The 54,036-nt window shown below is 67.9% G+C and carries 58 protein-coding genes and 1 pseudogene (2 of these 59 only partly in view); 16 read left to right on the plus strand and 43 right to left on the minus strand.

The features are described from left to right. The 4 genes in view from AC1DJH_RS07070 to tolB are tightly spaced (at most 25 nt apart) and all read right to left on the minus strand, a layout consistent with a single transcriptional unit that may run on beyond the window. A protein-coding gene (locus tag AC1DJH_RS07070) for a tRNA threonylcarbamoyladenosine dehydratase (protein WP_478185218.1) crosses the window boundary here: on the minus strand, positions 1–536 show its 5' portion. The gene continues 307 nt to the left of window position 1, outside the view; the window shows 536 of its 843 coding nt (coding positions 1–536); it begins with the start codon at positions 534–536; its stop codon lies off the left edge, out of view. A 16-nt stretch (positions 537–552) separates the two neighbouring features. Further along, the gene (ybgF, locus tag AC1DJH_RS07075) at positions 553–1,302 is read right to left on the minus strand and encodes a tol-pal system protein YbgF (RefSeq protein WP_435438426.1); all 750 of its coding nucleotides are present in this window, start codon (positions 1,300–1,302) and stop codon (positions 553–555) included. Next, positions 1,302–1,817, minus strand: coding sequence for a peptidoglycan-associated lipoprotein Pal (gene pal, locus AC1DJH_RS07080; protein ID WP_478185219.1), 516 nt, complete (start codon positions 1,815–1,817; stop codon positions 1,302–1,304). The genes ybgF and pal overlap by 1 nt, the downstream gene beginning before the upstream one ends. 25 nt (positions 1,818–1,842) lie before the next feature. Continuing rightward, entirely contained in the window at positions 1,843–3,069 is a 1,227-nt protein-coding gene (gene tolB, locus AC1DJH_RS07085) for a Tol-Pal system beta propeller repeat protein TolB (protein ID WP_435438272.1), read from the minus strand. Positions 3,070–3,334: 265 nt separating this feature from the next. Between tolB and msbA the strand changes: the two genes are divergently transcribed. Then, positions 3,335–5,119, plus strand: a complete 1,785-nt coding sequence (gene msbA / locus AC1DJH_RS07090; protein WP_435438271.1) for a lipid A export permease/ATP-binding protein MsbA — start codon at positions 3,335–3,337, stop codon at positions 5,117–5,119. Positions 5,120–5,177: 58 nt separating this feature from the next. Here msbA and rng read toward each other — a convergent pair whose 3' ends face one another. The 9 genes and pseudogenes from rng to AC1DJH_RS07135 all read right to left on the minus strand — a co-directional run bounded on the left by rng (position 5,178) and on the right by AC1DJH_RS07135 (position 12,831). After that, entirely contained in the window at positions 5,178–6,704 is a 1,527-nt protein-coding gene (gene rng / locus AC1DJH_RS07095; RefSeq protein ID WP_435483789.1) for a ribonuclease G, read from the minus strand. Between the two features lie 7 nt (positions 6,705–6,711). Beyond that, a complete protein-coding gene (locus tag AC1DJH_RS07100) occupies positions 6,712–7,314 on the minus strand; it encodes a Maf family protein (protein ID WP_478185220.1) in 603 nt (200 codons plus the stop codon). A 182-nt stretch (positions 7,315–7,496) separates the two neighbouring features. Beyond that, a pseudogene (locus AC1DJH_RS07105) lies at positions 7,497–8,057 on the minus strand (phytanoyl-CoA dioxygenase family protein); the annotation flags it as partial. Beyond that, positions 8,018–8,485 (minus strand): 23S rRNA (pseudouridine(1915)-N(3))-methyltransferase RlmH, encoded by a 468-nt coding sequence (gene rlmH / locus AC1DJH_RS07110; protein ID WP_435438267.1) that lies wholly within the window; start codon positions 8,483–8,485, stop codon positions 8,018–8,020. The gene rlmH and the pseudogene AC1DJH_RS07105, both read right to left, overlap by 40 nt. Further along, entirely contained in the window at positions 8,482–9,201 is a 720-nt protein-coding gene (rsfS, locus tag AC1DJH_RS07115; protein WP_472111637.1) for a ribosome silencing factor, read from the minus strand. Before rsfS ends, rlmH begins: the two co-directional genes overlap by 4 nt. Continuing rightward, complete coding sequence (gene nadD, locus AC1DJH_RS07120) at positions 9,201–9,830, minus strand: nicotinate (nicotinamide) nucleotide adenylyltransferase (protein ID WP_478185221.1); 630 nt, start codon at positions 9,828–9,830, stop codon at positions 9,201–9,203. Before nadD ends, rsfS begins: the two co-directional genes overlap by 1 nt. After that, positions 9,827–10,744 carry an oxygen-dependent coproporphyrinogen oxidase gene (gene hemF, locus AC1DJH_RS07125; RefSeq protein ID WP_478185222.1) on the minus strand — a complete coding sequence of 306 codons (918 nt, stop codon included), beginning with the start codon at positions 10,742–10,744 and terminating at the stop codon, positions 9,827–9,829. The genes nadD and hemF overlap by 4 nt, the downstream gene beginning before the upstream one ends. Beyond that, entirely contained in the window at positions 10,744–12,042 is a 1,299-nt protein-coding gene (gene purD / locus AC1DJH_RS07130) for a phosphoribosylamine--glycine ligase (protein WP_435483795.1), read from the minus strand. Before purD ends, hemF begins: the two co-directional genes overlap by 1 nt. Before the next feature lie 63 nt (positions 12,043–12,105). Then, positions 12,106–12,831 (minus strand): YebC/PmpR family DNA-binding transcriptional regulator, encoded by a 726-nt coding sequence (locus tag AC1DJH_RS07135; RefSeq protein ID WP_478185223.1) that lies wholly within the window; start codon positions 12,829–12,831, stop codon positions 12,106–12,108. Positions 12,832–12,947: 116 nt separating this feature from the next. On the opposite strand from AC1DJH_RS07135, the gene AC1DJH_RS07140 reads away from it, so the two are divergent. The 4 genes from AC1DJH_RS07140 to AC1DJH_RS07155 are packed head-to-tail and all read left to right on the plus strand — an operon-like array spanning position 12,948 to position 16,353. Further along, positions 12,948–13,736, plus strand: a complete 789-nt coding sequence (locus AC1DJH_RS07140; protein ID WP_478185224.1) for a class I SAM-dependent methyltransferase — start codon at positions 12,948–12,950, stop codon at positions 13,734–13,736. A 2-nt stretch (positions 13,737–13,738) separates the two neighbouring features. Beyond that, a complete protein-coding gene (locus AC1DJH_RS07145) occupies positions 13,739–14,770 on the plus strand; it encodes a chorismate transformation FkbO/Hyg5 family protein (RefSeq protein ID WP_478185487.1) in 1,032 nt (343 codons plus the stop codon). Positions 14,771–14,812: 42 nt separating this feature from the next. Then, entirely contained in the window at positions 14,813–15,610 is a 798-nt protein-coding gene (locus AC1DJH_RS07150) for a lysophospholipid acyltransferase family protein (RefSeq protein WP_478185225.1), read from the plus strand. Continuing rightward, positions 15,577–16,353, plus strand: a complete 777-nt coding sequence (locus AC1DJH_RS07155; protein ID WP_435438258.1) for a glycosyltransferase family 2 protein — start codon at positions 15,577–15,579, stop codon at positions 16,351–16,353. Before AC1DJH_RS07150 ends, AC1DJH_RS07155 begins: the two co-directional genes overlap by 34 nt. Before the next feature lie 28 nt (positions 16,354–16,381). Here the strand turns inward: AC1DJH_RS07155 and AC1DJH_RS07160 are convergent, their stop codons facing one another. The 11 genes from AC1DJH_RS07160 to AC1DJH_RS07210 form a co-directional block, all read right to left on the minus strand. Beyond that, on the minus strand, positions 16,382–17,767 hold the full coding sequence (locus tag AC1DJH_RS07160; protein ID WP_478185226.1) for an efflux transporter outer membrane subunit: 1,386 nt from the start codon (positions 17,765–17,767) through the stop codon (positions 16,382–16,384). Continuing rightward, positions 17,760–19,751 carry a macrolide ABC transporter ATP-binding protein/permease MacB gene (gene macB, locus AC1DJH_RS07165; protein ID WP_472111625.1) on the minus strand — a complete coding sequence of 664 codons (1,992 nt, stop codon included), beginning with the start codon at positions 19,749–19,751 and terminating at the stop codon, positions 17,760–17,762. Before macB ends, AC1DJH_RS07160 begins: the two co-directional genes overlap by 8 nt. Further along, entirely contained in the window at positions 19,748–20,899 is a 1,152-nt protein-coding gene (gene macA / locus AC1DJH_RS07170) for a macrolide transporter subunit MacA (protein WP_478185227.1), read from the minus strand. Before macA ends, macB begins: the two co-directional genes overlap by 4 nt. Before the next feature lie 132 nt (positions 20,900–21,031). Next, positions 21,032–21,535: a disulfide bond formation protein B gene (locus tag AC1DJH_RS07175; protein WP_478185228.1), complete on the minus strand. Its 504-nt coding sequence runs from the start codon at positions 21,533–21,535 to the stop codon at positions 21,032–21,034. Further along, the gene (locus AC1DJH_RS07180; RefSeq protein WP_472111621.1) at positions 21,532–22,629 is read right to left on the minus strand and encodes a sulfate/molybdate ABC transporter ATP-binding protein; all 1,098 of its coding nucleotides are present in this window, start codon (positions 22,627–22,629) and stop codon (positions 21,532–21,534) included. Before AC1DJH_RS07180 ends, AC1DJH_RS07175 begins: the two co-directional genes overlap by 4 nt. A gap of 90 nt (positions 22,630–22,719) precedes the next feature. Next, the gene (cysW, locus tag AC1DJH_RS07185; protein WP_435438252.1) at positions 22,720–23,613 is read right to left on the minus strand and encodes a sulfate ABC transporter permease subunit CysW; all 894 of its coding nucleotides are present in this window, start codon (positions 23,611–23,613) and stop codon (positions 22,720–22,722) included. Position 23,614: 1 nt separating this feature from the next. Beyond that, the gene (cysT, locus tag AC1DJH_RS07190) at positions 23,615–24,502 is read right to left on the minus strand and encodes a sulfate ABC transporter permease subunit CysT (RefSeq protein WP_435483805.1); all 888 of its coding nucleotides are present in this window, start codon (positions 24,500–24,502) and stop codon (positions 23,615–23,617) included. Next, positions 24,503–25,519: a sulfate ABC transporter substrate-binding protein gene (locus tag AC1DJH_RS07195; protein ID WP_478185229.1), complete on the minus strand. Its 1,017-nt coding sequence runs from the start codon at positions 25,517–25,519 to the stop codon at positions 24,503–24,505. After that, the gene (locus AC1DJH_RS07200; protein WP_472111616.1) at positions 25,516–26,091 is read right to left on the minus strand and encodes an RBBP9/YdeN family alpha/beta hydrolase; all 576 of its coding nucleotides are present in this window, start codon (positions 26,089–26,091) and stop codon (positions 25,516–25,518) included. The genes AC1DJH_RS07195 and AC1DJH_RS07200 overlap by 4 nt, the downstream gene beginning before the upstream one ends. Before the next feature lie 22 nt (positions 26,092–26,113). Beyond that, positions 26,114–26,755 (minus strand): peroxiredoxin, encoded by a 642-nt coding sequence (locus AC1DJH_RS07205; protein ID WP_116907531.1) that lies wholly within the window; start codon positions 26,753–26,755, stop codon positions 26,114–26,116. A gap of 117 nt (positions 26,756–26,872) precedes the next feature. Beyond that, positions 26,873–27,778: a LysR family transcriptional regulator gene (locus tag AC1DJH_RS07210; RefSeq protein ID WP_478185230.1), complete on the minus strand. Its 906-nt coding sequence runs from the start codon at positions 27,776–27,778 to the stop codon at positions 26,873–26,875. A gap of 105 nt (positions 27,779–27,883) precedes the next feature. Here AC1DJH_RS07210 and AC1DJH_RS07215 point away from each other — a divergent pair, with 105 nt between their 5' ends. Continuing rightward, positions 27,884–28,717 carry an SDR family oxidoreductase gene (locus tag AC1DJH_RS07215; protein ID WP_478185231.1) on the plus strand — a complete coding sequence of 278 codons (834 nt, stop codon included), beginning with the start codon at positions 27,884–27,886 and terminating at the stop codon, positions 28,715–28,717. Here the strand turns inward: AC1DJH_RS07215 and AC1DJH_RS07220 are convergent. After that, the gene (locus AC1DJH_RS07220; protein WP_472111610.1) at positions 28,714–29,628 is read right to left on the minus strand and encodes a LysR family transcriptional regulator; all 915 of its coding nucleotides are present in this window, start codon (positions 29,626–29,628) and stop codon (positions 28,714–28,716) included. The genes AC1DJH_RS07215 and AC1DJH_RS07220 overlap by 4 nt on opposite strands. Positions 29,629–29,759: 131 nt before the next feature. Between AC1DJH_RS07220 and AC1DJH_RS07225 the strand changes: the two genes are divergently transcribed. Next, a complete protein-coding gene (locus tag AC1DJH_RS07225) occupies positions 29,760–30,407 on the plus strand; it encodes an FMN-dependent NADH-azoreductase (protein ID WP_435438245.1) in 648 nt (215 codons plus the stop codon). A gap of 68 nt (positions 30,408–30,475) precedes the next feature. Here AC1DJH_RS07225 and AC1DJH_RS07230 read toward each other — a convergent pair whose 3' ends face one another. Continuing rightward, positions 30,476–31,030 carry an NADPH-dependent FMN reductase gene (locus AC1DJH_RS07230; RefSeq protein ID WP_472111608.1) on the minus strand — a complete coding sequence of 185 codons (555 nt, stop codon included), beginning with the start codon at positions 31,028–31,030 and terminating at the stop codon, positions 30,476–30,478. Positions 31,031–31,253: 223 nt separating this feature from the next. Here AC1DJH_RS07230 and AC1DJH_RS07235 point away from each other — a divergent pair, with 223 nt between their 5' ends. The 5 genes from AC1DJH_RS07235 to yjjJ all read left to right on the plus strand — a co-directional run bounded on the left by AC1DJH_RS07235 (position 31,254) and on the right by yjjJ (position 36,526). After that, the gene (locus AC1DJH_RS07235; RefSeq protein ID WP_478185232.1) at positions 31,254–32,222 is read left to right on the plus strand and encodes an aliphatic sulfonate ABC transporter substrate-binding protein; all 969 of its coding nucleotides are present in this window, start codon (positions 31,254–31,256) and stop codon (positions 32,220–32,222) included. A gap of 13 nt (positions 32,223–32,235) precedes the next feature. Continuing rightward, the gene (gene solA, locus AC1DJH_RS07240) at positions 32,236–33,450 is read left to right on the plus strand and encodes an N-methyl-L-tryptophan oxidase (protein ID WP_478185233.1); all 1,215 of its coding nucleotides are present in this window, start codon (positions 32,236–32,238) and stop codon (positions 33,448–33,450) included. Positions 33,451–33,516: 66 nt separating this feature from the next. Further along, on the plus strand, positions 33,517–34,449 hold the full coding sequence (panE, locus tag AC1DJH_RS07245) for a 2-dehydropantoate 2-reductase (RefSeq protein ID WP_478185234.1): 933 nt from the start codon (positions 33,517–33,519) through the stop codon (positions 34,447–34,449). Positions 34,450–34,454: 5 nt separating this feature from the next. Further along, on the plus strand, positions 34,455–35,129 hold the full coding sequence (locus tag AC1DJH_RS07250) for an aspartate/glutamate racemase family protein (protein ID WP_478185235.1): 675 nt from the start codon (positions 34,455–34,457) through the stop codon (positions 35,127–35,129). 86 nt (positions 35,130–35,215) lie between these two features. Next, positions 35,216–36,526 (plus strand): type II toxin-antitoxin system HipA family toxin YjjJ, encoded by a 1,311-nt coding sequence (gene yjjJ / locus AC1DJH_RS07255; RefSeq protein ID WP_478185236.1) that lies wholly within the window; start codon positions 35,216–35,218, stop codon positions 36,524–36,526. A 28-nt stretch (positions 36,527–36,554) separates the two neighbouring features. Here yjjJ and AC1DJH_RS07260 read toward each other — a convergent pair whose 3' ends face one another. Then, positions 36,555–37,916, minus strand: coding sequence for an NAD(P)/FAD-dependent oxidoreductase (locus AC1DJH_RS07260; RefSeq protein ID WP_478185237.1), 1,362 nt, complete (start codon positions 37,914–37,916; stop codon positions 36,555–36,557). Positions 37,917–38,027: 111 nt separating this feature from the next. On the opposite strand from AC1DJH_RS07260, the gene AC1DJH_RS07265 reads away from it, so the two are divergent. Next, positions 38,028–38,291: a hypothetical protein gene (locus AC1DJH_RS07265; protein ID WP_478185238.1), complete on the plus strand. Its 264-nt coding sequence runs from the start codon at positions 38,028–38,030 to the stop codon at positions 38,289–38,291. Positions 38,292–38,322: 31 nt separating this feature from the next. Next, complete coding sequence (locus AC1DJH_RS07270; RefSeq protein WP_478185239.1) at positions 38,323–39,306, plus strand: alpha/beta hydrolase family protein; 984 nt, start codon at positions 38,323–38,325, stop codon at positions 39,304–39,306. Here the strand turns inward: AC1DJH_RS07270 and AC1DJH_RS07275 are convergent. The 16 genes from AC1DJH_RS07275 to AC1DJH_RS07350 form a co-directional block, all read right to left on the minus strand. Continuing rightward, positions 39,303–41,255, minus strand: coding sequence for a family 2A encapsulin nanocompartment cargo protein cysteine desulfurase (locus AC1DJH_RS07275; RefSeq protein ID WP_478185488.1), 1,953 nt, complete (start codon positions 41,253–41,255; stop codon positions 39,303–39,305). The genes AC1DJH_RS07270 and AC1DJH_RS07275 overlap by 4 nt on opposite strands. Before the next feature lie 66 nt (positions 41,256–41,321). Further along, complete coding sequence (locus AC1DJH_RS07280) at positions 41,322–42,254, minus strand: family 2A encapsulin nanocompartment shell protein (RefSeq protein ID WP_478185240.1); 933 nt, start codon at positions 42,252–42,254, stop codon at positions 41,322–41,324. A gap of 61 nt (positions 42,255–42,315) precedes the next feature. Continuing rightward, positions 42,316–42,585, minus strand: a complete 270-nt coding sequence (locus AC1DJH_RS07285; RefSeq protein ID WP_435438230.1) for a helix-turn-helix domain-containing protein — start codon at positions 42,583–42,585, stop codon at positions 42,316–42,318. Beyond that, positions 42,582–43,496, minus strand: a complete 915-nt coding sequence (epsC, locus tag AC1DJH_RS07290) for a serine O-acetyltransferase EpsC (protein WP_435483818.1) — start codon at positions 43,494–43,496, stop codon at positions 42,582–42,584. Before epsC ends, AC1DJH_RS07285 begins: the two co-directional genes overlap by 4 nt. Positions 43,497–43,528: 32 nt before the next feature. Continuing rightward, positions 43,529–44,011, minus strand: a complete 483-nt coding sequence (locus tag AC1DJH_RS07295) for a rhodanese-like domain-containing protein (RefSeq protein ID WP_435483819.1) — start codon at positions 44,009–44,011, stop codon at positions 43,529–43,531. 201 nt (positions 44,012–44,212) lie between these two features. Continuing rightward, positions 44,213–44,428, minus strand: coding sequence for a TOBE domain-containing protein (locus AC1DJH_RS07300; protein ID WP_007829250.1), 216 nt, complete (start codon positions 44,426–44,428; stop codon positions 44,213–44,215). 69 nt (positions 44,429–44,497) lie between these two features. Then, positions 44,498–45,094 (minus strand): malonic semialdehyde reductase, encoded by a 597-nt coding sequence (locus AC1DJH_RS07305; protein ID WP_435483820.1) that lies wholly within the window; start codon positions 45,092–45,094, stop codon positions 44,498–44,500. 16 nt (positions 45,095–45,110) lie between these two features. After that, positions 45,111–46,409 (minus strand): O-acetylhomoserine aminocarboxypropyltransferase/cysteine synthase family protein, encoded by a 1,299-nt coding sequence (locus AC1DJH_RS07310; protein WP_478185241.1) that lies wholly within the window; start codon positions 46,407–46,409, stop codon positions 45,111–45,113. Positions 46,410–46,456: 47 nt separating this feature from the next. After that, complete coding sequence (locus AC1DJH_RS07315; protein ID WP_478185242.1) at positions 46,457–47,299, minus strand: ATP-binding cassette domain-containing protein; 843 nt, start codon at positions 47,297–47,299, stop codon at positions 46,457–46,459. Positions 47,300–47,303: 4 nt separating this feature from the next. Beyond that, positions 47,304–48,281, minus strand: coding sequence for an aliphatic sulfonate ABC transporter substrate-binding protein (locus AC1DJH_RS07320; protein ID WP_478185243.1), 978 nt, complete (start codon positions 48,279–48,281; stop codon positions 47,304–47,306). A 10-nt stretch (positions 48,282–48,291) separates the two neighbouring features. Continuing rightward, a complete protein-coding gene (gene ssuC, locus AC1DJH_RS07325) occupies positions 48,292–49,146 on the minus strand; it encodes an aliphatic sulfonate ABC transporter permease SsuC (RefSeq protein WP_478185244.1) in 855 nt (284 codons plus the stop codon). 9 nt (positions 49,147–49,155) lie between these two features. Beyond that, positions 49,156–50,325, minus strand: a complete 1,170-nt coding sequence (gene ssuD / locus AC1DJH_RS07330; RefSeq protein WP_478185245.1) for an FMNH2-dependent alkanesulfonate monooxygenase — start codon at positions 50,323–50,325, stop codon at positions 49,156–49,158. After that, the gene (locus AC1DJH_RS07335) at positions 50,325–51,281 is read right to left on the minus strand and encodes a sulfonate ABC transporter substrate-binding protein (protein ID WP_478185246.1); all 957 of its coding nucleotides are present in this window, start codon (positions 51,279–51,281) and stop codon (positions 50,325–50,327) included. The genes ssuD and AC1DJH_RS07335 overlap by 1 nt, the downstream gene beginning before the upstream one ends. A gap of 26 nt (positions 51,282–51,307) precedes the next feature. Then, positions 51,308–51,445, minus strand: a complete 138-nt coding sequence (locus AC1DJH_RS07340) for a hypothetical protein (RefSeq protein ID WP_435438220.1) — start codon at positions 51,443–51,445, stop codon at positions 51,308–51,310. 183 nt (positions 51,446–51,628) lie between these two features. Then, positions 51,629–52,213, minus strand: a complete 585-nt coding sequence (gene ssuE / locus AC1DJH_RS07345) for an NADPH-dependent FMN reductase (protein ID WP_472111575.1) — start codon at positions 52,211–52,213, stop codon at positions 51,629–51,631. Positions 52,214–52,220: 7 nt separating this feature from the next. After that, a complete protein-coding gene (locus tag AC1DJH_RS07350; protein WP_478185247.1) occupies positions 52,221–53,270 on the minus strand; it encodes a sulfate ABC transporter substrate-binding protein in 1,050 nt (349 codons plus the stop codon). 149 nt (positions 53,271–53,419) lie between these two features. Between AC1DJH_RS07350 and AC1DJH_RS07355 the strand changes: the two genes are divergently transcribed. Next, the gene (locus tag AC1DJH_RS07355; protein WP_478185248.1) at positions 53,420–53,695 is read left to right on the plus strand and encodes an oxidative damage protection protein; all 276 of its coding nucleotides are present in this window, start codon (positions 53,420–53,422) and stop codon (positions 53,693–53,695) included. Positions 53,696–53,709: 14 nt separating this feature from the next. After that, positions 53,710–54,036: the beginning of an FAD-dependent 5-carboxymethylaminomethyl-2-thiouridine(34) oxidoreductase MnmC1 gene (gene mnmC1 / locus AC1DJH_RS07360; protein WP_478185249.1), read on the plus strand. The gene runs 1,422 nt beyond the window's last position; only the first 327 of its 1,749 coding nucleotides appear in the window; it begins with the start codon at positions 53,710–53,712; its stop codon lies off the right edge, out of view.

Below are 54,036 nucleotides of genomic sequence, written 5' to 3' on the forward strand. Positions count from 1 at the left end.
CCCGCCGCCCCCACCGTGACGAACGCAGCGCGCGAAGAACGCGCCCATGCGGCCATGGTCAGCTTGGCCTTCACTTGGTCGCAAGCGTCGATGACGGCCGTTGCCGGCCCGTTCGCAGCCTGCGCCGCGTCGAGCAGCGTGATCCAGTTGCCGGGCTCGACGAATTCGTCGATCGCGTGCACCTTGCACGCGGGGTTGATCTGCGCGATGCGCTCGCGCATCGCTTCGACCTTGGCCTGCCCCACCGTCGCTTCGAGCGCGTGGATCTGGCGGTTGATGTTCGACTCCGACACATGGTCCAGATCGATCATCGTCAAGCGCCCGACCCCGCTGCGCGCCAGGGCCTCGACCGCCCACGACCCCACGCCGCCAATACCGACGACCAAGACATGCGCATCGCGGATGCGTGCGGCACCCGCAACGCCGTATAGGCGCTCGAGGCCGCCGAAGCGGCGCGCAAAGTCAGGCGCCGCGGTGTCGGTGAAGACATCCGCGGCGACAGAAGACGCGATATCGGCAGTGATGACGGCGCTCAAGCGAGGTCCGCAGGGATCAGCGCAGGCGCGAGAGGCGCTCGCGTCCGGCCTGTGCAGCTTCGGACTGCGGGTAGGCCTTGGTCAGGTCTTCCAGCGTGCGGCGCGCGGCGCGCGTGTCCTTCAGCTCGATCTGGCAGTTCGCGATCGACAGCACGGCCTCGGGGGCCTTGGCATGGTCGGGCGCGAGCGAGAGCATGGAGCGGAAGTTCGCAATGGCTTCGTTGTAGTTGCGCGTGGCGTACTGCGCATTGCCCAGCCAGAACAACGCCGAGGCGTTGTAGCCGCTTTGCGGATAGCGCTTGACGAATTCGGCGAAGGCAGTTTGCGCCTGCGCGAACTGGCCCGCGCGGAACACGCCGAGGGCGGCTTCGAAATCGGCCTTTTCCTTGGGGTCGGCGTTGAACTCGCGGCCGTCCACGGACACCTTCGACGGCTCGCTCTGCTTGAGCTTGTCGTCTAGGGAGGTCTGGCGCGACTGCATGTCGCTCAGCGTGCGTGTGAGCTGCTCGTTCTGCCCGGTCATGCGGGCCAGGTCGCCGCGCATCTGCTCGATCTGGCTTTGCAGGTCGAGAAGGCTGCGCCGCAGCTGCCCGTTTTCGTCGGTCAGCCGCTGGTCGGTCTGCTGGCGCATGGCCTCGACGCGCTGGCGCAGGTCTAGGATGGCCTTGCGGGCCTCGTCGTCCTCGAACAACGCGGCCTGCGAACCGACCGAGGCGCAAAGCAAGGCCGCAGCCAACGCTGCGCCTCGCAACACAGCGCGATGCATCACCGGCGGTACGTGATTTCGGCGCGGCGGTTTTGCGCCCAGACTTCTTCACCCGAGCCCGTGACGGCCGGCTTTTCCTTGCCGAAGCTCACGGCTTCGATCTGGTTGTCGCTCACACCCAGGAGGGTCAGTGCACGACGCACGGCTTCGGAGCGCTTCTGGCCCAGTGCCAGGTTGTACTCGCGGCCACCGCGTTCGTCGGTGTGGCCTTCGATCGAAATGCGGCGTTGCGGGTTCGCCTTGAGGAAACGCGCATGACCGTCGATGGCCGACTGGAAGTCAGGCTTGACGGTGTAGCTGTCGTAGTCGAAGTAGATGATGCGGGCCACATTGACCGGACCTTGCGCGGTGCCCGCGTTCGGATCGATGGTGACGGGCGCCACGCTGCTCTGGCCACCTTGGCCGGCGCCAGCGCCGGAGCGGTCGGTGACCGGGGTGTCGTTGAGCTTGGTGCCCGACGAGCAACCAGCAATAAGAGCCACGATGGCCAGCGAATAAATTGTGCGTTTCAACATTTCGAACTCCTCAAATAAACCTTGATCATTGCTTTTGAAACGGACCCCAGTCCGGTTCTCTTATGTCTCCCGCCTGTCCTGCCAGCCGGGCTTTTATTTTTCCGTCGAGCGTGGTGGTCATCAGCGCTTCTCGGCCTTGCAGCTGCGTGGCGTAGACGATCAACTTGCTGTTCGGGGCAAAACTCGGACTTTCGTCAGCCGTCGTGTCGGTGATGGCGTTCACTGTGCCGGTGGACAACTCCATTACATGGAGTTTGAAGGCACCGCCCACGCGTGAGATGTAGGCCAACCACCGGCCATCGCCGCTGACAGACGGAGAGATGTTGTAGGTGCCGCTGAAGGTCACCCGGGTCGGGTTGCCGCCGCTGGCGCCCATCTTGTAGATCTGCGGCGCGCCGCCGCGATCGCTCACGAAGTAGATGGTGCTGCCGTCGGCGGAGTAGACCGGCTCGGTGTCGATGCTGGAGCTCTGCGTGAGGCGGCGCGGCTCGCCGCCGCTGGCCGGAATGGTGAAGAGCTGCGAGCCGCCGTCCCGGCTGAGCGTCACCGCCAGCGAATTGCCGTCCGGTGCCCACGCAGGGGCGCTGTTGGAGCCCTTGAAGTTCGCGAGCAGGCGGCGTTGGCCGCTGGCAACGTTGTGCACGTACACGACCGGCTTGCGCGACTCGAACGACACGTACGCCAGCTGCTGGCCGTTGGACGACCAGCAGGGCGAGATGATGGGCTCGGGGCTGGCCAGCGCAGCCTGCGCGTTTTCGCCGTCGGCGTCGGCCACCCACAGCGAGTAGCGGCTGCCACCCTTGGTGACGTAGGCGATGCGGGTCGAGAAGATGCCCTTCTCGCCAGTCAGCTTCTCGTACACGTAGTCGGCGATGCGGTGCGACGCGAGGCGCAGGTCACCTTGCGGCACGGTGTAGCTCTGGCCGCCCAGGTCTTGTCCCTTCACCACGTCCCACAGGCGGAAGCGCACGTCGAAGCGGCCGTCGGCCAGCTTGCTGACGCTGCCCACCACGAGCGAATCGGCCGTGCGCTGGCGCCACAGCGACAGGTCGGGACGCGAGGCCTCGTCCAGCGCCTGGCCCGAAGCGTCGACGCCGCGGAACTGGCCGCTGCGTTCGAGGTCGGCCTGGACGATGTCGGAGATCTTCTGGGGCGAGCTTTCCTGTCCCTTGAACGGAACGAGCGCAATGGGCAATTGCGTGAGCCCAACGCCCGACACCTCGACCCGGAACTGGGCCAGTGCAGGAAGCATGGGGGTGGCTGCAAGGGCCGCTATGAGCGAGCGGCGTGCAAATAACGATGAAGAAGGAGTTGGAATTGGAGTTGGCAACGGCTTGTTCATGCGGTTCGGAGAGGTTTCCGGCGAAAAAGTTTCCTACCGGCGTGACGGGCCACATGTTACACACTGGCCCGCAGTCGCCGTCACAAAACGTGTATCCGGCGACGCGGTCCTACACGGCCGATTCAATGCACCTGCGCCAGCCCGCCGGAAAGGGCCCCCCGTAGAATCCGCCGCCATGCAACCTTCCCCCGGCAGCGAGAACGCGCGCCCCCCCCTGATGCGCCGTCTGGCGCGACTCATGACCTGGTTCGGCGGCTCGCGCCAATGGTGGGCCACCGGCCTGATCGGCGCCCTCATGGCCGCCATCACCGAACCCCTGATGGCCGCCCTGCTCAAGCCGTTGCTTGACCGCGGCTTCAACCGCGGGCAGCTCGCGCTGTGGATCGTGCCGGCCGCCGTCCTGCTGCTGTTCGCGGTGCGCGGCATCGCCCAGTTCATCTCCCAATATGCCCTGTCGCGCATTGCCAATGAAGGCATGCAGCGGTTGCGGCGCGTGCTGTTCGAGCGGCTGATGGGCGCCGAGCTGGCGCTGTTCACGCGCCAGTCGGCCAGTGCGCTGTCGAACACGGTGGTCTACGAGGTGCAGACCGGCGCCATGCTGCTGGTGCAGGCGCTGCTCGGCCTCACGCGCGACGGCTTCACGCTGATCGCCCTGCTCGCCTACCTCGTGTACCTGAACTGGAAGCTCACGCTCATCGTGGCCTTCCTGGTGCCCAGCATCTCCTGGATCATGAAGGTGTTCTCCAAGCGCCTGTACCGCCTCACGCAGCAGGGCCAGCAAGCCACCGACGAACTCGCCTACGTGGTCGAGGAAAACGTGCTGGCGCACCGTGTGGTGCGCCTGCACGGTGCCGAGGCGGCGCAGGGCGAGCGCTTCGAGCAGCTGAGCCAGAGGCTGAACCGCCTGGCCGTGAAGTCGACCATCGCACAGGCCGCCACCACCCCGCTCACGCAGATGATGGCGTCGCTGGCGCTGTCGGTCGTGGTGATGATCGCGCTCTGGCAGAGCGGCGAACAGGGCCTGACGGTGGGCGGCTTCGTCGCCTACATCACGGCCATGCTGATGCTGATCGCGCCCATCCGCCGCCTGGCCGACATGGCCGCCCCCATCACGCGCGGCCTGGCCGCCCTGGAGCGCGGGCTGGTGCTGATCGACGAAGTGGCGCCCGAGTCGCAAGGCAGCTTCTCGCTGGCGCATGCCGACGGCCGCATCGAGCTGCGCAATGTGCAGGTCAGCTACCGCGGCGCCGACGAACAGCGCGCGCTCGACGGCGTGAGCCTCGTCATCGAACCCGGCCAGGTCGTGGCTTTCGTCGGCCCCTCGGGCTCGGGCAAGACCACGCTGGTCAACCTGCTGCCGCGCTTCGTGCAGCCCAGCGGCGGCCAGGTGCTGCTCGACGGGCACGACACCAGCGAATGGTCGCTCAAGAGCCTTCGCGCGCAGTTCGCCATGGTGAGCCAGGACGTGGTGATGCTCAACGAAACGCTCGCTGCCAACGTGGCGCTGGGCTCGCAGATCGACCGCGAGCGCGTGCTGGAATGCATAGCAGCCGCCAACCTGAGTTCGCACGTGCAAGGCCTGCCGCAAGGCATAGACACCGTGCTGGGCCACAACGCCACGCAGCTCTCGGGCGGACAGCGCCAGCGCCTGGCCATTGCGCGCGCGCTCTACAAGAACGCCCCCGTGCTGCTGCTCGACGAGGCCACGTCGGCGCTCGACACCGAATCGGAGCGGCTGGTGCAGGACGCCCTGCAGCGCCTGATGCAGAACCGCACCACGCTGATCGTCGCCCACCGCCTGTCGACCATCCAGCACGCCGACCGCATCATCGTGATGGAGCAAGGCCGCATCGCGGAGCAAGGCAGCCATGAACAGCTGATGGCGCTGGACGGGCTCTACGCGCGTCTGCAGACGCTGGCGGTGCGCAGCGCCAAGCCGGGGCAGGACCCGACCCTCTGAGGCGCGCTGCGCGCCTCAGCGCCCCTTGAGCGCGCGTTGACCGCGCCTTGACCGGGGCTCAAAGCAGCACGATGTCGTACTGCCCCTGCCCGATCGCAGGCTCCGACTGCAGCGAAATCGGCTTGCCGATGAAGTCGCTCAGTCCTGCCAGGTGCTGGCTTTCCTCGTCCAAGAACAGCTCGATCACCTGCGGCGAGGACACGATGCGGAACTCGCGCGGGGTGAACTGCCGCGCCTCGCGCAGGATCTCGCGCATGACGTCGTAGGCCACGCTGCGCGCGGTCTTCACGATGCCCTGGCCGCCGCAGGCCACGCAGGGTTCGCACAGCATGTGCGCCAGCGATTCGCGCGTGCGCTTGCGTGTCATCTCGACCAGCCCGAGCTGCGAGAAGCCGCCCGCGGTGGTCTTCACGCGGTCGCGCGCCAGCTGCTTGCGGAACTCCGCCAGCACCTGCTCGCGGTGGTCGTCGCGGGCCATGTCGATGAAGTCGACGATGATGATGCCGCCCAGGTTGCGCAGCCGCAGCTGCCGCGCAATGGCCTGCGCGGCTTCGAGGTTGGTCTTGAAGATGGTGTCGTCGAAATTGCGCGCACCCACGAAGCCGCCGGTGTTCACGTCGACCGTGGTCAGCGCTTCCGTCTGGTCGACCACGAGGTAGCCGCCCGACTTGAGCTCCACGCGCCGGCCCAGCGCCTTGGCAATTTCCTCGTCGACCGAATACAGGTCGAAGATCGGGCGCTCGCCCTTGTAATGCTGCAGCTTGCCGGCCGCCTTGGGCATGAATTCGAGCCCGAACTTCAGCAGCACCTCGAACTGTTCGCGCGAGTCGATGCGGATGGTCTGCGTGTCTTCGCTGGTCATGTCGCGCAGCACGCGCTGCAGCAGGCTCAGGTCCTGGTGCAGCAGCGACATCGCGGGCATGCGCATCGAGGCGTCGCGGATGCGCGACCAGGTCTTGCGCAGGTAGTCGATGTCTTCGGCCAGCTCGGCGTCGCTGGACTCCTCGCCGTTGGTGCGCAGGATGAAGCCGCCGGTGTTCACCGGCACCACGCCGCCGCTGTCGGCCGCGGCAGCCGCCTCGATCAGCGCGAGCATGCGCTTGCGCAGCGACTCGCGCTGGTCCGGCGGAATCTTCTGCGACACGCCGATGTGGTTGTCCTGCGGAAGGAACACGAGCAGCCGCCCGGCGATGCTGATCTGCGTGGACAGCCGCGCGCCCTTGGTGCCGATGGGGTCCTTGATGACCTGCACCAGCAGCGACTGGCCTTCGAACACCTGCTTCTCGATCGGCACCATCGGGCCGCCGTTGCGGTGGTCGCGCTCCGGTGCGGGCGCGCTGGGGCGCGAGCCCGGCGTGAACGGTGCCACGATGTCGGCCACGTGCAGGAAGGCGGTGCGCTCCAGCCCGATGTCGATGAAGGCCGACTGCATGCCCGGCAGCACGCGCGACACCTTGCCCAGGTAGACGTTGCCGACCAGCCCGCGCTCCAGCGTGCGCTCGACGTGCAGCTCTTGCACCGCGCCGTGCTCGACCAGCGCCACACGGGTCTCCTGCGGGGACCAGTTGATCAGGATGTCTTGCATGGAATTCTTAAGTATTGAAACCGGCGCTTCGAAGCAGCTCTGCGGTCTCGAACATGGGGAGGCCCATGATGCCCGAATAGGACCCGCTGATGTGCTCGATGAACGCGGCCGCCGCGCCCTGGATGGCATAGGCACCGGCCTTGCCCGACGGCTCGCCGCTTTGCGCATAGCGCGCGATCTGCGCGTCGGTGATCTTCGCGAAGCGCACGCGCGAGACGCTGAGCGCCGCGTGGCGGTGCGTGCCGTGCTGCAACGCCACTGCGGTCAGCACGCGATGCGTGGCACCTGAAAGCAGCCGCAGCATGCGCGCCGCGTCCTTCTCGTCCTCGGGCTTGCCGAGGATGGTGCGGCCCAGCGCCACCGTGGTGTCGGCGCAGAGCACCGGCGCCTCGGCCAGGCCCCGGCGGTGCAGGCGCGCCACCGCCGCGTCGAGCTTGAGCGCGGTCACCCGCTGCACATAGGTGGCGGGCGCCTCGTTGGGCAGCACCGCTTCGAGCGACTCGGCGTCTTCGCTGGCATCGGCCAGCAGCAGCTCGTGGCGAATGCCGAGTTGTCCGAGCAATTGGGCCCGGCGCGGGCTCTGCGAGGCGAGGTAGATGAAGGCCGACAAGGTTCAGTTCTCCTGATGCGCCGGCTGGGTGCCGGCGACGGTGCGGTTCCAGACCAGGCCATGCGGCAGGCGATCAGGTCCGAAAAGAAAATGAAGCACGCGGCGCGCGCCGGCAAGCTGGCGCGGGACGAGGCATGCAGCAGCAGCGGGCGCATCAGCAAGGCGTCGCCGCGCGCGGCGGTGCAGACAGCTTCGCCGTGCTCGGCGCGCAGGGCCTGCACTTGCGCATCGCCCAGCCGTCCGGCGCGATGGCTGCCGGGCACCACGCGCAAGGGGCCTGCATCGGCACCGCAATCGTCGAGGTGCACGCGCACGGCGAGCAGCGATTGCAGCACCTCGACGGGCGGCTGCACATAGGGCTCGCCTTCCTTCAGTACGCTCGCCAGGCCGCCGCCCGATGCGGGAATCGAGGTGTCCTGGTGCAACGCGACCAGCCAGTTCCTCCCGGGCGTCTTGTCGAACAGCGTGCACTGCACCGCAACCGAGGAAGCATCGAGCAGGCCCTTGGCGACCAACATTGCCTTCACCTGAACCGCCATGTCGCGGCACTGCAGCTGGGTAAGCAGGTTGCGGCTGCCTGCCGCCTGGCCCAGCCAGCGGTCGAGGGACTGCGCAGTGTCCTTCAGCAGATCGGGGGGCAACAGTGCCGGCAGAAGCGCATGCCCCTTCTCTTCGAGCAACGCAGCCTGCCCGTTGGCGCCCGTCATTCGCGGTGGTAAGGATGACCTGCGTTGACCGACCATGCCCGGTACAGCTGCTCGACCAGCAGCACCCGCGCCATGGCGTGCGGCAGCGTCAGGTCCGACAGGCGGATGCGTTCGTGGGCCGCGGCCTTGAACGCGGGGTCGAGCCCATCGGGCCCGCCAATGACCAGGGCGACATCATCGCCCTCGCCTTGCCAGGTCTGCAGCCGCGTCGCCAGCGCCTTGGTGGTCAGCGCCGTGCCGCGTTCGTCGAGCGCGACGATGCGCATGCCGCGGGCAATGGCGCCTTCGATGCGCTCGCGCTCTGCGGCGTACAGGGTTTCCAGTGTCTTGGAGCCGCGCGGCTCGGTCTTGACGGCGCGCAGCTCGAGCTTGAGCTCGGGCGGGAAGCGCTTGGCGTAGTCGTCCCAGGCGGTCTGCGCCCAATCGGGCATGCGCTGCCCGACGGCGACCACCAGCAGCTTCATGCGCGGCGGGCGGGTGCCTTCTTGGCAGGCGCCTTCTTGGCGGCCGCGGTCTTCGCAGCCGGCTTCGCAGCGGTTTTCTTGGCGGCAGGCTTGCCCACCACCTTGACCGGCACGCGCGCGGTGGTCCCGGTCTTGCGGGCAGGCGCCTTCTTTGCCGCAGTCTTTGCGGCAGTCTTGTATGCGGGCTTGCGGGCCGGTGCCTTCGCGGCCTTGGCTTCCTGCTCGGCTGCGCGGATCGCGGTCTTTGCAGCGCTGGCGCGGCGAAGGCTGGGTTCCTTAACGGCTGGCTTCTTCTTGCCGGTGGGCTCTTCCGGCACCGCCGCGCTGGCCGATGCGGCGGGCTTCGCACCGCCGAGCTTGGCGCGCACCGGCTTGTCGCCCCAGATCTCTTCCAGGTGGTAGTACTGGCGGATGGCGGGCTGCATGATGTGCGCCACGGCGGCGCCGCAGTCCACGATGATCCACTCGCCGTTTTCCTCGCCCTCGATGCGCGGCTTGCCGAAACCGGCTTCGCGCACCGCGTCGCGCACGCTGGCGGCCAGCGCCTTGGTCTGGCGGTTGGAGGTGCCCGACGCCACGATCACGCGCTCGAACAGCGGCGACAGATGTTCTGTGTCGAATACCTGGATGTCCTGCGCCTTGACGTCTTCGAGACCATCGATGATGGCTCGCTGGAGTTTCTGGGTGTCTTTCTTGGCGGCGGCTTCAGTGGTCATCAGGCAGAGCGGTAGAGGTGGTGTTGGTCAATATAGCGTGCAACGGTGGGCGGAACCAGCGAGGAAATGTCCACGCCCAGTGCCGCGCGCCGCCGGATTTCGGTGGCGCTGGTGTCCATGAGTGGCAATTCGAGCGCCTCGAAACGTGCGCCAGCCGGGAGGCCAGGAAGCATTTTCGGATCAAAACGAGCAGTGTCGCCCGTCGATAGTGCGCGATACGCTACAGAAACGATAGCAGTGCGGAGTATATCCTGCCAGCCGTGCCAGGTCGGCAACGCGCTGGCCTGGTCGGCGCCCATGATCAGAACCAGCTGCCCGCCGGGCTGTTCCTGCTGGAGTTCGTGCAGGGTGTCGAGCGTGTAGGTGGGTCCATCGCGCAACACTTCGCGGCTGTCGACGACCACGGTGCCCTTCAGTGCCGAGAACGCCAGCCGCGCCATCGCAAGGCGGTCTTGCTTCGGCGTGAGCGGCCGGCTCTTGTGCCAGGCCTGCCCCGTGGGAATGACGTGCAGTTCGGCCAGGTCGAGCTGGGCCAGTGCGGCTTCGGCCAACGCCACATGGGCGTTGTGCGGAGGGTCGAACGCGCCACCGAAAACGCCGATGCGCGGTGCCTTGCCGGAAGGGCTCACAACCAGTCGCGCCGCACGATGAAGTCGCTGTACAGCGCGGCTTCCGCGCTGCCAGGTTCGGGCTGCTGCTGGTAGGCCCAGCTGGCCAGCGGCGGCATCGACAGAAGAATCGATTCGGTGCGCCCACCCGACTGAAGACCGAAGTGCGTGCCGCGGTCCCACACCAGATTGAACTCGACGTACCGACCGCGACGGTAGAGCTGGAAGTTGCGCTCCCGCTCCGTGTACGCCATGTGGCGCCGGCGCTCGACGACGGGCATGTAGGCCGGCAGGAAACCGTCACCCACCGAGCGGATCATCGCGAAGCCGTTCTCGAAGCCGCCATCGGAGAAATCGTCGAAGAAGATGCCGCCTACACCGCGTTGCTCGCCGCGGTGCTTCAGAAAGAAATACTCGTCACACCACGTCTTGAAGCGCGGGTATTTGTCGTCACCGAAGGGCGCGAGTGCATCGCGGCAGAGGGTGTGGAAATGCACCGCGTCTTCCTCGAAACCGTAGCAGGGCGTGAGATCCATGCCGCCGCCGAACCAGCAGACCGGATCGCCGCCTTCGGGCAGGGCCGCCAGCATGCGCACGTTCATGTGAACGATCGGCACGAAGGGGTTGCGCGGGTGGAACACCAGCGACACACCCATCGCCTCGAAGGGCGCGCCCGACAGCTCGGGCCGGTTCTGCGTGGCGGACGGCGGCAGCCTGGGGCCGCGCACCTGCGAGAACCCGCAGCCCGCGCGCTCAAACAGCTCGCCGCCTTCGAGGATGCAGGTCAGGCCTTGGCCCTGCAGCGGCTCGCCCGGCGCCTTGTGCCAGGCATCGCGAACGCAGGTGCCGCCGTCGGCCTGCTCGACGGCCGCAATGATCGACTGCTGCAGTCCGCGCAGGTAGTCGCCGACAGCCGACGGATCGGTGTGCTGCATCAGGCGCCGGGGGCCGTGCGCGCCTGCAAGGCGCGGAAGCCGATGTCCTTGCGGTACTGCGCACCGTCGAAGTTGACACGCGCCGCAACCTCGTAGACCCGCTGCTGCGCCTGCTTCACGCTGTCGGCCAGCACGGTCACGCAGAGCACGCGGCCGCCGCTGGTCTTGAGTTCGCCGTTGTCCAGCGTGGTGCCGGCATGGAACACCACGGCGTCGGGCGCCTCGGGCGGAATGCCGGTGATGCGGTCGCCCTTGCGCGGCGACAGCGGGTAGCCGTGCGCGGCCATCACCACGCCCAGCGCCACGCGGCGGTCCCACTGCAGTTCGACCTGGTCGAGCGTGCCGTCGGTGGCGTGCCAGAACACTTCGAACAGGTCGGACTTCAGGCGCATCATGATCGGCTGCGTCTCGGGGTCGCCCATGCGGCAGTTGAATTCGAGCGTCTTCGGGTGGCCGGCGGGGTCGATCATCAGGCCGGCGTACAGGAAGCCCGTGTACGGAATGCCGTCCTTTTCCATGCCGCGAATGGTCGGCAGGATGATCTCGCGCATCGCGCGGGCATGCACCTCGGCCGTGACCACGGGCGCGGGCGAATACGCGCCCATGCCGCCGGTGTTGGGGCCTTCGTCGCCATCGAGCAGGCGCTTGTGGTCCTGACTGGTGGCGAGCGCGGTGACGTTCTTGCCGTCGCACAGCACGATGAAGCTGGCTTCCTCGCCCTGCAGGAACTCTTCGATGACGACGCGCGCGCCGCCTTCGTTGTGCGACACGCCGAACTTGTTGTCGACCAGCATGAAGTCGACGGCCTCGTGCGCCTCTTGTGCCGTCATGGCCACCACCACGCCCTTGCCTGCGGCCAGGCCGTCGGCCTTGACCACGATGGGCGCGCCCTTGGCGTCGATGTAGGCGTGCGCAGCCGCGGCGTCGGTGAACGCCTCGTACTCGGCGGTCGGGATCTTGTGGCGCTTCATGAACGCCTTGGAGAACGCCTTGGAGCTTTCGAGCTGCGCGGCCGCCTGGGTCGGGCCGAAGATGCGCAGGCCGTGCGCGCGGAACTCGTCCACCACGCCCGCTGCCAGCGGCGCCTCGGGGCCGACCACGGTCAGCGAAATCTTTTCCTTGATGGCCCACTCGCGCAGCGCGGCGGGCTCGGTGATGTCGATGCAGTCGTAGCGCTCGTCGCTCGCGGTGCCGCCGTTGCCGGGCGCCACGTACACGCGGCTCACCCGGGCAGCCTGCGCCAGGCGCCACGCCAGAGCGTGTTCACGGCCCCCTCCCCCAATTACCAGTACCTTCATTCGCGGGCCTTCATTTCTCGCTGTGATTCAACAAACATTCATTCGCGCACTGCTCGTCGCGCATCACTCGGACAGCGAGGCGTTGTGAAAAACGTCCTGCACGTCGTCCAGGTCCTCGAGCACGTCGAGCAACTTCTGCATTCTTGCGGCGTCCTCGCCGGTCACGTCCACGGTGTTTTCGGCGCGCATGGTGACTTCGGCCGCGTCGGGCTTCAGGCCGGTGGCCTCCAGCGCGTTCTTGACGGCTTCGAAGTCGGCCACGGCGGTGATCACCTCGATGGCGCCGTCGTCGTCGGTGACGACGTCCTCGGCGCCAGCTTCGAGCGCCACTTCCATGACCTTGTCTTCATCGGTGCCGGGGGCGAAGATGATCTGGCCGCAGTGCTTGAACTGAAAGGCCACCGAGCCTTCGGTGCCCATGTTGCCGCCATGCTTGGAGAAGGCGTGGCGCACTTCGGCCACGGTGCGCACGCGGTTGTCGGTCATGGTGTCGACGATGATCGCCGCGCCACCTATGCCATACCCTTCGTAACGAATTTCTTCGTAATTGACGCCTTCGAGATTGCCCGTGGCCTTGTCGATGTTGCGCTTGACGGTGTCGATCGGCAGGTTGACGGCCTTGGCTTTTTCCACCGCCAGCCGCAGCCGGGGGTTGGCGCTCAGGTCAGCGCCACCGGCACGGGCGGCCACCGTGATCTCGCGGATGGCACGGGTCCAGAGCTTGCCGCGCTTCTCGTCCTGGCGGCCCTTCCGGTGCTGAATATTTGCCCATTTGCTGTGTCCGGCCATGGCTTTCTATCTCGCTGTCTTGTGTTTTCAAAGCAAGCTGCGAGTTTACTGTCCGGCGCACACAGCGCCCGGCGGCCCGCGGATTTCGGGCCGGGGCTTTTGGTGATAATCGTTCGATGACGCCATCGCCTTCCGTTGAGCAGGGAAATCCCGCCCCCCTGCCGCCCCACGCTCCCTTGCCGCTGTACTACAAGACCGAGGCGGAGCATCAGGCGTTCCTGTTGCGCATCTTCGACAGCACCGCCGCGGACTACGACCGCATCGAGAGCGTGCTGGCCTTCGGCACCGGCCCCTCGTACCGCCGCGCGGCGCTGCGCCAGGCCGGCCTCGCCGCGGGCGCCGAGGTGCTCGACGTGGGCATCGGCACCGGGCTCGTCGCCCGCGAGGCGCTCAAGCTCATCGGCTCCACCGGCCACCTCGTGGGCGTGGACCCCAGCCCCGGGATGATGGGCCAGGTCAAGCTGCCCGGCGTCGAGCTGGTGCGCGGCGTGGCCGAGGCCCTGCCCCGGCCGGACGCCAGCTGCGACTTCGTGAGCATGGGCTACGCCATGCGCCACATCAGCGACGTGGCCGCGGCCTTCAGCGAATTCCACCGCGTGCTGCGTCCGGGCGGACGCGTGGCGGTGCTCGAGATCACCAAGCCCGAAGGCCGCGTCGCAACGGCGCTGCTCAAGGGCTACATGCGTGCCGTGGTGCCGCTGATCGCCCGCATGGTGGGCCGCCAGCGCAACACCTCGGAACTGTGGCGCTATTACTGGGACACGATCGAGGCCTGCATTCCGCCCGGACGGGTGATGCAGGCGCTGGCCGCCGCGGGCTTTCGCGACGTGCAGCGACATGCCAGCCTCGGCGTCTTCTCCGCCTATACCGCCGTCAAACCAGAACACACCGGCGAGGCCAGTTGACAGTGCGAGCTCAGGACGACACCTCTTCCCATCTGCGCGTCGAGCGCCTTTCGTTGCCGGACAGCCTGGCGCTGGCAACCCGCGGCAAGGCGCCCTTCGCGGCGCTCGGCTACGGAACGCCGCACGGCGTGGCATGGATGCCGACCGTCAACGCGCGCGTGCTGTCGCCGCAAGGTGCGATGGCCGACGTGTGGCACGTGAGCGGCCCGCACATCGAGTCGGGCACCACCGGCATCGCACGCTGGCGCAGCGACGGCCACTGGCTGCTCGGCGCCATCGATCTCGACGAGGCCACCGAACAACAGGGCCTGGCCGAGCTCGCGCACCGCGCCTACCGGGACCTGTTCAAGACGCTCGACCAGGCCGGCGCGCCGCACCTGCAGCGCATCTGGAACTACCTGCCCCAGATCAACGCCGACGGCGGCGGGCTGGAACGCTACCGCCAGTTCAACCAGGGCCGCCAGGAAGCATTCCTCGAGGCCGGCCGTGCCGCCTTCGAAGGCGCACCCGCCGCCTGTGCGCTGGGCATCCATCAGGGCGCCCTGTCGATCCGCTTCCTGGCCGGCCAGCAGGCACCGCTGCCGGTCGAGAACCCCCGGCAGGTCTCGGCCTACCGCTACCCCGAAACCTACGGCCCGCGCTCGCCCACGTTCTCGCGCGCGGCGCTGTCGGACATCGGCGACGGCCACATCGCGCTGTTCATCTCGGGCACGGCGAGCATCGTCGGCCACGAAACCGTGCACCACGGCGACGTGCTGGAGCAGACGCGCGAAACGCTGCGCAACCTGCAGGCGGTGGTAGCCGCCGCCAACGCGCGCGGCACGGCGAAGTTCTCGCTCGCCGAACTCGACTGCGTGGTCTACGTGCGCCATCCGTCGGACACCGAGGCGGTGCGCGGCATTCTCGAAGGCACGCTCGGCGCGGACGCGCCGATGGCGCGCCATGCGGTGTACCTCGAAGCGGACATCTGCCGCAGCGACCTGCTGGTCGAGATCGAGGCCCACACCGTTGCGGCCGGGCAACTGCGTGCCTGACCGGCCTTTGTCCGACCGCTCGCCGTCCGATTGCCTGATTCAATGATTCGCGTGTTGCGATTCCTCACCTCCATTCCGCTCGCGTTGATGCTCTACGCGCTGCTGCTGTTCCTGGGCCTGATCTCGCTGGCCTGGAACGTGGTGGCCATGCTGATCTACCCGGTGATGCCCGCTGCGCCGGCACGCGTGCTCGGCCGCACGACGATCGCCTTCGCCTACCGGATGTTCTGGTGGCTGGCCTCGGCGACCGGCATGATGCGCATCGACGCGGCGTGCCTGGACCCGATGCGCAAGGAGCCCGGCGTGATCTTCGTGGCCAACCACCCGACCATGCTCGACGCGATGCTGCTGGTGGCGCGCCTGCCCCGCAGCGCCTGCATCATGAAGGCCGACCTGATGGGCAACATCTTCTTGGGCGCGGGCGCCCGGCTGGCACGCTACATCAGCAACAAGTCGGCCCGCACGATGGTGCGCCTGGCGGTGAACGACCTGCGCAACGGCGGGCAGTTGGTGATCTTCCCCGAGGCCACGCGCACCGTGACGCCGCCGCTGAACCCCTTTCGTGCCGGCACCACGCTGATCGCCAAGCTGGCGCAGGCGCCCATTCAAACGGTGTTCATCGACACCGACTCGCCTTACCTCGGCAAGGGCTGGCCGCTGTGGCGCGTGCCGCCGCTGCCGATCGTTTTCACGCTGCGGCTGGGCAAGCGATTTGCGCCAACGCAGGACAGCGACGTGCTGCAGGCCGAGCTGGAACACTACTTTCGCCAAAACCTGGAACAGCGCGCCACCGACGCGTCCCCCGAATGCCAGACGCCTCGCGCACCCACCTTGTCCTGATTCCCAGCTACAACACGGGCGAACGCCTGTTCTCGACCGTTGCCGCGGCGCGCGCGCAATGGAGCCCCGTGTGGGTGGTGATCGATGGCAGCGACGACGGCACGGGCGAGCGGCTGCAGCAGATGGCCGCCAGCGACCCGGGCTTGCGCGTGTGGCTGCTGCCGCAAAACCAGGGCAAGGGCTCGGCGGTGCTGCACGGGCTACGCGCCGCGCAGGACGCGGGCTTCACGCATGCGCTGACGATGGACTCCGACGGGCAGCACCCGGCCGACCTGATCCCCGCGTTCATGAAGGCCTCGCTGGCCCGCCCCGAGACGATGGTGCTGGGCCGCCCGGTGTTCGACGCCAGCGCGCCGCTGCTGCGCGTGCGCGGGCGGCGTGTGTCGAACGGATGGACGCAGCTGGAGACCCTGTTCGCCGGCGTCGGCGATTCGCTCTACGGCTTTCGCGTGTATCCGGTGCCGGACCTGATCGCCGTCATGGCGCGCCAGCCCTGGATGCGGCGCTTCGACTTCGACACCGAAGCGGTCGTGCGGCTGGCCTGGCGCGGTGTGAAGCCGGTGAACATCGATGCGCCGGTGAAGTACCTGACGGCGGAGGAAGGCGGCGTGTCGCACTTTCGCTATGGGCGGGACAACGTGCTGCTGACCTGGATGCATGCGCGGCTGATGGTCGAATTCGTCCTGCGGCTGCCTGGGTTGGTGGTTCGCAAGCTCGCCAAAAAGGCGCCGTTCCAGGATTGACGTTCACCGGGCCGCCGAGGCCGCCGGCCTACAACGCCACGGCCGCCCCACCCAACGCCTTGTAAAGCGTCATCGTCGCATTGAGCTGGTTCAACCGGTTCAACGCCAGCGACACCTGCGCCGTACGCCGCCGATCCTTCGCATCGAGCACCGGCTGCAACGCCGTCGCCCCCGCGCGGTAGCGCACCTCGGACAACCGCTCCGCACGCTGCGCCTCCTGCAACGCCAGCGCGAGCTTCTCGCTCTCGTCGCGCAACTGCGTGCGCGACGACAACGCGTTCTCCACCTCCGACAGCGCCGTGTACAGCGACTGCCTGAAGCCCACCACCGCCTCTTCGTACTGCGTTTGCGACACGCCCACGCTCAGCCGCGCGGTGTTCCATTGCAGGAAAGGCAACGCCAGCCCGGCGCCCAGCGTGGCCACGGGGTTCTTCAGCAGGTCCCCCAGCGCGGCACTCGACGTGCCCAGCGACCCTGTCAGGCTCAGCGCGGGGTAGAAGCCGGTGCGCGTGGCATCGACGTTCGCCAGCGCCGCACGCAGCCGCTGTTCGGCCGCACGAAGGTCGGGCCGCCGGCCCAGCAGGTTCGCCGGCACACCGGCGTCGATGACGGGCAGTGCAATGTCCGGCAGCTGCGGCGGCTCGACGGCCAACGGCTGCGGCGGCTGGTCGAACAGAATGGCCAGCGCGTTGCGCGCCTCCACGCGCTGCTGCAACAGCTGGGTGTGCGCGGCCTCCTGCGTTGCCAGGTTCTGCCCGGCCTGCGCCACGTCCAGCCCCGACACCGCGCCTGCCGCGTATTTCACGCGCACCAGCGCCAGGATGCGGCGGCCGTCTTCGATGCCCGCTTCGCTCAACGCGATGCGCTGGTTGAGGTAGCCGGTCTGCCAGTAGAGCCCCGCCGTGGTGCCGACCAGTGCCAGCGCCGTGGCCTGCCGGTCGGACTCGGTGGCCTTCAGCGCCCAGTCGGCGGCGCTGCGCTGCGCGGCAAGTCGCCCCCACAGGTCGAGCTCGTAGCTCAAGGTGGCCTGAACGCTCGATGCGGCCACGCTCGCACCGCCGCGCTTCAGGTCATAGGCGCGGCTCGTGCCGGCTTGCGCCACCACGCCGGGCGTGAGGTTCGTGTTCGCAAGGCCCGCCTGCAGCTGCGCGCGCTGCACGCGAATGCCTGCGGCGGCCAGGTCGTTGCTGGTGCGCAGCGCGCTGTCGATCAGGCCGACGAGCTGCGGGTCGTTGAACGCCGTCCACCAGCTGGCCGACAACATGGCGGCGGCACTGCCCGCGCCGTTTGACTGCAGCCAGGCCTGCGGAACTTCCAGCGGCGGCTGCGCGCGCTGCTCGGGTTGGAACAGCGTGCACCCGCCGAGCACCAGCACGGCGGCGGCCACCGCGGACAGGAGGCGCGCGCTACTCACGCGCCAGCGCCTCGATCGGGTCCAGCCGCGCGGCATTTCGCGCCGGCAGGTAGCCGAACAACACGCCGATCAGCGACGCGCACAGAAAGGCCGACACCACCGCACCCAGCGAAAAGATCATTTGCCATTGCTTGACGAAAATCGAGAACAGAAAACTGATGCCGTACGACAGCGACACGCCGATCAGCCCGCCCACCAGGCACACCAGCACGGCCTCGGTCAGGAACTGCTGCAGCACGTCGCTCTGGCGCGCACCCACGGCCATGCGAATGCCGATCTCGCGGGTGCGCTCGGTCACCGACACCAGCATGATGTTCATCACGCCGATGCCGCCCACCACCAGCGAGATCACGGCAATCAGCGACAGCAGCAGCGTGAGCGACTGGCTCGTGCGCTCGGCGGTCTTCACGATGCTGTCCATGTTGAAGGTGAAGAAGTCCTTGGCGCCGTGGCGCAGCGTCAGCAGCTTGACGATGCTGTCTTCCGCCGCCTTGGTCGGCTGGTCGTCGCGGATGCGCACGGTGATGTTGTCGAAGTGCTGCTGGCCGAACAGCCGGCTCGCGCCGGTGCTGTAGGGCAGCCAGATGTTGAGCGACTTGTTCTCGCCGAACACCGTCTTCTTCTCCTGCGACACGCCGATCACCGTGCACGGCAGGTTGCCCACCAGGATGATTTTTCCGACCGCATCGCCCCCGTCGGGAAAGAGCTTGCGCCGCGTGTTCTGGTCGATCACCACCACCTGCGACTGGTGGCGCACGTCGCTGGCGGTGAAGGCGGCGCCGTCGGCCATCTGCATGTCGCGCACGCGGAAGAAGCTGTCGCTCACGCCGTTCACCGTGCCGTTGATGTCCACGCTGCGGTAGCGCAGGCGCAGGCTGCGCGAGGTCGCGGGCGTCACGCTGTGCACATAGGGCTGCGCCGCAATCGCATCGAGGTCGGCCGGTGTCAGCGTGCGGATGCTCTGCGCCTTGTCGTCACCGAAGTCGCGGCCCGGGTACACGTCCAGCGTGTTGGTGCCGATGGCCCGGATGTCCGACAGCACGAAGCGCTTGGCACCCTCCCCGATGGCCACGATCGACACCACCGAGGTGATGCCGATGACGATGCCCAGCATGGTGAGTGCCGTGCGCATGCGGTGCGCCATCATCGAGCGCCAGGCCATGCGGAAGGCCTCGGCGAAGCGGGCCCAGCCGGTGCTGAAGCGCGCGATGCCCAGCCTGGGCCGGGTCATCGCTTCGCGCACGGAGGCGTCGGCCTGCACGTCTTGCGCGGGCGCCGCCACCGTTGGCACATTGGGCCGGTCGCCCACGATCACGCCGTCCGAGATCTCGATGATGCGTTCGGTGCAGCTCGCCACCTGCATGTCGTGGGTCACGATGATGATCGTGTGGCCCTGCGCATGCAGCTCGCGCAGGATGCCGATCACCTCCTGCCCGCTCTTGCGGTCGAGCGCGCCGGTGGGCTCGTCGGCCAGGATCACCTCGCCGCCGTTCATCAGTGCGCGCGCAATGCTCACGCGCTGCTGCTGGCCACCCGAGAGCTGGCTGGGCCGGTGCTCGGTGCGGTCTGCCAGGCCCAACCGGGCGAGCAGCTGGCGCGCCCGCGTGTCGCGCGCCTGGGTGTCGGTGCCGGCGTACACGGCCGGCACCTCGACGTTGCCGGCGGCCGTCAGGTGCTGCATCAGGTGGTAGCGCTGGAAGATGAAGCCGAAGTGCTCGCGCCGCAGTTCGGCCAGTGCGTCGCTGTCGAGCGTGCCCACGTCCTGGCCCGACACGGTGTAGGTGCCCGTGCTCGGCCGGTCGAGGCAGCCGAGGATGTTCATCAGCGTCGACTTGCCCGAGCCCGAGGCGCCGACGATGGCCAGCATCTCGCCGTGACCGATGTCGAGGTCGACGTCCTTCAGCACCTGCACCTCCTGCTCGCCCGAGGGAAAGCTGCGGCCAATGCCGCGCAGGGTGAGCAGCGGCGCCTTCGCCTGCGTCATGGGCGCTTGCCCCGGCCGCCGTCGCCGCCGTCCACCAGCGCAGAGGGGTCGCCCGTGATGACGTTGTCGCCCTCCTTCAGCCCTTCGAGCACCTGCGCCTGGAAGTTGTTGCTGATGCCCACGCGCACCTGGCGCTTTTCCACGCTCTGGTCGGCCTTGAGCACGCGCACTTCCTGGCGGCCGTCCTTGTCGCGTGCGCCCAGCGCCGTGAGCGGCACGGTCAGCGCCTGTTTCGCCTCGCCCAGCAGGATGGCGACCTGCGCCGTCATGTCCACGCGCAGGGTGCGATCGGGGTTGGGCACGTCGAACAGCGCATTGAAGAACACCGCATTGTTGATCTTCTCGGGCGAGGGCTGCACCGCGCGCAGCGTGCCGTGGTAACGCTTGTCGGGGTCGCCCAGGATGGTGAAGTACACCGGCTGGCCGGGCTTCACGCGCACCACGTCGGCCTCGGACACCTGCGCCTTCACGGTCATGGTCGACAGGTCGGCCAGCTTCATGAGCGTGGGCACCTGGAAGGCGGCCACCACGGTCTGGCCTTCGAGCGTGCTGATGGACACCACGTCGCCGTCGATGGGCGCGACGATGCGCGTGTACGACAGGTTGGTCTGCGCCGAGGCCACGGCCAGCTTCTGCTGGCGGATCTGCGCCTCGAGCGACACGGCATCGGCACGCAGCGCGCGCAGCTCGGCGTCGGCGCTTTCCATGTCCTGCCTGGCGGCCGCATCCTGCGCGAGCATGTCCTGCTGCCGGGTCCAGGTGAGCTGCGCCTGCCGCACGCGCACTTCCTTCGCGAGCTTCTGCGCCTGCAGGTTCTCCAGCTTGGCCTGCTCCTGCGCGAGGGTGTTCTGCGAGATGACCGGGTCGATCTCGGCGAGCCAGTCGCCCTTCTTCACCGTCTGCCCCAGCACCACTTTCAGCGACTTGAGCTGGCCGCTGACTTGCGCGCCCACCTCCACCTGCTTGAGCGCCTGCAGCACGCCGGTGGCGAGCACCGCGTTTTCAAGGTCGGTGCGCGCCACGGTGGCGGTGAGGTATTCGGTCTTCTTGGGCGGGCTGAGCCAGAAAAGGGACAGCAGGCCCAGGACCACCACGGCGAGGATGCCGTAGACGAGCTTGCGCGAGCGCCGCTTGGGGGTGTTTTGCATGCAATGAGGATGAAGTGGGACGCCGCTGGCGCGCACGGCGTGCGGCAGCGGCTTCATCCTAGCGGCGGTTCCTGAAGGCCCACTAAAGCCGGGGCCGGCATCTGGGCATTACTGCCCCGATGCGGCGATTTTTCAGCGCGCGCGGCGCGGGCGCACCAGCAGCGTGAGCAGCAACAGCGACAGCACCACGAACGCCACGAACGACCAGTTCGCCAGCGTCAGGCCGAACAGCGTCCAGTCGACCTTGGAGCAGTCGCCGCCGCCGCGGAAGATCATCGGCAGCGCGCGCTTCAGCGGAAAGGTCTCGATCATTCCGTACAGGTCGCGCCCGCAGGACACGACCTCGGGCGGGTACCACTGCAGCCAGCTCTGCGAGGCGGCCGTGTAGGCACCGCCGATGGCCGACACCAGTGCCAGCACCCCGCCCGCCACCTGCAGCGCACGGCTGCGGAAGACGGCGGCCAGCCCGGTGAACAGCGCCACCAGCACCAGCGCATACCGCTGCACGATGCACATGGGGCAAGGCTCGAGCCCGACCACGTGCTGCAGGTAGAGCCCGAAGGCCAGCATGAGAACGCAGGCCAGGCAGATGAGCCCGAGCGCGCGGCGCGGCGCGCCGAAGTACCAATCGATCAAGGAGACACCCAATCTTCTTCTACGAACACCCTGGCCTTGCGTGGGTTGGCGACGACGGTATCGCCTTCCTTCAAGCCCAGTTCACGGAACTGTTGCGCAGGGAGTTGCGCCTCGATGATGGTTCCGGAGCCCGGATTATCTGGATTCGTTTCGGTGGGCTCAAGTTCCAGCCGCGCGGTCGGTCCGACGACGATGGCGCGCGACAGCGTGGCGACGATGCCGGAGGCGCCGGCCACGTAGGGTGTCACGTCGATGTCATGCGGGCGCACATAGGCCCGCGCCTTGGCATCGCGCGCGCCGCTGTGCTCGGGCGAATCCAGGCGCATGCCGTCGAGCTGCACCGCGCCGTGGTCGGCCCTGCCGTGGAACAGGTTCACGTCGCCCAGGAAGCCGTACACGAACGGGCTGGCGGGCTGGTCCCACACTTCCTGCGGCGAGCCGACCTGTTCGATCTGCCCCTTGTTGATGACCACCACGCGGTCGGCCACCTCGAGCGCCTCTTCCTGGTCGTGGGTGACGAAGATCGAGGTGACGTGCAGCTCGTCGTGCAGCCGGCGCAGCCAGCGGCGCAGTTCCTTGCGCACCTTGGCGTCGAGCGCGCCGAAGGGCTCGTCCAGCAGCAGCACCTTGGGCTCCACGGCCAGGGCGCGGGCCAGCGCGATGCGCTGGCGCTGCCCGCCGGACAGCTGCGACGGGTAGCGGTCGGCCAGCCAGTCGAGCTGCACCAGCTTGAGCAGGTCGGTCACCTTGGCCTTGATCTGCGCGTCGCTCGGGCGGTCCTTGCGCGGCTTCACGCGCAGGCCGAAGGCGACGTTCTCGAACACGGTCATGTGGCGGAACAGCGCGTAGTGCTGGAACACGAAGCCCACCTGCCGCTCGCGCACGTGCACGTCGGTGGTGTCTTCGCCCGAGAAAAGAATGCTGCCGGCGTCGGCCGTCTCCAGCCCCGCGATGATGCGCAGCAACGTGGTCTTGCCGCAGCCCGAGGGGCCGAGCAGCGCGACCAGTTCGCCCGATTCCACGTCGAGGTTCACGTTGCGCAGCGCGCGGAAGTCGCCGAACTGCTTGCTGATGTTGCGGATTTCGATGCTCATGGGGATCTCTGCCTGTGTCTTCGTCTGATTACTCCCTCTCCCCTGGGGGAGAGGGCCGGGGTGAGGGTTCTCCTTTCACCCCCGAACTTTTCAAGCCGCCGTAGGCCGCTCCGGCGGCATCTCGGCAATCGCCTTCATCTCGCGCTCGTGCCGCCACTCGATCACCGACTTGATCACCAGCGTGACCAGCGCCAGGATGGCCAGCAGCGAGGCCACGGCGAACGCGGCCACCGACTGGTATTCGTTGTAGAGCACTTCCACATGCAGCGGCATGGTGTTGGTCTGGCCGCGGATGTGGCCCGACACCACCGACACCGCGCCGAATTCGCCCATGGCGCGCGCGTTGCAAAGAATCACGCCGTACAGCAGGCCCCACTTGATGTTGGGCAGCGTCACGCGCCAGAAGGTCTGCCAGCCGGTCGCACCCAGCACGATGGCGGCCTGCTCCTCGTCGGTGCCCTGGGCCTGCATCAGCGGAATGAGTTCGCGCGCAATGAAGGGAAAGGTCACGAACACGGTGGCCAGCACGATGCCGGGTACGGCGAAGATGATCTTGATGTCGTGCTCGGCGAGCCAGGGGCCGATCCAGCCCTGTGCACCGAACACCAGCACATAGATCAGGCCCGCCACCACCGGCGACACCGCGAACGGCAGGTCGATCAGCGTGGTGAGGAGCGCCTTGCCGCGGAACTCGAACTTGGCCACGGCCCAGGCCGCCGCCACGCCGAACACGAGGTTGAGCGGCACCGTGATGGCCGCCGTGATGAGCGTGAGGCGGATGGCGCTCCAGGCGTCGGGCTCCTTCAGCGCCTCGAGGTAGGCGCCCACGCCCTTTCGCAAGGCCTCGGTCGCCACGGCGGCCAGCGGCAGCACGAGAAACAGGAACATGAACGCGAGCGCCAGGCCAATGAGCAGCCAGCGCACCCACGGCGCCTCGGTGGTGCCGGCCTGTGCGCGGCGAACGACTTTGGAAGGTGCACTCATCTCAGCCTCCTGCCCGGCGACGCTGCCATGCCTGCAGGCCGTTGATGACCAGCAGCAGCACGAAGGAAATGACCAGCATCACCAGCGCGACGGCGGTGGCACCCGCGTAGTCGTACTGCTCCAGCTTGCCGATGATGATGAGCGGCGTGATCTCAGAAATCATGGGCATGTTGCCGGCAATGAAGATCACCGAGCCGTACTCGCCGATGGCGCGCGCGAAGGCCATGGCAAAGCCCGTGAACAGCGCCGGCGCAATGGCCGGGAAGATCACCTTGGTGAAAGTCTGCAACCGCGTGGCGCCCAGCGATGTCGCGGCCTCTTCCAGCTCTTTCTCGGTGTCCTCGAGCACCGGCTGCACCGTGCGCACCACGAACGGCAGCCCGATGAAGATCAGCGCAATCACGATGCCCGCCGGCGTGAACGCCAGCTTGATGCCGTGCGGCTCCAGCAGCTGCCCGATCCAGCCGTTGCCCGCGAGCAGCGCGGTCAGCGAAATGCCGGCCACGGCCGTCGGCAGTGCGAACGGCAGGTCGACCAGCGCGTCGACGATGCGCTTGCCAGGAAACTTGTAGCGCACCAGCACCCAGGCCACCAGCAGGCCGAACACGGTGTTGACGATCGCCGCGATCAGCGACGCGCCGAAGGTGAGCCGGTACGAGGCCATCACGCGCGGCGCGGTCACGGCCACCCAGAACTGGTCCCAGGTCAGCGTGAAGGTCCTGAAGACCAGCGCCGACAGCGGGATCAGCACGATCAGGCTGAGATAGAGAATCGAGAAGCCGAGCGTGATGTGGAAACCGGGCAGAACGCGCTTGGCGCCCCCTGCCCGGTTGGCACGCGAAAAAGGCGCTCCCGCGGACGGGAGCGCCGATGGGACAGCGCCGCTCATTTACTTCGCGCCGGGCGTGTAGAGCTTGTCGAACTGGCCGCCGTCGTTGAAGTGCACCTTCTGCGCTTCACCCAGGCTGCCGAAAAGTTCCTGCACCGTGAACAGCTGCAGCGGCTTGAACGTGGCGGCGTACTTCTTGAGCACGGCCTGCGAGCGCGGACGCAGCGCATGCTTGGCCGCGATTTCCTGCGCTTCTTCGGAGTACAGCCAGTCGAGGTAGGCCTTGGCCAGCTCGCCGGTGCCCTTCTTGGCGGTGGTGCGCTCGACCACGGCCACCGGGTTCTCGGCCACGATGCTGATCGACGGGTACACCGAGTCGACCTTGCCGGTGCCGAATTCGCGGTCGATCGACACCACTTCCGACTCGAAGGTGATCAGCGCATCGCCGATGTTGCGTTGCAGGAAGGCGGTGGTCGCGTCGCGGCCGCCGCGTGCCAGCACCGGCACGTTCTTGAACAGCTTGCCGACGAACTCCGCCGCCTGCGCGTCGGTGCCGCCCTTCTTCTTGATGTAGCCCCAGGCCGCGAGGTAGGCGTAGCGCCCGTTGCCGCCGGTCTTGGGGTTGACGATCACGACCTGCACGCCGGGCTTGATCAGATCGTCCCAATCCTTGATGCCCTTGGGGTTGCCGTTGCGCACCAAGAACAGCATGGTCGACGTGGTCGGCGATGCGTTGTCGGGGAATTTCTTGTTCCAGTCCTTGGCGACGACGCCGGTGCCGGCCAGGAAGTCGATGTCGGTCGAGGTGTTCATGGTCACCACGTCGGCGTCGAGGCCGTCGGCCACCGCACGCGCCTGGGCGCTGGAGCCGCCGTGCGACTGGTCGATCTTGACGTCCTTGCCGGTGGCCTTCTTGTAGTGCGCCACGAAGGCCGCGTTGTAGTCCTTGTAGAACTCGCGGGCCACGTCGTACGAGGCGTTCAGCAGCCCCGTGCCTTGGGCAAAGGCGGTGCTGCCTGCAAGTGCGGAGGACGCCAGCGCGAGCACGGCGACGAAGGTCTTGATTCTGGAAGTCATGTGATTGCCAAGGTTTCTGAAAATTCACGGCCCGCCGACCAGGCGGCGGGCTCGTCGGTCAAGGATTGGAGCAGAGCCAGGCCGAGCGGCCAGTCCCCGTGCCCCGAATCGACGTTGATATGGCCCGCATTCTGCATGCGCACGAACTCGCTGCCCCAGGCGCGCGAATAGGCACCCGCCAGGCGAATGGGGCAAAACGGGTCGTTGCTGCTGGCCACCACGATGCTGCGGTACGGCAGCGCGGCATACGGCACGGGCGCGAAGTCGGACAGCACCGCGCGGCGTTCGGGGTCGGCCGGGGCCACCAGCAGCGCGCCCTGGATGCGGGCCGCCGCGGCCGCCGGCAGGTGCGCGGTGGCGATGCAGCCCAGGCTGTGGGCGGCAATTACCACCGGCCCGGGCGTCTCCAGCACCAGCTTGGCCAGCGCCGACACCCAGGCGTCGCGCTTGGGCGAGGCCCAGTCGTCCTGCACCACCCGCGCGGCGCCCGGAATGCGCGCTTCCCACAGGCTCTGCCAGTGGCCGGGCCCGGAGTCGCGCCAACCGGGCACTATGACGACTCGCGTCTGCATCTGCGATTGCCGCCTGCGTCGCTTACTTGTTGGGCTGCGGCGTGATGCGCAGGTAAGGCTTCACGGCCTTGAAGCCCTTGGGAAAGCGCTCGGCCAGCTCGGCCGGGTCCTGGATGCTCGGCACGATGACCACGTCGTCGCCGTCCTTCCAGTTCACGGGCGTGGCCACCTTGTGGCTGTCGGTGAGCTGCAGCGAGTCGATCACGCGAATGATCTCGTCGAAGTTGCGCCCGGTCGACGCGGGGTAGGTGATGGTCGTGCGGATCACCTTCTTCGGGTCGATGATGAACACGCTGCGAACGGTGGCCGTGGCCGAGGCGTTCGGGTGGATCAGGTCGTACAGGTCGGCCACCTTGCGGTCGGCGTCCGCGATGATGGGGAAGTTGACCGTGGTGTTCTGCGTCTCGTTGATGTCCGAGATCCATTCCTTGTGCTTGGTGGCCGGGTCCACGCTCAGCGCAATGGGCTTCACGCCGCGCTTGGCGAATTCGCCCGACAGCGCCGCGGTCTTGCCGAGCTCGGTGGTGCACACGGGCGTGAAATCGGCCGGGTGCGAGAAGAACACCACCCACGAATCGCCGGCCCACTGGTAGAAGTCGAGGGGGCCTTCGCTGGAATCCTGGGTGAAATTGGGGGCGGTGTCGCCGAGTCGCAGAGTTGCCATGGTCGCTCCTGGAAGGATGTGAGCTTCGGATTGTGCGAACCATCGCTTCAATGCCAAACGAATATCTGCTTGTTTGGATATGACGTTTTCCGCATAAGGGCGCCCGTCGGCGCCCCCTCAGCCCGGCAGCGCGGCCAGCTTTCGGGCCATGTCGATGAACACCCGCAGCTTCAATTGCGACTGCGAGCGCTCCGGAAAGTACAGGTACAGCCCCGAATCGACCGGAATGTAAGGCTGCAAAAAGGCCTCCAGCCGCCCCTGAGCCACCGCCTGCCGTGCCTCCTGGACGGAGACGAAGGCCAGGCCCAGCCCCTGCACGGCGCAGTCGACCAGCATTTGCCGGTCGTTCACGACCAGTCCGCCCCTCGTTTCCACCACAAAGTCGCGCTTGCCGCGCCGGAAGCTCCAGCGGTGCAGCGCGCCGGAGCCGGCAAAGCGGTAGTGCAAGGCCTCGTGGCGCACCAGGTCTTGCGGCACCTTCGGCCGCTCGCGGCCTTCGAAATAGCGCGGGGCACCCACCACGCACCACGCGATTTCCGGCGTGAGCCGCAGCGCCACCATGTCCTTTTCGACCGCCTCGCCCAGCCGGATGCCGGCGTCGAAGCCCGCGCCGACGAGGTCGACGATCGCCTCGTCGAGCGAAATCTCCAGCGCCACCTCGGGGTAGGCGCGGCGAAACGCCGGCACCAGCGCGCTGAGGATCGGCTCGACCGCGCCGCGCGGCGCGGTGATCCGCAGCGTGCCCATGGGCCGGTCGCGAAAGCCGCCGAGCGCCGCGAAGGCATCCGAAATTTCGCTCACTGCGGGCCGCAAACGCAGGAAGACGGCCTGGCCTGCCTCCGTCAGCGCCACGCGCCTTGTGGTGCGCTGGAACAGCATCACGCCCTGGCGGGCTTCCAGCGCGCGGACCGCCTTGCTCACGGCCGTCGGCGTCACGCCCAGGGCCAGCGCGGCGCCGGTGAAGCTGCGGTGTTCGGCCACGGCAAGGAAGACGGCGACACCGTCGAGGGGGTCGATGATCATGCGGCAGATTATGAACCTGAGGTGCAAGACAGATGCACCGCTACGTCATTTATGTTCTCAATCATGCGGCTTACGATGGGTCTTACTCATTCGAAAGGACCCTGAATGGCAACGAAAAACTGGCTCATTACCGGCACTTCCAGCGGCATTGGCCGTGAACTCACCCAAACCCTGCTGGCGCGCGGCGACAGCGTGACCGCCACGGTGCGCCAGCCCGACGCGCTGCGCGAACTCCAGGCGCAGCACGGCGAGCGACTGCGCGTGTCCGTGCTCGACGTGACCGACACCGCCGCCGTGCGCAGCGTGGTCGACGCGGCCTTCGCCGCGATGGGCCGCATCGATGTGGTCGTCAGCAACGCAGGCTACGGCCTGTTCGGCGCGGCCGAGGAAGTCAGCGACGCGCAGATCCGCCACCAGATCGACACCAACCTCGTCGGCGCGATCCAGGTGATTCGCGCCGCGCTGCCCCATCTGCGCGCCCAGGGCGGTGGCCGTGTCCTGCAGGTCTCGTCCGAAGGCGGGCAGCTGGCGTATCCGAACTTCAGCCTGTACCACGCGAGCAAGTGGGGCATCGAAGGCTTCGTGGAGTCGGTCGCGCAGGAAGTGGCGCCCTTCGGCATTGCGTTCACGCTGGTGGAGCCCGGCCCCACCAAGACGAACTTCGGCGGCGGGCTGGTCAGCCCCGCGCCGATGGCGGTCTACGACGGCACACCGGCCGGCGCCATCCGGCGCGCGCTCACCAGTGGCGACTTCGCCGTGACGGGCGACGCGGCCAAGATGGCGAGGGCCATGGCCGACTCGGTGGACCAACACCCCGCGCCCCGGCGGCTCGCGCTCGGCAGCAGCACCTATGCGTCGATCGGCAATGCGCTGCGCGAGCGGCTCGCCGTGCTGGAAGCGCACAAGGCCACGACCTTCGCCACCGACATCGACGGCTAGTACATCCGCAGTTCTTCGTTCTGCAGGTGCTCGACCAGGAAGTCGATCAGCCGGCGCACCGCCGGCACCAGCGCGCGCCGCGCCGGAAACACCATGTGCGCGACCACCGGCGTCGGGCCCCAGCCCGGCAGCAGGCGCACCAACTGGCCGGCCTCGACCTCGGCCCTGCACATGTAGTCGGGCAGCATGGTGGCCCCCACGCCGCCCAGCGTGCCGTACTTCAGCGTGACCAGGTCGTCCGCCACGTAGCGCGGCGTGTGCGCGTGCACGTAGGTCTGCCCCTCGGGCCCTTCGAGACGCCACTCGGAGCGCCCCTCGCCGTTGGCCGACATGGCCGCCGTGGGCAGCTTGGCCAGGTCGGCCGGCGAATCGATCGGGCCGACGCTCGCCAGCAAGTCCGGCGGCGCCACCAGCACACCGCGGCTGGTGCCGAAGGTCTTGGCCACCAGCAAGGCGCTGTCCTCGATGGCGAAGCGCACGCGCAGGGCGATGTCGATGCCCTCCTCGATCAGGTCGACCGGGCGGTTGATCACCCGCATGTCGATGCGCACCGCCGGGTAGAGCGCCATGAACACCGGCATCAGCTGCGCCAGCCCGCTGTGCGACATGGTGACCGGCACGCTGAGGCGCACCAGCCCGCTGGGCTCCGTTTGCACCTGCGCCACCGCCTCGGCCGCGGCCTGCGCCGCGTCGCGCATGGCGGCGGCGTGGCGCAGATAGATCTCGCCGGCCGGCGTGAGCGACAGGCGGCGGGTGCTGCGCTGCATCAGTTGCACGCCCAGGCGCTCTTCCAGGTCGGCCACGCGGCGCGACAGGCGCGACTTGGGAATGCCCAGCGCCCGGCTCGCGGCCGCAAAGCCGCCGCGCTCGGCCACTTCGGCGAAGAAAACCATGTCGTTGAGGTCTTGCATGGCGTCATTGTCCCGCAAACAGAACGATGAGTGCGATTTTTGGCTACTTATCGCCCACTCGATCCAAAAATAGAATTCCCACATCCGCCGGCCAATTGAGCGCCGACAGCCCACACAGAAAGTGATTGATCATGAAGCTGCTCCACATCGACTCCAGCATCCTCGGTGCCTATTCGACCTCCCGCGTCCTGACGGCCGAGATCGTGGCCGCCTGGAAGGCCGCGCACCCCGACACCACGGTCGAGTACCTCGACCTTGCCGTGGACGCACCGGCGCATTTCAGCGCCGACGCCCTCGCCATCAAGACCGGCCCGCAAGCCGAGCCGACCGAAGCCCAGCAGCGCGAAAACGCGCTGTCCGAAAAGCTGGTGAGCCAGTTCCTGGCCGCTGACGTGGTCGTCGTCGGCGCCCCGCTCTACAACTTCTCGATCCCGACCCAGCTCAAGGCCTGGATCGACCGCCTGGGCCAAGTGGGCCGCACCTTCAAGTACACCGAAACGGGCCCCGTGGGCCTGGCCGGCGGCAAGACCGTGATCGTGGCTTCGAGCCGCGGCGGTGTGTACTCGACCAGCGACTGGGGCCAGGGCGCCGAGCATCAAGAGAGCTACCTGAAGGTGGTCTTCGGCTTCTTCGGCATCACCGACGTGCGCATCGTGCGCGCCGAGGGCGTGGCGATGGGCGACGAGCCCAAGGCCAATGCATTTGCGGCCGCGCGCGCCGACATCCTGGCGGCGACGGCAGAAGCCGCCAACCAGAAGAACGTTGCGCAAGTGGCCTGACCCGCGCTGCGCCATGAAAAAAGCCGCCCATCCGGGCGGCTTTTTGTCGTGCGCGGCAAGGCAGGGACTCAGGCCGAATGCGTCTTGACCCAGGCCACGTACTTGTCCATCCACCCCTGCAGGAACTTCTTCGAACCTTCGTTGCCGATGTGGCCCTTGTCGTCGAACAGGTCGTCCTTGGCCTGCAGGAACACCTCGGGCGCGCCCATGGTGGGCACGTCGAGGTAGGCCAGGATGTTGCGCAGGTGCTGCTGCGCCAGCGCGGTGCCGATGGCGCCCACCGACACGCCGAGCACACCCGCCGGCTTGCCGCCCCAGGCGCTCTGACCGTACGGACGGGAGGCGTGGTCGATGGCGTTCTTCAGCACGCCGGGAATGGAGCGGTTGTATTCGGGCGTGACGAACAGCAGGCCCTGGGCTGCCGCGATCTCGGTCTTCAGGCGCTTCACGGCGGGGGCCTGATTGCCGTCCTCGTCCTGGTTGTACAGCGGCAGGTCGTCGATGCGCAGGTGCTCGAAGGTGAAGTCCGAGGGTGCCAGGTGCGCCAGCGCGAGCGCCAGCTTCTGGTTGTACGAATCCTTGCGCAGGCTGCCGACGAGAACGGCGATGCGGGTCTGGGCCATGGGTGAAGCTCCTTGAGTGAAAGGGTAGGAATGACGAACGCGATTATGCGAACCGCTCAAGACCTTTTGCTGAAAGGTTCTTGCTGCTTTTTGTACCGGACTGCGCCCTCCCCCAAGCAATTCGGCCCGCAATTGCACCGCCGCATTGCGCATGAGCAAATGACAAAAGCTTCGTGGCGATGAACAGCCATGGCTCCTACAGTCGCGGACTTTTGCTCACGCCATGCACACCCCTTCTCTCTCTCGCCGCACCCTGCTCCAAGCCGGCACTGCCGCCGCTCTCACCGCAGCCGCCGCACCGCTCTTTGCCCAATCGCGCACCAAGACGCTGCGCATCGGCTACCAGAAGTTCAACACGCTCAACATCCTGAAGGGCACGGGCCAGCTCGAGAAAGCCTTGGCTCCCAGCGGCGTGAAGGTCGAGTGGGCCGAATTCCTCGGCGGCAGCCAGTTGTCGGAGGCACTGTCTGCCGGCGCCATCGACTTCGGCCACGCCTCGGACGGCATCGGCGTGTTCCAGCAGGCCAGCGGCAAGGGCCTGGTGTATCTGGCTGCGGAAAGCCCCTACCCCGGCGGCGTCGGCTTCCTGGTGCCGCGCGACTCGCCCATTCGCAGCGTGCGCGACCTGAAGGGCAAGAAGGTCGTCACCGGCCGCGGCTACAACACGCAGTACGTGCTGATCCGCGCGCTCGAGGCGGCGGGCCTGCGCTATGACGACATCGAGCCGGTGTACATCCTCACGGCCTCCGACACCATCGCGGCCTACCAGTCGGGCAGCGTCGCGGCCATCGGCCTGTGGGACCCGTTTCTTGCCGCCGCGCAACTGGCGACCGATTCGCGCGTGCTGTTCGACGGCACCGGCCTGAGCGGCAACCGCACCTACCACTTCGCGCAACCCGGCTTCGCGCGTGCCAACACCGACGTGCTGCGCACCGTGTTCGCCGAACTGCGCAAGGCCAACGAATGGGCGCAGGCGCACCCGGCCGACGTGGTCGCCACGCTGGCGCCGCAATTGAAGGTCGAGCCCAAGGTGCTGGCGCTGGCCACCGAACGGCGGCAATATGGCGTGGTCGCGCTCACGCCGGCCATCGCACAGGAGCAACAAGGCCTGGCCGATGTGTTTGCGCAACTCAAGCTCATTCCCAAGCCCATCGAGGTGAAGGACGCCTTCCTCGACCTGAACCTCGTCTGACGCCAGTTCCCACGTGACCTTGTCCACCCACTACGACGTCATCGTCGTCGGCCTCGGCGCCCTCGGGGCCGCCACGCTCTACCAACTCTCGCAGCGCGGCGCGCGCGTGCTGGGCATCGACCAGTTCGCGCCGCCGCACGACCTGGGCTCCTCGCACGGCGACTCGCGCATCACGCGGCTCGCGGTCGGCGAAGGCGACGAGTACGTGCCCTTCGTGCAGCGCTCGCACGCCATCTGGCGCGAGCTCGAGGCACGCACCGGCAAGCCGCTGATGACCACCACGGGCGGGCTCATCCTCGCGCCCGAAGGCCGCGTGGCCGAGCACCACGGCAAGCCCGACTTCGTGCGCCGCACCATCGCCTGCGCGGAGCACTTCGGCATTGCGCACGAGGTGCTCGATGCCGCCGGTATCCGCGCGCGCTTTCTGCAGTTCCACCTGCAGGGCGACGAGATCGGCTACCACGAGCGCGACGCCGGCTTCGTCCGGCCCGAGGACGCCATCGGCGCCCAACTGGCCGTGGCCCGCGCGTCGGGCGCGCAAACACGCACCGGCGAACGCGTGCAGGCGGTCGAGCCCGTCGGCAACGGGGACACCGTGCGCGTGCGCACCGACACCGCCAGCTTCACCGCCGACCGCGTGGTGGTGTCGGCCGGCGCCTGGCTGCCCGAGTTCCTCGGCAAGCAGGCGCGCGCCGACTGGCAAGCCGACTTCTCCGTGCATCGCCAGGTGATGCACTGGTTCGACACCGGCAGCGCCGCCGCCGACTTCGCGCCCGGGCGCTTCCCCATCTTCATCTGGATGTTCGGCGACGGGCAGGAAGACTACATCTACGGTTTTCCGTCGTCCGACCCCGCGCAGCCCGCGCTCAAGGTCGCGACCGAGCAGTACGTGGACGCCACCACGCCCGACACCATCGAGCGCACGGTCAGCCCCGAAGAAAGCGCCGCCATGTACCGCGAGCGCGTGGCGGGCCGTTTTCCGCAGATCGGCGGGCGGGCGCTGAAGGCCCGTGCCTGCATGTACACCGTGACGCCCGACCGCCGCTTCGTCATCGACGCGCTCGACGGCCTGCCTGGCGTGCTCATCGCCTCGGCCTGCTCGGGCCACGGCTTCAAGCATTCGGCCGGGCTGGGCGACGCCATTGCCGACCATGTGCTGGGCCGGCCGAGCGCGCTCGACCTGTCGCCCTTTGCCCGCCGGCGGCTGCTGGAGAAATCGGCCGCCTGAAGCAGCGCCTAGCGATCGGGGGCATCATCGCCCACGATCTTTTCTCTGACTCAGGAGCACAGCGCAATGAGATTTCTGGTGGTGGGTGCCGGTGCACTCGGTGGTTATTTCGGCGGTCGCCTGCTGGAGGCGGGCCGCGACGTCACCTTCCTGCTGCGCCCGCGCCGCGCGGCGCAGCTCGCGAAGACCGGGCTGGTGGTGCAAAGCCCGTTCGGGAACCTGCAGCTTCCCGCCCCGAAGCATGTGCTGGCCGACGGCATCGACGGCCCCTACGACGTGGTGGTGGTCGGCAGCAAGGCCTACGACCTGGACTCGACCATGGACTCGTTCGCGCCCGCCGTCGGGCCCGACACCGTGATCCTGCCGCTGCTCAACGGCATGAAGCACATCGACCGGCTGGCCGAGCGCTTCGGTGCGCAGCGTGTGCTGGGCGGCCTGTGCATGATTTCGGCCACGCTCGACGACGAAGGCCGCGTGCTGCACCTGAACGACATGCACGGCCTGAGCTACGGCGAGCGTGCCGGCGGGCGCTCCGAGCGCGTGGACGCCATCGCGGCCCAGTTCGCGGGCGCGAAGTTCGACGCCACGGCCAGCGAGAACATCTCTCAGGACATGTGGGAGAAGTGGGTCTTCATCGCCTCGGCGGCGGGCCTCACGAGCCTGATGCGCGCGACCATCGGCGACATCGTGGCGGCAGGCGGGCAGGACGTGGCGCTCGCGATCTTCGACGAATGCTGCGCCATCGCCACGCACAACGGCTTTGCGCCGCGCCCGGCCGCCGTGCAGCGCGGCCGCGCCATCATGACGGCGGCCGGCTCGCCGATGACCGCGTCCATGTACAAGGACATCGTGCGCGGCGCGGCGGTGGAGGCCGACCACATCGTGGGCGACCTGCTCGGCCGTGCGGCCGCGGGCCAGCAGGCCGCGCCTTCGGTGCTGCGCACGGCGTACGTCCACCTGAAGGCCTACGAGGCCCAACGCGCGCGCACGGCGGGCTGAAAGCCATGCCGCCCCCCGAAGACGCGCTGGCGTTCCTTCACACGGCGCAGGTGCATGTGCCGACCTTCGAGCGGCTGGTGCGCGAGATCGCGCCCGACCTGCGCGTTCGGCATGCGGTGCGCGAAGACCTGCTCGCCGATGCGCGCGTCCTCGGCGTCGACGACGCCGGCCTGGTTGCACGTGTTCACCACGCCATGCACGAGGCCGCCGCCAGCGGCGCAACGGTGGTCGTGTGCACCTGCTCGACCCTCGGCGCCATCGCCGAACGAACCGCCACGGGCGATGCGTTCAAGGCCCTGCGCATCGACCGCGCCATGGCCGACCGCGCGGTGCGCACCGGGCCGCGCGTGCTGATCGTCGCGGCGCTGGAGAGCACGCTGGCGCCGACGACGGCGTTGGTTCTGTCCGCAGCGCATGACGCGGGGGTCGATGTGCGGCCGAGCCAACTGCTCGTCGAGCGGGCGTGGCCGCTTTTCCAGTCCGGCGACATCACCGGCTACGTCCAGACACTGGCCGGGGCGATTCGCGCGAAGGCCAACAGTGCCGACGGGGCCGATGTCGTCGTGCTCGCGCAGGCCTCGATGGCGCCCGTTGAAGAAGCCCTGGCGGACCTTGGCATCGACGTTCTCAGCAGCCCCGCGCCAGGGGTGCGGTTTGCGGTGCAAATGGCCAAGACATGACGCCAACTATCTATTCACAAATTCATTCAATTTCGTGAATTTACCAATGAAGAATAGAATAATTTATCTATTCACCTTGGTATTCAATGGCAACGCCCCCCGCCCTGGCCGAGACCGCCCTTGCCTTCATCCGGTCGCAGGGTGCTGTCACTGGCGCTGATGTGCAGGCCCGGCTGGGCGTCAGCCAGCCGACCGTGTCGCGAACGCTGGCACCGCTGCTGCGCAGTGTGGACATCCTGAAGGTGGGCGCGGCGCGCTCGCAGAGGTATGTCGCACCCCCGCTCGGCACCGAAGTGCCCGTCGTCAAGGTCGGCGAAAACGGCAACGCGGCGCCGTTCGGCCGCATCGTGCCGCTGCAAGGTGGCCGCTGCTGGATGGACGAGCAGGAAGGCGCCAGCGCGCTGCACGACGGACTGCCCTGGTTCCTTGCCGACATGCGCCCGCAGGGCTTCATCGGCCGCGCCTTCGCCCACGGCCACCCCGAACTCGGCCTGCCCGCCAACCCCGAGCACTGGACCGACGACGACGTGCTGCAGGCGCTGGCCCTGTGCGGCGAGGACCTGCCGGGCAACCTGGTCGTCGGCGCCGAGTCGTTCAACCGCTTCCAGTCGCTGGCCGCACGGCCGGCCGCGCAAGTGACCCCCGGCGACTATCCCGCCATGGCGGACAGCGCCATGCAGGGCACCTTGCCGGGCTCGTCGGCCGGCGGCGAACAGCCCAAGTTCTGCACCGTGCGCGACGGGCGGCAAGTGATCGTCAAGTTCTCGCCCGCCGGCAACTCGCCCGCGGACAAGCGCGCTCGCGACCTGCTCGTGTGCGAACACCTGGCGTTGCGCACGCTGCAGGAAGCCGGCGTCGCCGCATCCACCACCCGCGTGCTCATCGAAGCCGGCCGGGTGTTTCTGGAAGTCGAGCGATTCGACCGCACCGCCAGGGGACGCATCGGCATGGTGTCGCTGATGGCCTACGACGCGCAGCACGTCGGCAAGATCGACAACTGGGCGGCCACGGCCAACCGCATGGCGTCGCGCGGACTGATGCGCGCGGACGACGCGCAGCGGCTGCGCTTTCTCGAGGCGTTCGGGCAGCTCGTAGGCAACACCGACCGGCACTACGGCAACATCTCGCTGCTCATCGAAAACGGCAATTGGCGCCTGTCTCCCGCCTACGACGTGCTGCCGACGCTCTATGCCGCCGTCAACGGCGAATTGCCTGCGCGCGACCTGGAAGCGAGCGCCGCGGCACCGACCATCGAGACACTGGAGGAATGGCCCGGCGCGCGCCGGTGGGCTGCGGTGTTCTGGCGGGCCGTCGCGGCAGACAGCCGCATCACGGCGCCGTTTCGCGCCGTCGCACGCAAGAACGAGCTCTTCACCGGCGAAGCAGCGGCCGGCTGAACCAGACGTCGCACTATTCCGACTTCACTTACTCCGACTTCAGCACCGTCTCCCCCTTCAACATCCCCATGTCCCGGATGTTGAGGCGGTGCCGCTTCCACCCCGCCCAGGTGCGCCGCATGTGCGTGACCGAGATGAAGTAGTACAGGAACTTGAACATGCCCAGCGCGCGCCACATCGGCTTGCCGTTGTAGATGTCGCCGGCCAGCAGCGACATCAGGCCTTCCTTCACGCGGAACGGATTGCCCGGGTACATGAACATGTCGCGGATGGTCGGGTTGGTCGCGCGGTAGATGAACCACGAGTACTCGCGCGGACCCTTGCGCGTCATGGCCTCGAAGCCTTTGCGCGCCAGCGCCAGCTCGGCCGGCTGGTCGAGCGCCGTGGCCACCAGCCTGGCGCCGTCGAAGGCGCTGGTCATGGCCAGGTACACGCCCGAGGAGAACATCGGGTCGATGAAGGTGAAGGCGTCGCCCAGCATCAGGTAGCGTTCGCCCGTGGCGTGCGTGCTCGAGTACGAGAAGTTGCCGGTGGCATGCACCGCGTCGTCGACCAGCGTGGCGTTCTTCAGGCGTTCGACCAGCACCGGGCACAGCGCGATGGTGTCGTAGAAGAATTCCTTCAGCGGCTTGTCGCGCGTCTTCAGGTAGTACGGCCAGCAGACGGCGCCGATGCTGGTCGTGCCGTCGGCCAGCGGAATGAACCAGAACCAGCCGTGCGGGAACCAGCAGATGCTGATGTTCCCTTCTTTCTTGCCCTCGAGCCGCTCGGCATTCGTGAAGTGGCCGAACAGCGCGGTGCTGTTGTGGTCGGGGTTCTTTTCCTTGCAGCGGAATTTGTTGGCCAGAAGCGTGTCGCGGCCCGTGGCGTCGACCACGAAGCGGGCGCGCCAGCTGCGCCTGGCGCCGTCGTCCATCTCGGCGTGCACGGTGGCGCCGTCGGCGTCGAAGGCCACGTCGCGCACCTTGCAGCCCTCGATGGTCTGGGCGCCGCGCGTGGCCGCGTTGCGGAACAGGATCTCGTCCAGGTCGGAGCGGCGCACCTGCCAGGCGGAGTCGAGCGTCTTGTCCAGGCCCTCGGCAAACTCCACGTAGCTGCGGTGCTCATGCTCGGGCGAGACGAACTCGATGCCGAACTTGGGCATGCCGATCTTCTCGACCTGGTCGCGCACGCCCAGTTTCTCGAACAGCTCCACGTTGCCAGGCAGCAACGATTCGCCGATGTGAAAGCGCGGGTGGTGCGCTTTCTCGAGCAGCACCACCTTGCGGCCCTGCTCGGCCAGCAGCGCGGCGATGGTCGAGCCGGCCGGACCGCCGCCGACGACCATCACGTCGCAGGATTCATCGGCCGCCCGGGGCGCGGAGGAAGAAGAGGCTTGAGGCAAGGACATGCGGTGGCAAGCATCGTTGTTAACAATTGCCAAGCATAGCTTGCCGTCGAGACAAGGCAAAACAGCAAGGCCGGGCAAGCTGGCTGCGCCGACAGGCGGCACACTCCGGCCATGAACTCGACTCCGCGCCGCGCCGAACAGAGCCACAGGGAACGCGTATCCCGCGTCGTCGCGGCCATCGTGGCCGACCCGATGGCCGGGCACCGCCTCGAAGAGCTGGCGCGCATGGCGCATTTCTCGCCGTTCCACTCCCACCGCGTCTACAGCAGCATTGCCGGCGAAACCGTGGCCGCAACGGGTGCACGCGCTGCGCCGCCGCGGGCCGCCGTCGACCATTCCCCACACTTGCTGATCTCGATCCGCACCGCCCGCTGACCGCTCCGCCACCTCACCGAGCCGCAAATCCATGTCTTTTCGCGCCATCGCCATTTCCGCCGCCTTCTGCCTGTCGAGCACGCTCTCGCAGGCCGCCGGGTTCACCTTCCTCGAAGTACCGGCCGACGCCCAGGGCCCCGCACTGCGCGGCGCCATCTGGTACCCGTGCGATGCACAGGCCGCCTCCGCCGCCCCGTTTGCACTCGGACCGCTCATCACGCTCCAGGTCGCGAAGGACTGCGCCATCCGAAGCGGAAAGTGGCCGATGGTCGTGATGTCGCACGGCGCGGGCGGCAGCTTCCTGGGCCACCGCGACACGGCCGCCGCGCTGGCGGAAGCCGGTTTCGTGGTGGCCGCAATCAGCCACTCGGGCGACAACGTCGAGGACATGAGCCGGCACCGGGACCTCTCGGTCTTCATCAGCCGGCCGATGGACATGAAGCGGCTGGTGGACCACATGCTGCGCCGGTGGCCCGAGCGGATCGCGCCCGCGCAGATCGGTTTCTTCGGCTTTTCGCGCGGCGGCTACACCGGCCTTGCGCTGGCGGGCGCAGCGCCGGATTTCCACGCCGGCCTGACCTGGTGCGCGAAGGACTCGACGGTGCCCATGTGCGTGCAGTCCCGCAACAACGACCTGCCGGCCGGGCCGCCGGTGCGCGACGATCGCATCAAGGCCGCGGTGATCGCCGACCCGCTGAGCTTCTTCGATGCGCAAGGGCTCAGGAACGTGACGATCCCGGTCCAGCTCTGGGCTTCGGAGCGGGGTGGCGACGGGGTGCTGCCGGCGCGCGTGGAGGAGGTTCGGCGCGGCCTGCCGTCACCGCCCGACTTCCGCGTGCCGGCCGGCTCCGCGCATTTCGCCTTCCTGGCGCCCTGCTCCGGGGCCATGGCCAAGGTGTTTCCCGAGATCTGCAACGACGCGGGAGGCTTCGACCGGGAGGCCTTTCACGACACGCTCAATGCCGAGGTGCTGGCCTTCTTCAGGCAGCACCTCGGGCCACCGCCCAAGCCCTAGCCTGCGCGCCGCTGTCCTGCCAGGCGCCGCACCACGGCCACCAGGCGGTCCACCTCGTCGAAGGTGTTGTAGAACGCCAGCGACGGCCGCACCGTCGTCTCCACGCCGAAGCGCCGCAGGATCGGCTGCGCGCAGTGATGGCCCGTGCGCACTGCGATGCCTTCGTCGTTCAGCGCATGCCCCACCTCTTCGGTGGTGTAGCCGTCGAGCACGAAGGACATCACGCTGGCCTTGTCGGCCGCGGTGCCGATCAGCCGCACGCCCGGAACGGCGCCGAGCTGCCGCATGCCGTACACCAGCAGGTCATGCTCGTAGCGCGCGATGTTCTCGATGCCGACCTTGTTGACGTAGTCGATGGCGGCGCCCAGGCCGACCGCGTCGGCGATGTTGCCGGTGCCGGCCTCGAACTTGTTCGGGATCGGCTGGAACACGGTCTTCTCGAACGTGACGTCGGCAATCATGTTGCCGCCGCCTTGCCACGGAGGCATGTCTTCGAGCACCTCGCGCTTGCCCCAGACCACGCCGATGCCGGTCGGGCCGAACACCTTGTGGCCGGAGAACACGAAGAAATCGGCGCCGATGTCCTGCACGTCCACGCGCATGTGCGAGACCGATTGCGCGCCGTCGACCAGCGCCTTAGCGCCGGCACGGTGCGCGAGCTCGACGATTTGCTTCACCGGCACCACGGTGCCCAGCGCGTTCGAGACCTGCGTGACGGCGACGATCTTCGTGCGGTCGTTCAAGAGCTTGCGGTATTCGTCGAGCAGCACCTGGCCCGAGTCGTCCACCGGAATCACGCGCAGCTTCGCGCCCTTGGCCGCGGCAAGCTGCTGCCACGGCACGATGTTGGCGTGATGCTCCAGGTTGGACACGATGATCTCGTCGCCCTCGCCCACGTGCTGGGCGCCCCAGCTCTTGGCCACGAGGTTGATGGCCTCGGTGGTGCCGCGCACGAAGATCACCTCCTCGACTTCGGGTGCGTTGATGAACTGTCGCACCCGCTCCCGCGCGCCTTCGTAGGCGTCGGTGGCGCGCGCGGCCAGCTCATGCGCCGCGCGGTGGATGTTCGAGTTCTCGTGCGCGTAGAAATACGAGATCCGGTCGATGACGGATTGCGGCTTGTGCGTGGTGGCGGCGTTGTCGAACCACACCAGCTGCCTGCCGTTCACACGCTCCTGCAGGACGGGGAAGTCGCGGCGCACGGCGTTGACGTCGAACGGCGGATGCTGGCCGCTGCCGGCCTGCGGCACCGCCTGCGCGCCGCGCGGGTCGGATTTGGCCGGCGTGACGAAGCCGTTGGGCAGGCGCACTGCATCGACGAAATAGAACTGCGGCTGCTGGCTCGCCTGCGGTTGGCTGCTGCTCCCTCGCCCCTCCGGGGTGAGGGTTGGGGTGAGGGGCGACCCCGCACCCTGGCTCGGCCGCGGACCCTCACCCCAGCCCTCTCCCGCAAGCGGGAGAGGGGGCAAGACCTGCGCAGGCGCAGACACGGCGGGCACGGGCGAGGCCGAGCCGGCCGACGGGTGCCCGAAGCTGTTGTTCAGGAAGTAGAACGGCGAAGCGCCCGCCGAGGGCACAGCAGGCGCATTCACCTGCTGCGGCACACCCAGCACCGTGCCGCCCAAGCGCGGCTCGAACGCCGGCGCCACCGACAGCACCGTGTCGGGCACGCCGTTTCCCGCCACCGCGTGCGGCAGCAGGGCCGGCGCGCGGTTGGCGAGCGAAGGCAACTGCGTGGGCGACGCAGGCAGCACGTTGGCGCCCGGAATCTGCCCCTGCGGAATCGGCGTGCCCGGCACGCTAGGTCCGAAGCCGGCCGGACTCACCAGCGGTGAGCCCGGCGGCGCGACGTTGACGGGAAACTGCGCGCCCGGCACCAGGCCGTTCGCGACGCCCGGCAACGACGCGGGTGCCGCGCCCGGCAGTGAGGCGAACATGGCGTTGGCCATGCGCGCGAGCGCGGCCGGATCGAACGGCGCCTCGCCTGGAAACGATGGTGTGCTGCTCACCGCGGCTTACTTGTAGGTGTCGGGATAGTCGTGGTACTTGCCGATCTCGACGTCGTCGAGCACGGCCAGCGCGTCGGTGGTGAGCACCGCGAGCGAGCAGTACAGCGAGATCAGGTACGACGCGATCGCATGGTTGTTGATGCCCATGAAGCGCACCGACAGGCCCGGGCCCTGTTCACCCGAGAGGCCCGGCTGGAACAGCCCCACCACGCCCTGGCGCTTGTCGCCCACGCGCAGCAGCAGGATCTTGCTCTTGCCGTCGGCCACCGGCACCTTGTTCGACGGAATCAGCGGAATGCCGCGCCAGGTGATGAACTGCGAACCGAACAGGCTCACCGTGGGCGGCGGCGTGCCGCGGCGCGTGGCTTCGCGGCCGAAGGCGGCAATGGCCAGCGGGTGCGTGAGGAAGAAGGCGGGCTCCTTCCACACCTTGGTCAGCAGCTCGTCGAGGTCGTCGGGCGTGGGCGCACCGGTCAGCGGGAAGATGCGCTGCTCTTCCGTCACCTGCGCCAGCAGGCCGTAGTCGGGGTTGTTGATGAGCTCGCTCTCCTGGTTCTCCTTGATCGTCTCGATCGTCAGGCGCAGCTGTTCCTTGATCTGGTCGTGCGGGCTGCTGTAGAGGTCGGAGATGCGGGTGTGCACGTCGAGCACGGTGCTCACGGCGTTCAGGAAGTGCTCGCGCGGGTTTTCTTCGTAGTCGACGAAGGTGCGCGGCAGCTGGTTTTCTTCTTCGCGCGAGGTGCAGGTGACCTTGATCGACTCGGGGTTCTTGACCTTGTTGACGCGGTAGATGCCCGCCTCCACCGGCACCCATTGCAGCAGGTGCGTCAGCCAGCGCGGGCTGATCGTCTCGAGCTGGGGAACGGTCTTGGTGGCGTTGGCCAGCTGGCGTGCGGCGTTGTCGCCAAGGGCGGTGGTACCACCGACTGTTGCGCTCATGGATCAAGGCTCCTGTTGGGAAGAAAGTGGCCGCCAGTGTCCGGCGGCCAAGGGTTTCCCCTCAACAGGCTATAGCCGCCAAGTTGATCCGCCGCGCCAGGCGCGACTGCTCCAGCTGCTCGCAGCGCATGAGCAGGCCGACCATGTTGATGCCCAGTGCCGTGGCCAGCTTCTGCGCGGTGACGATCGACGGAATGACGCGGGCGCGCTCGATCTCCCCAACGTAGGAGCGGTTCAGATCGGAACGCTCCGCCAGTTCCTCCTGCGACCAGCCCTTGCCTTCGCGCAGCTGGCGCACCGTGACGCCGAAGTCTTCGACGAATGCTTTCACAGGCGCACCGCCTTCGGTGCGTTCTGCAGGCTCGCCTGCGTGACGCTCGCACCCGGGGGCACGTCGTCGGTGATCCACACATTGCCGCCGATGACCGCGCCCTTGCCGAGCGTGACGCGCCCGAGGATGGTCGCGCCCGCATAGATGACCACGTCGTCCTCCACCACCGGATGCCGAGGCAGGCCCTTCTGCAGGTTGCCTTCGGTGTCCGTCGGAAAGCGCTTGGCGCCGAGCGTGACGGCCTGGTACAGCCGCACGCGCTTGCCGATGACCGCCGTCTCGCCGATCACCACCCCCGTGCCGTGGTCGATGAAGAAGCCCGCGTCGATCTGCGCGCCGGGGTGGATGTCGATGCCCGTCTGCCCGTGCGCGAGTTCGGCCACGATGCGCGCCAGCAGCGGCAGGCCCAGCTTGTAGAGCGCATGCGCCAGGCGGTGATGGATCATCGCGAGCACACCGGGGTAGCACAGCAGCACCTCGTCGACGCTGCGCGCGGCGGGGTCGCCCTGGTAGGCGGCGAGCACGTCGCTGTCGAGCAGGCGGCGCAGCGCGGGCAGCGAATTCGCGAACTCGCGGATGGCCTCGGTGGCCGCGTCGTCGATGTCGCTCGCGGGGCGCGGCTCGTGGCGCGCGTTGAAGTTCAGCTCCAGCCGCGCCTGCGCCAGCAATGCCTGCAGCGCGGCATCGAGGGTGTGGCCGACGTAGAAGTCCTCGCTCTCGTGGCGCAGGTCCGGCGGGCCGAGCCGCATCGGAAAGAGCGCGCCTTTCAGCGACTCCACGGTCTGCGCGAGCGCGTCGCGCGACGGAAACTCGCGCGCACCGGGCTCGCGCGAGCGGCGCTGCGAATCGCGCCATTCGTCGCGCACGCCGTGCAGCGCGCGAACGATGTCGCTCACTTCGAAATGGGCCATGGGTCTGTGTTCTCCCGGAACGTTCTGTGGGGTCAGTCCTGCACCCACGGCAGGCCGTGGAAGCGCCAGCCGTCGGAGCCGCCGCGGTGCTGGCTCGCGTCGATCTCGCCTTCGAAACCTTCGAGCACATTGAACACCTGCGTGAAACCCGCCTTGGCAGCCGCTTCGGCCGCCAGCGCGGAACGCTTGCCGCTGCGGCACAGCAGCAGCGCCACGGCCTCCTTGCCGCCGTCCTTCGCCAGCTTGGCCTCGAGCTCGCGCACGAAGCGGGGATTGCGCGTGAGCGCCGTTCCGGTGGCCCAGGCCACGTGCACGCTCTCGGGCACATGGCCGACGAACTTGCGCTCCTCGCCGGAGCGCACATCGACCAGCACGGCCTGCCCGCTCTTCACCAGCTCCCAGGCCACGGGAGGCGTCACGCCACCGGCGTAGGCCCATCCTGCTTCGGTTGCAAGGCCCCTCGCCTGTTCGAGGGCGGGCGGCAACGCAACGACGTCTTCAAATTCCACTGGCATGGGCTTCGGCTCCTTGGTGCGGGGTTGATTGCATCCGCCTTGATGGCGATGACCACCACTGTAGAAGCATGAGGCCGAAGGTCAAACGACTGAAAAAGCGATTCTTTAGAACCAATCCGTCTATCGAAGAGGCCCACGCGGTGCCGGGGCGTAAAAAAACCCGGCGCCCGCAAAGGCACCGGGTGGCGCGCCGAGCCGGGCTCAGAGCTTGGCGATCGACACCTCGGTCGACTTCACCAGGGCGACCACGTCGGAGCCCACCTTCAGCTGCAGTTCGTCGACCGAGCGCGTGGTGATGACGGAGGTGACGATGCCCCAGGCGGTTTCGACGTCGACTTCGGAGACGACGTCGCCGCGGATGATTTCACGGACCTTGCCCTTGAACTGGTTGCGCACGTTGATGGCTTGGATGGACATGATGGGTTCTCTTTCAGGTTGGGGAAATTCGTTCAGGAAAAGCACGAAGCAATGGAATGAAGGGGGTCGTCAGACGATCTCGGCGACTTCGTCGAATGCCAGGCGGGGCCCGCGCTCGAAGGTGCCGGCGTGGTCGGCCACGCCCAGGTTGACCAGGAAGTTCGCGCGGTAGCGCCCGTCCGGGAAGAAGGTCTTGTCGACCAGCTCGGCGTTGAAGCCCGACTGCGGCCCCGCGTCCAGCCCCAGCGAGCGCGCCGCCAGGATCAGGTAGGCGCCCTGCAGGCTGCTGTTGCGAAACGCCGTGGCCTGCGCCGCCTCGGCGCTGTTCTCGAAGATCGGCTTGGCGTCGTACGCCGGGAACTGCGCGGGCAGGTGCTCGAAGAAGCGGGTGTCGTGCGCCACGATCACCGTGACGCCGGCGGCCAGCGTCTGCGCGGCGTTGCCGGACGACACGGCCGGCTTCAGCCTGGCCTTGGCCTCTTCGCTGCGCACGAACACGTAGCGCGCCGGCTGGGCATTGAAGGCGGTCGGGCCCCACTTGAGCAGGTCGTACAACTTGTGGATGAGTTCGTCGCTCACGGGCACGGGTTTGAACGCGTGCACGGTGCGGGCCTTGCGGAACAACTGGTCCAGCGCGGCTTCGGGAATGGCTTGCAGTGTGGTCATGGTGTCGTGGGGCGTTTCAGTTCGACGCTGCAGCAAGCGCCTGGTCGAGGTCGGCAAGCAGGTCGTCGATGTGCTCGATGCCCACCGACAGGCGCACCGTGTCCTCGGTCACGCCGGCGCGGGCCAGCTCTTCGGGCGACAGCTGGCGGTGCGTGGTCGACGCGGGGTGCGTGGCCAGCGAGCGCACGTCGCCGATGTTCACCAGGCGCGTGAAGAGCTTCAGCGCATCGAGGAACTTCGCCCCGCCGGCGCGAGGATCGGCGCCGGCACCGATGCCGAACGTCAGGACGCCGCTCGATTTGCCGCCGAAATACTTCTGCGCCAGCGCGTGGTCGGGGTGGTCTTCGAGCGCGGCGTAGTTCACCCACTTCACGGCCTTGCTCTTCTTCAGGTGCTGCGCCACGGCCAGCGTGTTGCTGCTGATGCGGTCCATGCGCAGCGCGAGCGTCTCGATGCCCTGCAGGATCAGGAAGGCGTTGAACGGCGAGATGGCCGCGCCCGTGTTGCGCAGCGGCACCACGCGCGCACGGCCGATGTAGGCCGCCGGGCCCAGCGCCTCGGTATAGACCACACCGTGGTAGCTGGGGTCGGGTTCGTTCAGGCGCTTGAAGCGCTGCTTGTGCTCGGCCCACGGGAACTTGCCCGAGTCGACGATGGCGCCGCCGATGCTGGTGCCGTGGCCGCCCAGGTACTTGGTGAGCGAATGCACCACGATGTCGGCGCCGTGCTCGATGGGCCGGCTCAGGTACGGCGAGGGCACGGTGTTGTCGACGATCAGCGGCACGCCGTGGCGGTGCGCAATTTCGGCGATGGCGGCAATGTCGGTCACGTTGCCGGCGGGGTTGCCCAGCGACTCCACGAACACCGCCTTGGTCCTGTCGTCGAACAGCTTCTCGAAACTGCCCGGGTCGCGGTGGTCCGCGAAGCGCGTGGTGATGCCGAACTGCGGCAGCGTGTGCGCGAACAGGTTGTAGGTGCCGCCGTAGAGCGCGGTGCTGCTGACGATGTTGTCGCCGGCCTCGGCAATGGTCTGTATCGCGTAGGTCACGGCCGCCTGGCCCGAGGCCAGCGCCAGCGCCGCGATGCCGCCTTCGAGCGCGGCCACGCGCTGCTCCAGCACGTCCTGCGTCGGGTTGTTGATGCGGGTGTAGATGTTGCCCGGCACCTTCAGGTCGAACAGGTCGGCGCCGTGCTGTGCGCTGTCGAAGGCGTAGGCCACCGTCTGGTAGATCGGCGGGGCCACGGCGCGCGTGGTGGGTTCGGGCGAATAGCCGGCGTGCACCGACAGGGTTTCGAATTTCCAGTTCTGCGACATACAGCTGCCTTTCAGTTTGGCAAATTGGACAAGGGGGATGACGACGCTCAGATCGCCCAGCGCAGCGCGTGCGCGGGGGTGTTGAGCCAGCTTGCGTCGGTGCTCTCTGGCGCGGTGTCTTCCGGCTTCTGCAGCACCCTGTCGAGGATTCGTTTTTCAATGGCCGCGAAGGCCGGGTCGCCCTGCGAGCGCGGGCGGGCCAGCGCGATGTTCTCGTCGAGCGCGATGCGCCCGTCTTCGATCAGGATCACGCGGTCGGCCAGCGCCACGGCTTCCTGCACGTCGTGCGTCACCAGCAGCGCGGTGAAGCGGTGGCGCTGCCACAGGTCCTCGATGAGGCGGTGCATCTCGATGCGCGTGAGCGCGTCCAGCGCGCCCAGCGGCTCGTCCAGCAGCAGCAGCCGCGGGTGGTGCACCAGCGCGCGCGCCAGGGCCACGCGCTGGCGTTGCCCGCCCGACAGGCGCGCGGGCCATTCGTTCTCGCGGTCGGCCAGGCCCACATGCGCCAGCACTTCCTTGCCGCGCGCCTTGGCGTCGTCGGGCAGGCCCAGGGTCACGTTGTCGAGCACGCGGCGCCAGGGCAGCAGGCGCGCCTCCTGGAACATGATGCGGGTGTCGTCGTGCAGCCCGTGCACGGCGCGCCCGTCGGTGTAGAGGCCGCCCTCGCTCGGTGCCTCGAGCCCCGCGATGAGCCGCAGCAGCGTGCTCTTGCCGCAGCCGCTGCGCCCGACGATGGCGATGAACTGGCCCGGCTCGATGGTCAGGCGCGTGTTGCGCAGCACCTCGCGCGCGCCGTAGCGCTTGTGCAGGCCGCGCGCCTCCAGGCGCACGCCGCCGGGGATGGCCTGGGATGAGGCCTGGGCTTGGATGTCTTTCAGTACGGCACTCATGGTCTCAGGCTCCGGGCTTGAACAGCGCCACGTTCAGCGCATCGATTGGTCGGGGCAGCAGCTTCTCGGCGAAGAAGGCATCGGCGATGCGCTGCTGTTCGGTCAGGGCCTCGGGCACCACGGCCCGCACCGCATAGCTGCGGCGGGCGTTGGCCTGCTCGATGGTGGCGGCGTCCAGGCCCCACACGGGCGACAGCAACGCGGCGGCCTCCTTCGGGCTTTGCTTGACCCACTTGCCGGTCTTCTCCAGTTCGGCGTAGACCACGCGCAGCACGTCGGGCCGCGCTTTCGCGAACTTGGTGCTCGCGAGGTAGTAGCGCTGGTACGACGCGATGCCCGTGCCGTCGGCCAGCACGCGCACCTTCGACTGCCGCTGTGCCGCGGCCAGGAACGGGTCCCACACCACCCAGGCGTCGATGGCGCCCTTCTCGAAGGCGGCGCGGCCGTCGGCGGGCGTGAGGTAGGCGGGTGCGATGTCCTTGAACGACAGGCCGGCCTTCTCCAGCGCGGCGATCAACAGGTAGTGCGCGCCGGCCGCCTTGGCGAAACCGACCTTCCTGCCCTTGAGGTCGGCCACGGTCCTGATCGGCGAGTCTTCGCGCACCACGATGGCCTGCGCGGCAGGCGATGGCGCTTCCTGCGCGATGAAGGTCAGCTCGGCGCCGGCCGCCTGAGCGAACACGGGCACGGTGTCGGCCACGTCGGCGCTGATGTCCAGGTTGTCGAGGTTCAGCGCCTCCAGCAGCGGCAGGCCGCTGGTGAACTCGTGCCAGCTCACGCTCACGTTGAGGGGTGCGAGCTGCTTTTCGAGGGTGCCCTGCACCTTCAGCACGGCGATCAGCGTGGAAGACTTCTGGTAGCCGATGCGCACGGTTGCGGGCCGCGCGGCGGCGCCCTGCGCGAAGGCCGCGGTGGCGCCCAGTGTGCCCAGTGCGCCCAGCGTGGCGATGGCGGTGCGTCGGGAAATGGGGGAATGCGTCATGTCCATGCCCTCACTTCGCCTTCTTCTGGTAGCCGGGATGCCACCGCAGCCACCATTGCTCCAGCCCGCGCGCGAACAGGTCGGCCAGCTTGCCGAGCAGCGCATACAGCAGGATGCCCACCAGCACGATGTCGGTCTGCAGGAACTCGCGCGCGTTCATCGTGAGGTAGCCGATGCCGGCCTGCGCCGAGATGGTCTCGGCCACGATCAGGATGACCCACATCAGCCCCAGCGAAAAGCGCAGCCCCACCAGGATGGACGACAGCGCACCCGGCAGGATCACCTCGCGGTACAGCTGCCAGCGCGTGAGGCCGTAGGTGCGGCCCATCTCGATGAGCTGCGGGTCGACGTTGCGGATGCCGTGAAAGGTGTTGAGGTAGATCGGAAAGAACACCGACACCGAGATCAGGAACAGCTTGGCCGACTCGTCGATGCCGAACCACAGAATGACCAGCGGAATCAGCGCCAGCGCAGGGATGTTGCGCACCATCTGGATGGTGGAGTCGAGCAGCGTCTCGGCGAACTTCACCGAACCCGTGAGCAGGCCCAGTGCAAGCCCCGCCCCGCCGCCGATGGCCAGGCCCGCCAACGCACGGCCCGCGCTGACCTTCACGTGCGTCCACAGCTCGCCCGAGGCGGTGAGCGTCCATGCGGCCTTGACCACGTCGACCGGCGCCGGCAGCACCCGGGTGCTGAGCCAGCCCAGCGACGACGCGATCTGCCAGAAGACGATGAGCCCGACGGGCACGAGCCACGGCACCAGCCGGTGGACCACGCCGATGCCGAAATTCTTGAACACGTTGCCTCCGCTCTCGATGGGCGCCGCGGGCGAGACGGTCGGCAGTTCCTGAACCTGTTCGGTCATGGGAGTCCTTCAGCTTTGGGAGACGAGGCGCGAAGGCGCATCGAGATTGGCGACCACTTCGCCGAACGGCCCGCTGAGCGAGCCGCCCGCCAGCCGGGCCTTGGCCTTGCGGGAGAGCAGCGGGAACACCAGCTCGGCGAAGCGGTAGGCCTCTTCGAGGTGCGGGTAGCCCGAGAGAATGAACTTGTCCAGGCCGAGCGCCGCGTACTCCTCGATGCGCGCCGCGACGGTCCTGGCATCGCCCACGAGCGCGGTGCCGGCACCGCCGCGCACCAGGCCCACGCCGGCCCACAGGTTGGGCGAAATCTCCAGGTCGGCGCGCGAGCGCCTGGCGCCGCCCGCATGCAGCGCGGCCATGCGGCGCTGGCCTTCGGAGTCCATGCGCGCGAAGGCAGCCTGCGCGCGAATCACGGTGTCGTCGTCCACGCGGCTGATGAGTTCTTCCGCGGCCTTCCAGGCGGCGTCATCGGTCTCGCGCACGATCACGTGCAGGCGAATGCCGAACTCCACCTTGCGGCCGTGGCGCTCGGCACGCGCGCGCACGTCGGCGATCTTCCTGGCGACTTCGGCGGGCGGCTCGCCCCAGGTGAGGTAGGCATCGACCTGTTCGGCGGCCAGGTCGTGCGCGGCGGCCGACGAGCCGCCGAACCAAACGGGCGGATAGGGCTTTTGCACCGGCGGGTAGAGCAGCTTGGCGCCCTTCACGCTCAGGTGCTTGCCGTCGTAGTCGAAGCTCTGGCCGTCGTGGCTGCGCGCGATGATCTCGCGCCAGATGCGGATGAACTCGGCCGACTGCTCGTAGCGCGAGGCATGGTCCAGGTACACGCCGTCGCCTTCCAGCTCCGCCTGGTCGCCGCCGGTGACGAGGTTCACCAGCAGGCGCCCGCCCGAGAGACGGTCGAAGGTCGCGGCCATGCGCGCGGCCAGGCTGGGCTGGTGCAGCCCGGGGCGCACCGCCACCAGGAACTTGAGCTTCTTCGTCGCGCCGATCAGGCTGGACGCGATGACCCACGGGTCTTCGCACGAGCGGCCGGTGGGAATGAGCACGCCTTCGTAGCCCAGGTTGTCGGCCGCGCCGGCAATCTGCTGCAGGTAGGCCAGGTCGATGGGGCGCGCGCCTTCGCTGGTGCCCAGGTAGCGGCTGTCGCCGTGGGTGGGGAGAAACCAGAAGATCTGCATCACGCCACCCCCGCGCCCGCGGCGTCGAGCACGTTGATCTTCTTAGGGATCAGCTTCAGTTCGAAGAAGGTGTCGGCAATCTGCTGCTGCTCGGCCAGGATGGCCTTGGTGATCGGGGTGATGCCGTAGGCCGTGCGGGCGACGGTGACATCGGCCACCGGCTTGGGCAGGCCCCACAAAGCGGCCAGTTCGGCAGCGAGTTCGCCCTTGTTCGCAGAGCCCCAGGCTTCGACCTTGTTGATCTCTTCGACCGCGATGGCGATCACGTCGGCGTTCTTCGCCACATAGTCGAGCGACGAGAAGTAGTAGGCGCGGTTGCCCACCACGCCCGTGGCGTCGGCCACGACGCGCGCATCCAGCGCTTTCTCGGCGGCGGCAAGGAACGGATCCCAGATGACCCAGGCGTCGACAGAGCCCTTCTCGAAGGCGGCGCGCGCGTCGGCCGGCGGCAGGTAGACCAGGTTGAGGTCGGCGTACGCCAGGCCGTGCTTCTCGAACAGCTTGACGATGAAGTAATGCACGTTCGAGCCCTTGTTGAGCGCGATCTTCTTGCCCTTGAGGTCGGCCACGGTCTTGACGGCGGAGCCCTTGGGCACCAGCACGGCTTCGGTCCGCGGGCGGTGCTGGGTGGCCGCCACATAGGCCAGCGGCGCGCCGGCGGCCTGCGCGAAGATGGGCGGCGCTTCGCCCACGTCGCCGAAGTCGATGGAGCCGACGTTCAGCGCCTCGAGCTGCACCGGCCCGGCGGTGAACTCGGTCCACTTGACCGTGACGCCCAACGGCGCGAGCCGCTTCTCGAGCGTGCCGCGTCCCTTGAGGATGTTGAGCGTGCCCTTCTGGTTGCCGATGCGGAACTGCCGTGCGGGGGCCTGGGCCACGGCGGCGAACGACGGGAGCGCGATGGCGGCGGCAACGCCCTGGATGAGGCGGCGGCGAGGTGCGGAAATCAATGTCATGGCAAGGCTCGTTGGGTGTGCCGCGCTCAGACGGCGGCGATGAAACTGACGATCAGCGCAATGGCGCTGACGACGACGACACTCACGGCGAGATCGCCGAGCGCGTGCCAGTGGGAACGCGGTGCGGTGTCGAGCACGGAGTCTTCGGTGGCGACGGGGTTCATGCGTGGATTCCTCGGGTTCCAGAAACTTCAGGCAAAAGCACTCCCGCAGCGGCCCTGAAGGCAACTCGGAAATCTTGGGTGAAACACCGGGGAACCGGCTTTGCCGGGCCTCTGGTGCTGCCCCCGGCAGGGGGGTTGGCGCGCACCACACGAAGCGTGCGCAGCCTGGGGGCGAGCCCCGTGTCAGACGCTACATCGCACGCGCGAGAACGGCACCGACTCGAAGCCGTGCGTGGCGGGCAGCTTCAGGCCTTCGGTGGCGAGCACCTCGACGGCCTCGTTCAGTCGCTCGGCCAGGTCGGGGGTCACCTGGTAGGCGTTCTCGGGCGTCAGCGTGATCTGCGAATCGCTGGCATACACGCCCGGCAGGATGTGGCGCGCCGACAGCGACTGCAGCACGGGCCGCAGCGCGTAGTCGAGCGCCAGCATGTGGTGCGGGCTGCCGCCGGTGGCCAGCGGCAGCACCGTCTTGCCCTTGAGTGCGTTCTGCGCGAGCAGGTCCAGAAAGACCTTCAGCACGCCGCTGTACGCCGCCTTGTAGACCGGCGTGGCCACCACGATCGCGCGGGCCTCGGTCACCTTGGCGATCGCGTTCACGATGGCCGGGTGGTTCCAGTCGGCGAGCAGCAGCGCCTGCGCCGGCAGGTCGCGGATCCAGAGGCGCTCGATGCGCGCGTGGCGGGCCGCCAGCCGCTCGCCCACCGCCTCGAGCAAGGCGGTGGAGCGCGAAGGGGCCGAAGGGCTGCCGGCAATCAGGAGAACGGACACGGCGCGCTTACTTCTGCTTGGGGGCGTAGATCTGGTCGAAGGAGCCGCCGTCGGCGAAATGCTCCTTGTCGGCCTTCGCCCAGCCGCCGAAGGCCTGGTCGATGGTCACCAGCGTCAGCTTGGGAAACTGCTTGTCGTACTTGGCCTTGGCCTTGTCGGAGGTCGGGCGGTAGAAGTTGCGGCCCGCGATGTCCTGGCCTTCGTCGGAGTACAGGTACTTGAGGTATTCCTCGGCCACGGCGCGCGTGCCCTTCTTGTCGACGACCTTGTCGACCACCGCCACGCTGGGCTCGGCCAGGATGGAGATGGACGGCACCACGATCTCGAACTTCTCGGGACCGAATTCCTTCAGCGCCAGGAAGGCTTCGTTTTCCCAGGCCAGCAGCACGTCGCCCACGCCGCGTTGCACGAAGGTGATGGTCGAGCCGCGCGCGCCGGTGTCGAGCACGGGCACGTTCTTGAACAGGTTGCCGATGTATTCCTTGGCCTTGGCGTCGCTGCCGTACTTGCGCTTGGCGAATTCCCAGGCGGCCAGGTAGTTCCAGCGGGCGCCGCCCGAGGTCTTGGGGTTGGGGGTGATCACCTGCACGCCGGCCTTGGTGAGGTCGTCCCAGTCCTTCAGGCCCTTGGGGTTGCCCTTCTTCACCAGGAACACGATGGTCGAGGTGTAGGGGGCGGAGTTGTGCGGCAGGCGCTTTTGCCAGTCGGCCTTGACCAGGCCGCCGTGCGTGACGAGCGCGTCGACGTCACCGCCGAGGGCCAGCGTGGCCACGTCGGCGTCGATGCCGTCGATGATCGAGCGGGCCTGCTTGCCCGAGCCGCCGTGCGACTGCTTGACGGTCACTTCCTGGCCGGTCTTGGCCTTCCAGTACTTGGCGAAGGCCTGGTTGTAGTCCACGTACAGCTCGCGCGTCGGGTCGTACGACACGTTCAGCAGCGTCACGGGGCCCTTGGCAGCCGCGGCGCCTTGGGCAAACGTCGGCAACGCCGACAGGGCCAAAGCACCGGCCACGCCGGCACCCAGGGAAAGCTTGATAAAGTCGCGGCGAATGCTCATGGTGTCTTGCTCTGAAAAGGCATATCGATGAAGCTGTGTATTCTCAATAAGGCATATAGAAACTGGAACGACCAAGTTCTCAGTTCTAAATAGCTAAATCAACTAAGCACCCGCTTACCCCCCACTTTTCCCGTTCAAAGGCAATCGAAATGGCACGCATGGTTCAGTGCATCAAGCTCGGCAAAGAGGCCGAAGGGCTCGACTTCCCGCCCTACCCAGGCGATCTGGGCAAGCGCCTGTGGGAAAGCGTGAGCAAGGAGGCCTGGGCCGCCTGGCTCAAGCAGCAGACGATGCTGGTCAATGAAAACCGGCTCAACCTGGCCGACCTGCGCGCCCGCCAGTACCTGGCGCGGCAGATGGAAAAGCACTTCTTCGGCGAAGGCGCCGACGTCGTCCAGGGCTACGTGCCGCCCCCGGCCACCTGATCACCCTCCCCGCCGTGGCCGCCGAACCGGCGCAGGCGCGCCCTGTGTTCCTGGACGGCTGCGGATTGCCCCAGGCGTGGGCCGGACAGCCGCAATGGCTGATTCTCGAAACCGGCTTCGGGCCGGGCCTCAATTTCCTGACAACGTGGCACGCGTGGCGCTCGGACCCCGAGCGTCCGCGCATGCTGCACTTTGTCTGTGTAGAAGCGCGCCCGGTCTCGCCTGAGGAGATTCTGCGCGCGGCCGAAGCGCACCCCGAGCTCGCACCTCTTGCCAGGGAGCTGGCCGCGCAATGGCACGGCCTGCTGAGCGGCTTCCACCGGCTGGCGTTCGACGACGGC

This window comes from Variovorax sp. 10N412, assembly GCF_056394985.1.

What these genes read in the sequence shown, in the direction of transcription:
- cysW (WP_435438252.1), bottom strand. Translation starts at nt 23,613, where the DNA reads ATGAGTGCACCTTCCAAAGTCGTTCGCCGCGCACAGGCCGGCACCACC.
- AC1DJH_RS07205 (WP_116907531.1), bottom strand. Translation starts at nt 26,755, where the DNA reads ATGGCAACTCTGCGACTCGGCGACACCGCCCCCAATTTCACCCAGGAT.
- hemF (WP_478185222.1), bottom strand. Translation starts at nt 10,744, where the DNA reads ATGCAGCACACCGATCCGTCGGCTGTCGGCGACTACCTGCGCGGACTG.
- AC1DJH_RS07230 (WP_472111608.1), bottom strand. Translation starts at nt 31,030, where the DNA reads ATGGCCCAGACCCGCATCGCCGTTCTCGTCGGCAGCCTGCGCAAGGAT.
- AC1DJH_RS07320 (WP_478185243.1), bottom strand. Translation starts at nt 48,281, where the DNA reads ATGACGCATTCCCCCATTTCCCGACGCACCGCCATCGCCACGCTGGGC.
- AC1DJH_RS07200 (WP_472111616.1), bottom strand. Translation starts at nt 26,091, where the DNA reads ATGCAGACGCGAGTCGTCATAGTGCCCGGTTGGCGCGACTCCGGGCCC.
- AC1DJH_RS07155 (WP_435438258.1), top strand. Translation starts at nt 15,577, where the DNA reads ATGCCAGACGCCTCGCGCACCCACCTTGTCCTGATTCCCAGCTACAAC.
- AC1DJH_RS07315 (WP_478185242.1), bottom strand. Translation starts at nt 47,299, where the DNA reads ATGAGTGCCGTACTGAAAGACATCCAAGCCCAGGCCTCATCCCAGGCC.
- AC1DJH_RS07310 (WP_478185241.1), bottom strand. Translation starts at nt 46,409, where the DNA reads ATGTCGCAGAACTGGAAATTCGAAACCCTGTCGGTGCACGCCGGCTAT.
- ssuD (WP_478185245.1), bottom strand. Translation starts at nt 50,325, where the DNA reads ATGCAGATCTTCTGGTTTCTCCCCACCCACGGCGACAGCCGCTACCTG.
- AC1DJH_RS07335 (WP_478185246.1), bottom strand. Translation starts at nt 51,281, where the DNA reads ATGACATTGATTTCCGCACCTCGCCGCCGCCTCATCCAGGGCGTTGCC.
- ybgF (WP_435438426.1), bottom strand. Translation starts at nt 1,302, where the DNA reads ATGCATCGCGCTGTGTTGCGAGGCGCAGCGTTGGCTGCGGCCTTGCTT.
- AC1DJH_RS07355 (WP_478185248.1), top strand. Translation starts at nt 53,420, where the DNA reads ATGGCACGCATGGTTCAGTGCATCAAGCTCGGCAAAGAGGCCGAAGGG.
- AC1DJH_RS07135 (WP_478185223.1), bottom strand. Translation starts at nt 12,831, where the DNA reads ATGGCCGGACACAGCAAATGGGCAAATATTCAGCACCGGAAGGGCCGC.
- AC1DJH_RS07180 (WP_472111621.1), bottom strand. Translation starts at nt 22,629, where the DNA reads ATGAGCATCGAAATCCGCAACATCAGCAAGCAGTTCGGCGACTTCCGC.
- AC1DJH_RS07340 (WP_435438220.1), bottom strand. Translation starts at nt 51,445, where the DNA reads ATGAACCCCGTCGCCACCGAAGACTCCGTGCTCGACACCGCACCGCGT.
- AC1DJH_RS07265 (WP_478185238.1), top strand. Translation starts at nt 38,028, where the DNA reads ATGAACTCGACTCCGCGCCGCGCCGAACAGAGCCACAGGGAACGCGTA.
- AC1DJH_RS07215 (WP_478185231.1), top strand. Translation starts at nt 27,884, where the DNA reads ATGGCAACGAAAAACTGGCTCATTACCGGCACTTCCAGCGGCATTGGC.
- AC1DJH_RS07270 (WP_478185239.1), top strand. Translation starts at nt 38,323, where the DNA reads ATGTCTTTTCGCGCCATCGCCATTTCCGCCGCCTTCTGCCTGTCGAGC.
- AC1DJH_RS07250 (WP_478185235.1), top strand. Translation starts at nt 34,455, where the DNA reads ATGCCGCCCCCCGAAGACGCGCTGGCGTTCCTTCACACGGCGCAGGTG.
- AC1DJH_RS07295 (WP_435483819.1), bottom strand. Translation starts at nt 44,011, where the DNA reads ATGCCAGTGGAATTTGAAGACGTCGTTGCGTTGCCGCCCGCCCTCGAA.
- AC1DJH_RS07300 (WP_007829250.1), bottom strand. Translation starts at nt 44,428, where the DNA reads ATGTCCATCCAAGCCATCAACGTGCGCAACCAGTTCAAGGGCAAGGTC.
- macB (WP_472111625.1), bottom strand. Translation starts at nt 19,751, where the DNA reads ATGACGCAGGCGAAGGCGCCGCTGCTCACCCTGCGCGGCATTGGCCGC.
- AC1DJH_RS07210 (WP_478185230.1), bottom strand. Translation starts at nt 27,778, where the DNA reads ATGATCATCGACCCCCTCGACGGTGTCGCCGTCTTCCTTGCCGTGGCC.
- AC1DJH_RS07225 (WP_435438245.1), top strand. Translation starts at nt 29,760, where the DNA reads ATGAAGCTGCTCCACATCGACTCCAGCATCCTCGGTGCCTATTCGACC.
- AC1DJH_RS07260 (WP_478185237.1), bottom strand. Translation starts at nt 37,916, where the DNA reads ATGTCCTTGCCTCAAGCCTCTTCTTCCTCCGCGCCCCGGGCGGCCGAT.
- AC1DJH_RS07235 (WP_478185232.1), top strand. Translation starts at nt 31,254, where the DNA reads ATGCACACCCCTTCTCTCTCTCGCCGCACCCTGCTCCAAGCCGGCACT.
- msbA (WP_435438271.1), top strand. Translation starts at nt 3,335, where the DNA reads ATGCAACCTTCCCCCGGCAGCGAGAACGCGCGCCCCCCCCTGATGCGC.
- macA (WP_478185227.1), bottom strand. Translation starts at nt 20,899, where the DNA reads ATGCAAAACACCCCCAAGCGGCGCTCGCGCAAGCTCGTCTACGGCATC.
- yjjJ (WP_478185236.1), top strand. Translation starts at nt 35,216, where the DNA reads ATGGCAACGCCCCCCGCCCTGGCCGAGACCGCCCTTGCCTTCATCCGG.
- AC1DJH_RS07350 (WP_478185247.1), bottom strand. Translation starts at nt 53,270, where the DNA reads ATGAGCATTCGCCGCGACTTTATCAAGCTTTCCCTGGGTGCCGGCGTG.
- ssuC (WP_478185244.1), bottom strand. Translation starts at nt 49,146, where the DNA reads ATGACCGAACAGGTTCAGGAACTGCCGACCGTCTCGCCCGCGGCGCCC.
- AC1DJH_RS07280 (WP_478185240.1), bottom strand. Translation starts at nt 42,254, where the DNA reads ATGAGCGCAACAGTCGGTGGTACCACCGCCCTTGGCGACAACGCCGCA.
- rlmH (WP_435438267.1), bottom strand. Translation starts at nt 8,485, where the DNA reads ATGAAGCTGCTGGTGGTCGCCGTCGGGCAGCGCATGCCCGATTGGGCG.
- tolB (WP_435438272.1), bottom strand. Translation starts at nt 3,069, where the DNA reads ATGCTTCCTGCACTGGCCCAGTTCCGGGTCGAGGTGTCGGGCGTTGGG.
- AC1DJH_RS07150 (WP_478185225.1), top strand. Translation starts at nt 14,813, where the DNA reads ATGATTCGCGTGTTGCGATTCCTCACCTCCATTCCGCTCGCGTTGATG.
- panE (WP_478185234.1), top strand. Translation starts at nt 33,517, where the DNA reads ATGAGATTTCTGGTGGTGGGTGCCGGTGCACTCGGTGGTTATTTCGGC.
- pal (WP_478185219.1), bottom strand. Translation starts at nt 1,817, where the DNA reads ATGTTGAAACGCACAATTTATTCGCTGGCCATCGTGGCTCTTATTGCT.
- AC1DJH_RS07305 (WP_435483820.1), bottom strand. Translation starts at nt 45,094, where the DNA reads ATGACCACACTGCAAGCCATTCCCGAAGCCGCGCTGGACCAGTTGTTC.
- AC1DJH_RS07220 (WP_472111610.1), bottom strand. Translation starts at nt 29,628, where the DNA reads ATGCAAGACCTCAACGACATGGTTTTCTTCGCCGAAGTGGCCGAGCGC.
- cysT (WP_435483805.1), bottom strand. Translation starts at nt 24,502, where the DNA reads ATGAGCGGCGCTGTCCCATCGGCGCTCCCGTCCGCGGGAGCGCCTTTT.
- rng (WP_435483789.1), bottom strand. Translation starts at nt 6,704, where the DNA reads ATGCAAGACATCCTGATCAACTGGTCCCCGCAGGAGACCCGTGTGGCG.
- purD (WP_435483795.1), bottom strand. Translation starts at nt 12,042, where the DNA reads ATGAAGGTACTGGTAATTGGGGGAGGGGGCCGTGAACACGCTCTGGCG.
- AC1DJH_RS07275 (WP_478185488.1), bottom strand. Translation starts at nt 41,255, where the DNA reads ATGGCCAACGCCATGTTCGCCTCACTGCCGGGCGCGGCACCCGCGTCG.
- epsC (WP_435483818.1), bottom strand. Translation starts at nt 43,496, where the DNA reads ATGGCCCATTTCGAAGTGAGCGACATCGTTCGCGCGCTGCACGGCGTG.
- AC1DJH_RS07140 (WP_478185224.1), top strand. Translation starts at nt 12,948, where the DNA reads ATGACGCCATCGCCTTCCGTTGAGCAGGGAAATCCCGCCCCCCTGCCG.
- rsfS (WP_472111637.1), bottom strand. Translation starts at nt 9,201, where the DNA reads ATGACCACTGAAGCCGCCGCCAAGAAAGACACCCAGAAACTCCAGCGA.
- AC1DJH_RS07195 (WP_478185229.1), bottom strand. Translation starts at nt 25,519, where the DNA reads ATGACTTCCAGAATCAAGACCTTCGTCGCCGTGCTCGCGCTGGCGTCC.